The 57,671-nt window shown below is 61.4% G+C and carries 48 protein-coding genes and 1 tRNA gene (1 of these 49 running past the window's edge); 10 read left to right on the top strand and 39 right to left on the bottom strand.

Annotation, left to right across the window (positions count from 1 at the left end):
* Window positions 1–39: the final stretch of an ABC transporter permease gene (locus tag Cth01_RS18825; RefSeq protein ID WP_034358702.1), read on the top strand. The gene continues 1,089 nt to the left of window position 1, outside the view; only the last 39 of its 1,128 coding nucleotides appear in the window; the start codon falls outside the window, past its left edge; the stop codon is at window positions 37–39.
* 281 nt (window positions 40–320) lie between these two features.
* Here the strand turns inward: Cth01_RS18825 and Cth01_RS18820 are convergent, their stop codons facing one another.
* From Cth01_RS18820 to Cth01_RS18800, 5 genes are all read right to left on the bottom strand, one after another.
* Entirely contained in the window at window positions 321–1,517 is a 1,197-nt protein-coding gene (locus Cth01_RS18820) for an acetate/propionate family kinase (protein WP_045840079.1), read from the bottom strand.
* 71 nt (window positions 1,518–1,588) lie between these two features.
* A complete protein-coding gene (locus tag Cth01_RS18815; RefSeq protein ID WP_072248262.1) occupies window positions 1,589–2,701 on the bottom strand; it encodes a bifunctional enoyl-CoA hydratase/phosphate acetyltransferase in 1,113 nt (370 codons plus the stop codon).
* The gene (locus Cth01_RS18810; protein ID WP_045840069.1) at window positions 2,698–5,016 is read right to left on the bottom strand and encodes a DUF3141 domain-containing protein; all 2,319 of its coding nucleotides are present in this window, start codon (window positions 5,014–5,016) and stop codon (window positions 2,698–2,700) included. Before Cth01_RS18810 ends, Cth01_RS18815 begins: the two co-directional genes overlap by 4 nt.
* A gap of 183 nt (window positions 5,017–5,199) precedes the next feature.
* Window positions 5,200–5,673, bottom strand: coding sequence for a phasin family protein (locus Cth01_RS18805; RefSeq protein ID WP_045840068.1), 474 nt, complete (start codon window positions 5,671–5,673; stop codon window positions 5,200–5,202).
* Window positions 5,674–5,760: 87 nt separating this feature from the next.
* Window positions 5,761–7,464 carry a PHA/PHB synthase family protein gene (locus Cth01_RS18800; RefSeq protein WP_045840067.1) on the bottom strand — a complete coding sequence of 568 codons (1,704 nt, stop codon included), beginning with the start codon at window positions 7,462–7,464 and terminating at the stop codon, window positions 5,761–5,763.
* 356 nt (window positions 7,465–7,820) lie between these two features.
* Between Cth01_RS18800 and Cth01_RS18795 the strand changes: the two genes are divergently transcribed.
* The 3 genes from Cth01_RS18795 (at window position 7,821) to Cth01_RS18785 (ending at window position 11,336) form a co-directional block, all read left to right on the top strand.
* A complete protein-coding gene (locus Cth01_RS18795; RefSeq protein ID WP_003053459.1) occupies window positions 7,821–8,066 on the top strand; it encodes a type B 50S ribosomal protein L31 in 246 nt (81 codons plus the stop codon).
* Between the two features lie 175 nt (window positions 8,067–8,241).
* Window positions 8,242–9,966 (top strand): hypothetical protein, encoded by a 1,725-nt coding sequence (locus Cth01_RS18790; RefSeq protein WP_045840066.1) that lies wholly within the window; start codon window positions 8,242–8,244, stop codon window positions 9,964–9,966.
* Window positions 9,963–11,336 carry an MATE family efflux transporter gene (locus Cth01_RS18785; RefSeq protein ID WP_045840065.1) on the top strand — a complete coding sequence of 458 codons (1,374 nt, stop codon included), beginning with the start codon at window positions 9,963–9,965 and terminating at the stop codon, window positions 11,334–11,336. Before Cth01_RS18790 ends, Cth01_RS18785 begins: the two co-directional genes overlap by 4 nt.
* On the opposite strand, the gene phoR is transcribed toward Cth01_RS18785, so the two are convergent.
* From phoR to pstS, 7 genes are all read right to left on the bottom strand, one after another.
* Window positions 11,333–12,709, bottom strand: coding sequence for a phosphate regulon sensor histidine kinase PhoR (gene phoR / locus Cth01_RS18780; protein WP_045840064.1), 1,377 nt, complete (start codon window positions 12,707–12,709; stop codon window positions 11,333–11,335). The genes Cth01_RS18785 and phoR overlap by 4 nt on opposite strands.
* A gap of 87 nt (window positions 12,710–12,796) precedes the next feature.
* Complete coding sequence (gene phoB, locus Cth01_RS18775; RefSeq protein ID WP_003053455.1) at window positions 12,797–13,492, bottom strand: phosphate regulon transcriptional regulator PhoB; 696 nt, start codon at window positions 13,490–13,492, stop codon at window positions 12,797–12,799.
* A gap of 18 nt (window positions 13,493–13,510) precedes the next feature.
* Window positions 13,511–14,212 (bottom strand): phosphate signaling complex protein PhoU, encoded by a 702-nt coding sequence (phoU, locus tag Cth01_RS18770; protein ID WP_003067322.1) that lies wholly within the window; start codon window positions 14,210–14,212, stop codon window positions 13,511–13,513.
* A gap of 10 nt (window positions 14,213–14,222) precedes the next feature.
* On the bottom strand, window positions 14,223–14,999 hold the full coding sequence (gene pstB / locus Cth01_RS18765; protein WP_003067324.1) for a phosphate ABC transporter ATP-binding protein PstB: 777 nt from the start codon (window positions 14,997–14,999) through the stop codon (window positions 14,223–14,225).
* A 17-nt stretch (window positions 15,000–15,016) separates the two neighbouring features.
* Window positions 15,017–15,907, bottom strand: coding sequence for a phosphate ABC transporter permease PstA (gene pstA, locus Cth01_RS18760; RefSeq protein ID WP_034358716.1), 891 nt, complete (start codon window positions 15,905–15,907; stop codon window positions 15,017–15,019).
* Window positions 15,904–16,842: a phosphate ABC transporter permease PstC gene (gene pstC / locus Cth01_RS18755; protein WP_034358718.1), complete on the bottom strand. Its 939-nt coding sequence runs from the start codon at window positions 16,840–16,842 to the stop codon at window positions 15,904–15,906. Before pstC ends, pstA begins: the two co-directional genes overlap by 4 nt.
* Before the next feature lie 173 nt (window positions 16,843–17,015).
* Entirely contained in the window at window positions 17,016–18,047 is a 1,032-nt protein-coding gene (pstS, locus tag Cth01_RS18750) for a phosphate ABC transporter substrate-binding protein PstS (protein WP_003067330.1), read from the bottom strand.
* Between the two features lie 440 nt (window positions 18,048–18,487).
* Between pstS and Cth01_RS18745 the strand changes: the two genes are divergently transcribed.
* Window positions 18,488–19,969 carry a Ppx/GppA phosphatase family protein gene (locus Cth01_RS18745; RefSeq protein ID WP_034392670.1) on the top strand — a complete coding sequence of 494 codons (1,482 nt, stop codon included), beginning with the start codon at window positions 18,488–18,490 and terminating at the stop codon, window positions 19,967–19,969.
* Between the two features lie 180 nt (window positions 19,970–20,149).
* On the opposite strand, the gene ppk1 is transcribed toward Cth01_RS18745, so the two are convergent.
* The 5 genes from ppk1 to Cth01_RS18720 all read right to left on the bottom strand — a co-directional run bounded on the left by ppk1 (window position 20,150) and on the right by Cth01_RS18720 (window position 27,801).
* Entirely contained in the window at window positions 20,150–22,216 is a 2,067-nt protein-coding gene (gene ppk1 / locus Cth01_RS18740; protein ID WP_045840077.1) for a polyphosphate kinase 1, read from the bottom strand.
* A 462-nt stretch (window positions 22,217–22,678) separates the two neighbouring features.
* The gene (gene glmM, locus Cth01_RS18735) at window positions 22,679–24,013 is read right to left on the bottom strand and encodes a phosphoglucosamine mutase (RefSeq protein ID WP_003067335.1); all 1,335 of its coding nucleotides are present in this window, start codon (window positions 24,011–24,013) and stop codon (window positions 22,679–22,681) included.
* 51 nt (window positions 24,014–24,064) lie between these two features.
* A complete protein-coding gene (gene folP / locus Cth01_RS18730) occupies window positions 24,065–24,898 on the bottom strand; it encodes a dihydropteroate synthase (protein WP_045840062.1) in 834 nt (277 codons plus the stop codon).
* Between the two features lie 71 nt (window positions 24,899–24,969).
* On the bottom strand, window positions 24,970–26,892 hold the full coding sequence (ftsH, locus tag Cth01_RS18725; RefSeq protein ID WP_003067340.1) for an ATP-dependent zinc metalloprotease FtsH: 1,923 nt from the start codon (window positions 26,890–26,892) through the stop codon (window positions 24,970–24,972).
* A gap of 246 nt (window positions 26,893–27,138) precedes the next feature.
* Window positions 27,139–27,801: an RlmE family RNA methyltransferase gene (locus Cth01_RS18720; RefSeq protein WP_003053442.1), complete on the bottom strand. Its 663-nt coding sequence runs from the start codon at window positions 27,799–27,801 to the stop codon at window positions 27,139–27,141.
* Between the two features lie 32 nt (window positions 27,802–27,833).
* Between Cth01_RS18720 and Cth01_RS18715 the strand changes: the two genes are divergently transcribed.
* Both Cth01_RS18715 and Cth01_RS18710 read left to right on the top strand, forming a co-directional pair.
* Window positions 27,834–28,304, top strand: a complete 471-nt coding sequence (locus Cth01_RS18715) for a YhbY family RNA-binding protein (RefSeq protein WP_034358731.1) — start codon at window positions 27,834–27,836, stop codon at window positions 28,302–28,304.
* Window positions 28,305–28,366: 62 nt separating this feature from the next.
* Window positions 28,367–29,125, top strand: coding sequence for a glycosyltransferase family protein (locus tag Cth01_RS18710; protein WP_012839116.1), 759 nt, complete (start codon window positions 28,367–28,369; stop codon window positions 29,123–29,125).
* An 84-nt stretch (window positions 29,126–29,209) separates the two neighbouring features.
* On the opposite strand, the gene kdoO is transcribed toward Cth01_RS18710, so the two are convergent.
* From kdoO to rpsB, 21 genes are all read right to left on the bottom strand, one after another.
* A complete protein-coding gene (gene kdoO, locus Cth01_RS18705) occupies window positions 29,210–30,094 on the bottom strand; it encodes a Kdo hydroxylase KdoO (RefSeq protein ID WP_045840076.1) in 885 nt (294 codons plus the stop codon).
* Between the two features lie 46 nt (window positions 30,095–30,140).
* The gene (locus Cth01_RS18700) at window positions 30,141–30,560 is read right to left on the bottom strand and encodes a DUF4149 domain-containing protein (protein ID WP_003067348.1); all 420 of its coding nucleotides are present in this window, start codon (window positions 30,558–30,560) and stop codon (window positions 30,141–30,143) included.
* A 129-nt stretch (window positions 30,561–30,689) separates the two neighbouring features.
* Complete coding sequence (greA, locus tag Cth01_RS18695) at window positions 30,690–31,166, bottom strand: transcription elongation factor GreA (RefSeq protein WP_003067350.1); 477 nt, start codon at window positions 31,164–31,166, stop codon at window positions 30,690–30,692.
* Between the two features lie 220 nt (window positions 31,167–31,386).
* Window positions 31,387–34,638 carry a carbamoyl-phosphate synthase large subunit gene (gene carB / locus Cth01_RS18690; RefSeq protein WP_045840061.1) on the bottom strand — a complete coding sequence of 1,084 codons (3,252 nt, stop codon included), beginning with the start codon at window positions 34,636–34,638 and terminating at the stop codon, window positions 31,387–31,389.
* Window positions 34,631–35,803: a glutamine-hydrolyzing carbamoyl-phosphate synthase small subunit gene (gene carA / locus Cth01_RS18685; protein WP_012839119.1), complete on the bottom strand. Its 1,173-nt coding sequence runs from the start codon at window positions 35,801–35,803 to the stop codon at window positions 34,631–34,633. Before carA ends, carB begins: the two co-directional genes overlap by 8 nt.
* Window positions 35,804–35,975: 172 nt before the next feature.
* Window positions 35,976–36,767: a TrmH family RNA methyltransferase gene (locus Cth01_RS18680; RefSeq protein ID WP_045840060.1), complete on the bottom strand. Its 792-nt coding sequence runs from the start codon at window positions 36,765–36,767 to the stop codon at window positions 35,976–35,978.
* A 128-nt stretch (window positions 36,768–36,895) separates the two neighbouring features.
* Window positions 36,896–37,627 (bottom strand): ribonuclease HII, encoded by a 732-nt coding sequence (rnhB, locus tag Cth01_RS18675; RefSeq protein WP_045840059.1) that lies wholly within the window; start codon window positions 37,625–37,627, stop codon window positions 36,896–36,898.
* Window positions 37,590–38,786, bottom strand: coding sequence for a lipid-A-disaccharide synthase (gene lpxB / locus Cth01_RS18670; RefSeq protein ID WP_012839121.1), 1,197 nt, complete (start codon window positions 38,784–38,786; stop codon window positions 37,590–37,592). Before lpxB ends, rnhB begins: the two co-directional genes overlap by 38 nt.
* 50 nt (window positions 38,787–38,836) lie before the next feature.
* Window positions 38,837–39,625 carry an acyl-ACP--UDP-N-acetylglucosamine O-acyltransferase gene (gene lpxA, locus Cth01_RS18665; protein WP_171832531.1) on the bottom strand — a complete coding sequence of 263 codons (789 nt, stop codon included), beginning with the start codon at window positions 39,623–39,625 and terminating at the stop codon, window positions 38,837–38,839.
* 15 nt (window positions 39,626–39,640) lie between these two features.
* On the bottom strand, window positions 39,641–40,081 hold the full coding sequence (gene fabZ / locus Cth01_RS18660) for a 3-hydroxyacyl-ACP dehydratase FabZ (protein ID WP_003053425.1): 441 nt from the start codon (window positions 40,079–40,081) through the stop codon (window positions 39,641–39,643).
* Window positions 40,081–41,082, bottom strand: coding sequence for a UDP-3-O-(3-hydroxymyristoyl)glucosamine N-acyltransferase (gene lpxD / locus Cth01_RS18655; protein WP_034358742.1), 1,002 nt, complete (start codon window positions 41,080–41,082; stop codon window positions 40,081–40,083). The genes fabZ and lpxD overlap by 1 nt, the downstream gene beginning before the upstream one ends.
* 16 nt (window positions 41,083–41,098) lie before the next feature.
* Entirely contained in the window at window positions 41,099–41,605 is a 507-nt protein-coding gene (locus Cth01_RS18650) for an OmpH/Skp family outer membrane protein (RefSeq protein WP_034358744.1), read from the bottom strand.
* Window positions 41,605–43,920 carry an outer membrane protein assembly factor BamA gene (gene bamA / locus Cth01_RS18645; RefSeq protein WP_034358746.1) on the bottom strand — a complete coding sequence of 772 codons (2,316 nt, stop codon included), beginning with the start codon at window positions 43,918–43,920 and terminating at the stop codon, window positions 41,605–41,607. Before bamA ends, Cth01_RS18650 begins: the two co-directional genes overlap by 1 nt.
* Before the next feature lie 43 nt (window positions 43,921–43,963).
* Window positions 43,964–45,334: an RIP metalloprotease RseP gene (gene rseP / locus Cth01_RS18640; protein ID WP_045840075.1), complete on the bottom strand. Its 1,371-nt coding sequence runs from the start codon at window positions 45,332–45,334 to the stop codon at window positions 43,964–43,966.
* Window positions 45,335–45,425: 91 nt separating this feature from the next.
* The gene (gene ispC, locus Cth01_RS18635; protein ID WP_034407213.1) at window positions 45,426–46,604 is read right to left on the bottom strand and encodes a 1-deoxy-D-xylulose-5-phosphate reductoisomerase; all 1,179 of its coding nucleotides are present in this window, start codon (window positions 46,602–46,604) and stop codon (window positions 45,426–45,428) included.
* Window positions 46,601–47,458, bottom strand: a complete 858-nt coding sequence (locus Cth01_RS18630; protein WP_045840058.1) for a phosphatidate cytidylyltransferase — start codon at window positions 47,456–47,458, stop codon at window positions 46,601–46,603. Before Cth01_RS18630 ends, ispC begins: the two co-directional genes overlap by 4 nt.
* Before the next feature lie 14 nt (window positions 47,459–47,472).
* Complete coding sequence (gene uppS / locus Cth01_RS18625; RefSeq protein WP_034358753.1) at window positions 47,473–48,210, bottom strand: polyprenyl diphosphate synthase; 738 nt, start codon at window positions 48,208–48,210, stop codon at window positions 47,473–47,475.
* 23 nt (window positions 48,211–48,233) lie between these two features.
* Window positions 48,234–48,794, bottom strand: a complete 561-nt coding sequence (frr, locus tag Cth01_RS18620; protein ID WP_003067379.1) for a ribosome recycling factor — start codon at window positions 48,792–48,794, stop codon at window positions 48,234–48,236.
* Window positions 48,795–48,831: 37 nt separating this feature from the next.
* Entirely contained in the window at window positions 48,832–49,554 is a 723-nt protein-coding gene (gene pyrH / locus Cth01_RS18615) for a UMP kinase (RefSeq protein ID WP_003053409.1), read from the bottom strand.
* A gap of 94 nt (window positions 49,555–49,648) precedes the next feature.
* A complete protein-coding gene (gene tsf, locus Cth01_RS18610; RefSeq protein ID WP_003067381.1) occupies window positions 49,649–50,542 on the bottom strand; it encodes a translation elongation factor Ts in 894 nt (297 codons plus the stop codon).
* Window positions 50,543–50,650: 108 nt separating this feature from the next.
* Window positions 50,651–51,403: a 30S ribosomal protein S2 gene (gene rpsB / locus Cth01_RS18605; RefSeq protein WP_003067383.1), complete on the bottom strand. Its 753-nt coding sequence runs from the start codon at window positions 51,401–51,403 to the stop codon at window positions 50,651–50,653.
* A gap of 227 nt (window positions 51,404–51,630) precedes the next feature.
* On the opposite strand from rpsB, the gene Cth01_RS18600 reads away from it, so the two are divergent.
* Together Cth01_RS18600 and Cth01_RS18595 are read left to right on the top strand one after the other, a co-directional pair.
* Entirely contained in the window at window positions 51,631–53,019 is a 1,389-nt protein-coding gene (locus tag Cth01_RS18600; protein ID WP_045840057.1) for an amidase, read from the top strand.
* A gap of 97 nt (window positions 53,020–53,116) precedes the next feature.
* A complete protein-coding gene (locus Cth01_RS18595) occupies window positions 53,117–54,712 on the top strand; it encodes an NAD(P)H-hydrate dehydratase (protein WP_045840056.1) in 1,596 nt (531 codons plus the stop codon).
* Window positions 54,713–54,776: 64 nt separating this feature from the next.
* On the opposite strand, the gene rnr is transcribed toward Cth01_RS18595, so the two are convergent.
* Entirely contained in the window at window positions 54,777–57,410 is a 2,634-nt protein-coding gene (gene rnr, locus Cth01_RS18590) for a ribonuclease R (protein ID WP_045840074.1), read from the bottom strand.
* Window positions 57,411–57,444: 34 nt separating this feature from the next.
* Here rnr and Cth01_RS18585 point away from each other — a divergent pair.
* Window positions 57,445–57,529 (top strand) — tRNA-Leu (locus Cth01_RS18585).
* The last annotated feature ends 142 nt before the right edge of the window (window positions 57,530–57,671 follow it).

The raw sequence follows: 57,671 nt of genomic DNA, 5'->3' as shown, positions 1-57,671 counted from the left end.
CTGATGCGGTTCAGAAAAACCTTGTCGAGCATGGCCTGAGTTCTGGCCGGGCGCCGCGGCAACCATGAAGGGCGTATTGCCGGTTTCTGCTGAAAGTTTTTTCCTTCCAACCTCAAGGCCTCGGCCCTCACCGGCTCCAGTTGCTGGAAGAACAGCCTTCAGGCACGCGCTGCCATCCAGGCGAGCATCGATGCGGCCAGGCAGTGTCCGGCGCAAGAGAGCGAAGCCGGCGCACAACCGTCCGGCCTCAGCTCTGTGCCGCCATGAATATCGGCATGGCGCCTTCAAGCCCTGCCGCCACTCGATGCACGTCAAAAAGACTATGAATCCGCGAGAATTCGCACCGTATCGCGGGCGGCCACCCACTCCTCATTCGTGGGCTCAACTCCCACCAGTACCCGGCTGTCTGCAGATGAAATGAGCGGTGCATGGGCTGCATTGGCCTGCTCATCCAGCTCCAGGCCCAGCCATGCCAGATCGGCGCAGACGCGGGCTCGAATCTCCTCGCTGTGCTCGCCAATGCCCGCCGTGAACACCAGCATGTCCAGCCCGCCCAGCGCAGCGACCAGAGAACCGATCTCGCGCACGATGCGGCGTACAAAGAGGTCCAGCGCCATGCGCGCCCGCTCGCCAGCCTCACCTGAATCCCGGACATGGCGCAGGATCACGCGCGGCTCGGACGAGATGCCCGACACGCCCAGCAGCCCCGAGTCGTGATAGAGCAGACGCCCGACCTCCTGAAGCGTCAGCTTCTCGATCTCCATCAGATAGAGCACGGCCCCCGGGTCCAACGCCCCGGTGCGGGTGCCCATCATCAATCCATCCAGGGCCGAGAAGCCCATGGTGGTCGCCACGCTTTGCAGCTGCTGCATGCCGCACAGACTGGCGCCGCTGCCCAGATGGGCGACGATGGTGCGGCCCCTGGCCCTGTCGCCATGACGCTCGGCCAGCGCGGTCGCCATATAGGCATACGAGAGTCCGTGAAAGCCATAGCGGCGAACGCCGCGCTGCCACCATTCGTAGGGTAGTGGCAGGATCTGCTCCACCTTGGGCAAGCTGTGATGAAAGCCGGTATCAAAGCAGGCAATCTGCACGATGTCGGGCCGCTCGCGCAACAGGATCTCGATGGCCTCCAGCGCAAACGGCTGATGCAGCGGTGCCAGCGGCACATAGCTGCGCAAGTCTCGCAGCACGCCTGCATCGATGCGGGTGGACTCGAAATACTTGCTGCCGCCATGCACCACCCGATGGGCGATCGCCGCCACGGGCCGGTCCTCGAGCCGGGCCGTGATGCGCTCGCGGATGATGCGCAGCGCATCGCGATACGGATGCTCTGCGCCCAGTTCGATGGCAAAGGGCTTGACGCCGGTTTCTCCGAAGTCGGGAGCGGGCCCGCCAATGCCCTGTACCTTGCCGTTCCAAAGAGGCTTGCGCGGCAGGGGACTTGCTGCCTCGAATACGGCGAACTTGATGCTCGACGAGCCGCAGTTCAAAACGATGATGACGGAATTGCTCATGCCAGGGCCTTTGTCTGCCGACGTGACCGAGACTGCTGCACTTGCCAGTCCGGTGCCATCGGCCATGTATTTCAGGGCGGCGTCTGCCGGTAGTGATGTGCGAGCAGCAGCGCAATCGCACAGGATGCAATGCGGGATTCGCGCGAGTCCGCGCGGCTGGTCAGCACGATGGGCACCTTGGCGCCAAGCACGATGCCTGCGCTGGCAGCGCCACCCAGGTACATGAGCTGCTTGGCCAGCATATTGCCGCTTTCCAGATCGGGCACCAGCAGGATGTCGGCCTGACCTGCCACTGGAGAGGTGATGCCCTTGGTACGCGCGGCCTCGATGGAGACTGCATTGTCGAAAGCCAGCGGTCCGTCCAGCACGCCCCCGGTGATCTGGCCCCGGTCGGCCATCTTGCACAATGCAGCAGCATCCAGTGTCGCAGGCATGTTGGGGTTGACCGTCTCGACGGCGGCGAGGATGGCGAGCTTGGGCCTTGCCACACCCAGAACCTGTGCCAGCTCGATGGCATTGCGCGCGATATCGGCCTTCTGCAACAAATCGGGGGCCAGGTTGATGGCCGCGTCGGTGACGATGAAGGGGCGTGGGTAGCTGGCCGTCTGCAACACAAAGCAATGGCTTACACGCCTCTTGGTGCGCAACCCGGCAATACCGGCAACGACAGCCGCCATCAGCTCGTCGGTGTGCAGACTGCCTTTCATCAGTGCCTCGACTTCGCCGCTGGCGGCAAGTCTGGCTCCACGCTCGGCTGCTGCATGACTGTGCGGCACGTCTTCGATGCGCAGGCCCTGCAGCTCGACCCCCTGCGCAAGAGCAACCGCCTCCAGCCTGGCGCGCGGAGCGATCAGGACCGGCTCGATCAGCCCCAGCCGATGCGCGTCAAGCGCGGCGGACAGGCTGGTGGCATCGCAGGGATGGACGACCCCCACGCGAACTGGCGGCAGTTCCTTGACAGCCGCCAGCAGCCGGGTCAGGCCGTGATGCGAGGCAACGTCAAGCGGCTGGCCTGATGGCATGGAAACCGCTGGATGCGAGGATGGCTGCCGGGGCTGCGCATCGTGGGCGCAGAGCAGCGTCAGCGTGCTCGCGTCACGGGAGGCAACCGTGACGCGCAGGCTGTCGCCGACGGCTATGCCCTCAAACGGCTGCAGCGTCATGTCTGGGCTCGGTTGACTCATCGCACTCCTTTCTTGCCGCGTGGTGCGGCCGGTTTACGTCGCACAGCAGCCGCAGCCCGCCGGGGAGCTGCAGGAGTCTGCACCGGAGCCGGCGCCAGTTCCAGAGGCTCCTGGATCCGGGGCTGCTGCGCCAGTGCAGCCTGCTCGAACAAGGCCTGCACCTGCTGCAAAGCATGTCTCACGGCATCATCCTCGGCGCCAGGCTCCTTATCGATGGCTGCCATCTGGGTGATGGCTTCGCCGGCCCTGCGGATGGTGTCGGCAGACGTGTTCTTCAGCAAGCTGGGAATGGCTTCGATGGCAGCGCTGCCGCATTGCCTCATCACCAGGGTCTGCTCGCGGATGGCGGCTCGCAGCTCGGCCAGACTCCAGCGCCCAGGTGCTTGCTGCTCCAGCAATTGCGCAGCCAGGTGGTAGTAGCGCTCGTCCACAGCGCGACGCCGGGACAGCACGCTCAGCAAGCCGCGCAACGTGGCTTCGAACACACCCCCTTGATCCACGCTGCTCTCGATCTGTTGCTGCCTGGCCGCCATCAGCGCCAGATGCTCGGGGGTGGAGCCAGGATGCTGGCGCACTGGTGCGCTCTCGCCATAAGCATGCCCAGCCAGCGCCTGCATGAGCGGCGAGCCATAGAGCATGTCGAACCACAGGGCGTAGATATGGTCGCGCCGGTCGCGGAAATCATCGAGAGCGCGATCCAGTGCGGCCGAGCACCGCTGCTGCATGTGCAGCCAGGGATTGGCCTCATCCACGGGCTGGCGATGTTCGCGTATGTATTCGGCGCTGCTGCGTATCAGACAAGCCAGCGGGTGCTGGCTGCTCCAGGCCTCGAATTGCAGGCGCATGGGATGCAAGGTCTGCAACCAGTGTGCCGATTGGGAAGTGCTCAGCGCACGCACCCAGGGTTGCCATATGCTGCGATACAGAGCCAGGTTGATGTCGGATACGCGGGCCGCTGCGTCGAAACGGCGATCAGACTCCGGATCGGGCTTGACGATATCGCGCACTTCATCGATGCCGCTGGCACGGATGCTCAGCAGATAGGGATCATGGAGCAGCTTTTGCTCCTGCTTCGTGGCATCGTCCACGCTGGCGCGGTAGATGCCTGCCGGCAGCAGATTGATCTGCTCGATGGCACTGGCGAACTTGCGGTGCTGTTTGCTGCCGACCGCACCCGAAACAAAGATGCCCAGATGACCGATGCTGTCGTGCGTGCTGAAGATGATGGTCTGGTCATGAGCGCGCACGTCGTCGTCGCTGGCGTACAAATCGGTGATCCAGCCCAGAGCCTGGGCCGGCGGCGTGATGTTGTCGCCATAGGAGCAGAACACCAGGATGGGCGAGCGGATATTGCGCAGATCGATGCGCACCCCGTCCGATGTCAGCAACTGGGCCGTCGACAGCCTGTTGCCTATGAACAGATTGTCGACGATGTACTGCATCTCCACATCGTTGAGAAAGACATAGCCGCCCCAGTATTTCTCGAAGTCTATATAGCGCTCGGCTTCGGTGTCGGCATTCGCATAGACCTTGTACTGCTTGCTCCACAGCGTGTTGGCCGGATCGAGCTGCTCGAAGTTCTGCACCAGATGGGCGCCGTCGAAGCGGCCGTTACCCAGATCGCTGGCAAGAGCCGTCATCCAGCTGCCCCCGAGGAGTCCGCCCGAATAACGCATGGGATTGTCACCGGCCCAGTACGACAGGGGCGCTCCGGCAACAATGATGGGCCCGAACAGCTCGGGCCAGACAGCGGCAGTCATCAGGATCTGCCAGCCCGCCTGGCAGTTGCCGATGACCGCCGGCTTGCCCTCACTCTCGGGGTGAAGCTCGGCCACGCGACGCATGAACGCAGCTTCGGCGCGCATCACATCTTCCACCGTCTGACCAGGTACGGGATCAGGCAGAAAACCGACGAAGTAGCAAGGGTGGCCAGCCTCCAGCGCAGCACCGATCTCGCTGTGGGGCTTGAAGCCACCTATGCCCGGGCCATGCCCGGCGCGTGGATCTATCACGACGAATGGACGCTTGGCGGGGTCGGCAGGCCGGTCTTCGGACGCCTGAATGCGCACCAGGCCATAGTTGACAGGTCTTGGGAGGTCCAGCCCCGACATCACGAGTTCCGCGGGGAAATGCAGCACGTTCGGCATCCTGGCCTCACGCTGGGTCCGGTACTGGTCGCCCACCTGCCGCTCGATGTCGGCATACAGCACCGCACGTTGAGCGGCATCCACCGCATAGGCCCCGGCGGCCCGCCACCATGCAAAAGGATCAACAGACCCGCTGGTCGACGGACTGGTCCCGCTGGGTTTGCTCATGTCGTGCTCCCGAAGTCACAATCTTCTGTCTCAAGAAGATTCAAAAACAATAGCATCCAGCGTTTTATGGATCGCCACAAAACGCCGAAAACATCGGATTTTTTGCAATGGAGAGCCAGCTGACCAGCCGGCCCGCAGGCGGCAGCGTCGCCATCTTGGGCTGAAGCTGCGCCAGCCGATTGCCTACTTCTGCGCTGCTTTGCCGCTCTTGGCCTGAGCGGGGTCCTGAGTGGCCGGCGTCCAGGCAGACAGCCATTGCTTGAAGATGTCCTGCAGTGGCAAAGCGGGCAGATTGGGCGCGCCGTCGGCACGCAGGGCCTCGGCCACAGATTTTTGCCAGGTCTCCAGGGCCTGCTGCAGACCGCTGGCAAAAGCCTGCTGGTTCTTGATCGCGATATCGCTGGCGCTCTTGGCATCGCTCATGCGGTCTTCGAGCCTGCGCATGAAAGCCTCGGCGGGCAGGCTGGCCAGTGATTGCCAGTCTTCGGCACGCAGCAGGCTTTGCAGTTCCGCCGTGGTTTCACTGATGCCTGCAGCACTGGTCTGCTGCGCGGCTGCCAGCCAGCGATGGCCACTTTCACGCATAAGCTGAGCGATGCGCAGTTGCAGCTCGGCATTGGCCTTGAACAGATTCAGGGGGGTCGCTTGAATGCTCATATCGTTCTCCCTATGGTGATGGTGGTGCCTATCGAGAGGCTGGCGGACCGTCCGGCATATCACCGTGACCAGACGGCTTTTGAAAACTCAATGCCCGAGCACGTACTGGCCTGGAGCGTCATACAAGGGCCCGCCGCTCGTGCCGCCCATGCGCGGCGGAGCTATCGGTGTGCCGGATCTGTTTTTGAGCCACTCGTCCCATGCCGGCCACCAGGAGCCCTGGCGCTGCTCGGCCTCTTGCTGCCACTGCTGGGCGACAACGTCCTGCGCGCCGACAGACCGCGTGAGCAACTGGTAGCGGCGTCGCGGATGGCTGGGCTCGCTGACGATGCCGGCGTTGTGGCCGCCACTCGTCAGCACAAAGGTGATTTCAGCCGCAGTGTGGTGGTGCAGCTTGAATACCGATTGCCAAGGCGCTACATGATCGGTGAGCGTTCCCACACAGAAGATGGGCACTTGCAGATTGAGGAGCGAGACCGGCTTGCCATCGACCGGATAGCGGCTTTCACTGAGATCGTTATTCAGAAACAGACGGCGCAGGTATTGCGAGTGCATCCTGGCAGGCATGCGCGTGGCGTCGGCATTCCAGGCCATGAGATCGCTCATCGGTGCCCGCTCGCCCAGCAGGTATTGATTGACCATGCGCGACCACAGCAGATCATGGGAGCGCAGCATCAGGAATGCGCCCGCCATCTGATCGGCGCGCAGATAGCCTTGCTGGGCCATCTGGGCCTCAAGCAGGCTGACCTGCGCTTCGTCGATGAACAGCGCCAGCTCGCCGGGTTCGGTGAAATCGGTCTGCGCGGCCAGCAAGGTCATCGATGCCAGACGCTCGTCTCCATCGCGCGCCATCGCGGCTGCCGCAATGGCCAGCAAGGTTCCGCCCAGACAATAGCCTGCGGCATGCACCTTCTGCCCCGGCACGATGGCCGTGACGACATCCAGCGCAGCGCGCCAGCCCAGCTCGACATAGTCGTCCATGCCCAGATCTCGATCTCCGGCATCGGGGTTCCTCCAGGAGACGCAGAACACCGTATGTCCCTGATCGACCAGATACTTGATCAGCGAATTGTGTGGCGAAAGATCCAGGATGTAGTACTTCATGATCCAGGCCGGCATGATCAATACCGGCTCGGGATGGACCTTGTCGGTTGTCGGCGCGTACTGGATCAGCTCCATCAGCTGGTTGCGCAGCACCACCTTGCCAGCGGTGACGGCCACATCGCGCCCCACCTGAAACCCCTCGCAACCTGCAGGCGGCTTGTTTGCGAGCTGCGCATGCACATCCTCCATCAGGTACTGGAAGCCACGCACCAGATTCGCCCCGCCCTCTTTGGCGGTACGTTCCAGAACTATCGGGTTGGTGGCAAAAAAGTTCGCTGGCGAAAGCATCTCCAGCCACTGCCTGCTCCAGAACCCGACCAGACGCTCGTGATGTTTTTCAACACCTGGAACGCCTTGGGTGGCAGCCTGCCACCAGCGTTGCTGGGCGACAAATCCCGCACTCATGACCGTGAACGGCCATTGCCTCCATTCAGGAGCCTGAAAGAGACGTTCCGCCTCCTGCGTCTGTGGCCCGCCATAGCAAAGCCTGGCCCATTCCTCCAGCGCCAGCCTTGCCAGATCCAGACGCTTTCCCGGGCTGATGGCGAGATTGCCGGCCCAATCCATCCAGGCCTGCCATTGGGACTCGGGGGAAACCGACAGCCACTGCTGCGCCCACATCGCACGCACAGCTTGATCAAGCTGCTGGCTGGAACTGAACTGAGCTTCGGCCTCGCGGTCAACCATAGCGGCCCCTTTTTGCTGCATGGCAATAACGCAACATCTTATGCGCTGCAGAAGTTGTTGCATAGTCACGACCTGCCGGGAGTTGAGCCACATCAAGCTCCCGCAGCCGGAAGCGCTCCGGCATGCGCAAGCCGGCTCCAAGCACCGGGCTGCTGCAGCCAGAAGAACTCTGCAGCCTTGCCTGGATCAGGCCTGCCACCGAAGCTATTGGTCATGGTTTGCAAGCTGACCGCACACCACCGCCTGCGGACGCATGTGGTGGTGTTTTCTCATTGTGTGCAATAATGGAGAGCTTTTATGCGGAAAGTACACCGGACAGGCTGGTGCGGCTCCCGCACTTGACCAAAGGAAAGATCATGAAAGAAGGCATTCACCCCAATTACCGCGAAGTTCTGTTCGTTGACATGTCCAACGGCTTCAAGTTCGTGACACGTTCTTGCGTTTCCACCAAGGAAACCGAAAACTTCGAAGGTAAAGAGTACCCTCTGTTCAAGCTGGATACCACTTCTGAATCGCACCCCTTCTACACTGGCACACAAAAGTCGGTGGACAACATGGGTGGTCGCGTGGAGAAGTTCCGCAACCGCTTCGGCAAGAAGTAATTCTTACTTTTTTGCTGAAAGGGCAGCCCGGGCAACCGTGCTGCCTTTTTCTTTTTTGGGTGCCGCCCCACGGAATCCCAATGCTCCTATCATCGGAGCACCAAGCGCTTTGACTTCAAGCGCTTTCGCCTGATCTGGCCGTGCAAATTCGCACAGCCGCTACTGGATTGATTGCGTGAACCAGCCCACACCTGCCATCGTTGCCCAAAGCGCTGTACGCCGCCTGCCGCGCTGGGCCCTGCTTTTGCTGTGCCTGGCCTATGTGATTCCCGGCTTTGTCATGCGTGGCCCCTGGCGCTCCAACGATATGGAGGCCTTTGGCTATATGCGCGAGCTGGCGCTGGGCAAGACCGACTGGCTGGCCCCCAAGCTCTCGGGCCTGGCTCCCAGCATGGACGGTCTGCTGCCCTACTGGCTGGGTGCCTTGTCCTTGCAGGGTTTCGAGTGGCTGCTTGGCGCCGAGATGGCGGCGCGCCTGCCCTTCATCGCCTTGCTGATCGTGACCCTGGGCGCCACCTGGTGGGGAGCCTATTACCTTGCACGCACCCCCGGGGCGCAGCCCGTGGCCTTTGCCTTTGGCGGGGAAGCCCAGCTGATCGACTATGCCCGCGCCATGGCCGATGCGGCTTTGCTGGCCCTGGTTGCCTGCCTGGGCCTGGCCCAGCTCTCGCATGAAACCACCAGCTATGTCACGCAGCTGGGCTGCACGGCGCTGCTGTTTTTTGCAGCAGCGGCCATGGCCTATCACCCCAGGAAGTCAGCCGCGGCACTGCTATTCGGCCTGCTGGGATTGGCCCTGAGCGGCGCACCCACTCTTTCCGTACTGTTCGGACTGGGCGGCAGCGTGATCGCCTTCACACAGCGCAGCTGGGGCGACAATCCCGGCCGCGCCCATCGTCAGGCCCGCACCTGGGCCGCAGCCTGGCTGGCCGCCACGGTGCTCGCTGCCAGCCTGACCACGGCCTTGCATCAATGGGTCTGGCATCTGGTGGACTCGTTCAAGGACTGGGATGCCCTGCTGCAACTGCTGCTGTGGTTCTGCTGGCCCGCCTGGCCCCTGGCTTTGTGGACACTGTGGGTCTGGCGCCGCCAGATTGCACGCCCCGGTCACAACCCGCATCTGTCCATCGCCCTGCTGTTTGCCACAGTCCCTGTGGCTGCCTGCCTGAGCAGCACCCCGGCCGATCGTGCGCTGCTGCTGGGACTTCCCGCCATTGCCACCCTGGCCGCCTTCGCCCTGCCCACATTCCGCCGCAGCATCAGCGCGCTGATCGACTGGTTCACGCTGCTGTTCTTTACGGCATCCGCGATTGCCATCTGGGTGGTCTGGCTGGCGTTTCAGACCGGATTCCCGCCCAAGATCGCCGCCAATATTGCGCGTCTGGCTCCGCAGTTCGAGGCCAGCATCTCCTGGCTCACCGTCATCGTGGCGCTGATCGCCACGGCCGGCTGGTTTGTACTGGTGGTCTGGCGCACCTCGCGCAATCGTGCAGCCATCTGGAAGAGCCTGGTGCTCCCGGCCGGCGGCGCCACACTGAGCTGGGTTTTGCTGTCCACACTCTGGATGGAGCCGCTGGATCATGCTCGCAGCTATGAATTCCAGATGACACAGCTGGGCGGCGAACTCAAGCAGAACGGCGCCACAAGCTGCGTGCTGACCTACGGCCTGGGCCGTTCGCAGATTGCGGCCGTGCGCTACTACACCCATGTGGATACGGCGCTATTGCGTCGCAGCAATCCAGGCGACTGCGGCTGGGCGCTGGTCGACGCAGACCGCTGGGCGGGCGATCACAATCGCAAGCTGCGCCAGGGCTGGAGCGAGGTCAGCCGCATCACCCGTCTGGCAGGCCAAAAGGAAGTCCTGGTACTGCTCAAGTACACCGACCCCAAAGCCCCATGAAGGGCGAATTGCAGTACATAGGACGGCATGCGGGCACCGTGCTGGCCGGGCAGCTGGCCGTCATGGCCTTTGGCACCACCGACACCATCGTGGCCAGCCGCTATTCCAACGATGCCGTGGCCGCCCTCTCCGTAGGGTTGGCCATTTTCATCAGCGTCTATGCCTCGCTGATGGGCATTTTTCAGGCTCTTCTGCCCTTGTGGTCCGAGCAGCGCGGCGCTGGTCAGCCCCTGGCCATAGGTCAATCGCTGCGCCAGTCCATGTATCTGTGCGCCATGGCCTGCGTGCTCGGCATGGCGGTGCTGCTCATGCCCGGTGCACTGCTGCACTGGACGGGCGTGCCCGATGCGCTGCAACTGGAGGTCAAGCGCTATCTCGCCGTACTGGCCTGGGGCTTGCCTCCGGCGCTGCTGTTTCGCATCTACAGCGCGCTCAACCAGGCGCTAGGCCACCCCAAGCTGGTCACCTGGCTGCAACTCATCTCGCTGCTGATCAAGATCCCCTTGTCCATCTGGTTCACCTTTGGCGGGCTGGGTCTTGCGCCCCTCGGAGCAGTGGGCTGCGCACTGGCCACGCTGCTGGTCAACTACACCATGTTTGCCGTGGCTCTGTGGCTGATGCGCACTCAGGATTTCTATGCTCCGCTGGCGCTTTGGCAGAAGCTGGAGCGCCCTGACTGGCGGCAACTTGGCCATTTCTGCCGCCTGGGCATTCCTGCAGGCCTGGCCATTCTGGTGGAAGTCACCTCCTTCACCCTCATGGCCCTGTATGTGGCAAGGCAGGGCTCGCTCTCGTCCGCCAGCCACCAGATCGCCGCCAATCTGGCCGCCATCTGCTATATGGTGCCGCTTTCTCTGGCCATCGCCACCAGCGCCCGAGTCAGCTACTGGCGCGGCGCCGGTGATGAGGCCCAGGCCAGGACGCTGATTCAACAGTGTTTCAAGCTTGCTCTGCTCATCGGTATTGCGACAGCAGCTACGCTCTTGATCGCTCGCACCTGGATTGCAGACATCTACACCGACTCCCCGCGGGTGCTGGCAATGACATCCTGGCTGCTAATCTGCGTGGCTGCATACCATGTGGCGGACTGCGTGCAGACCTATTGCATTTTCGTGCTGCGCTGCTATCGCGTGACCGTGGCGCCTCTGGTGATCTATTGCCTGCTGCTATGGGGCGGCGGCCTGGGCCTTGGCTACTGGCTGACCTACCGATGGCAGGCAGCCGAAGGCTGGCTGGACTGGCAGGCCACACCCATGCCCTTCTGGGTTTGCAGCGCGGCAGCCCTGTTTGTCACGGCCATGGCCTTCAGCAGCATTTTGCACAGAGCCATACAACCTCCAAAGCCGCAGACCCAGCCTGGAGCCTCCTAATGAGAAAGTGCCTTGGCGGGTACTTCAGCAGCCGCCCGCACTCGGCTGGGCGGGAAGGTGACGGCGAATTCCGAACCCTTGCCCAGCTCACTCTCAATACTGAGCCTGGCGCCATGCCGCTGCAGCACATGCTTGACGATGGCCAGCCCCAGGCCGGTGCCGCCCGTATCGCGTGAGCGGCTGCGATCCACGCGATAAAAGCGCTCCGTCAGGCGCGACACATGCTTTTCGTCGATGCCGGGGCCGGAGTCCTTGACGGCAAAGCGGGCCGATCCATCGGGCAGCAGTTGCCAGCGCACATCGATCTGCCCGCCAGCCGGCGTGTAGCGCATGGCATTGGCCAGCAGATTGGAAAACGCACTGTGCAGTTCTGCGCTTGCGCCTGCCAGATCTCCGGCCTGCCGCAGTGCCTGCTCATCAGGAAAGTTCAGCACATGGGGTTTGGCCTGCTTGCGCGTCAAGGCATTGGACAGGCCACGAGCCTCGTTCTCACAGCGATTGAGCAGCTGCGCCACCGACACCCAGTCATTGTTGCTGGGCAGCGGGCTGCCCTCCAGGCGCGACAAGGTCAGCAAGTCTTCCACCAGATGCTGCATGCGCTCGGCCTGCTGGGCCATCAGCTCCAGATAGCGCCTGCGCTCGTCTTCCTCGAGCGGCAGGTTCTGCAGGGTCTCGACAAAACCGGCCAGCACGGTCAGAGGCGTGCGGATTTCGTGCGAGACATTGGCCACGAAGTCGCGGCGCATGGCCTCGGCCTGCTCCAGCGCCGTCACATCGCGCGCCAGCAGCAGCTTGCGCCCTTCACCGTAGCCGTAGAGCTGCACCGACAGCTTGACCGGCCGCGAAGGTGTGCTTTCGCGCCCCTGCATGACCAGATCATGGCTGAAGTCCTGCGCCGCAAAATAGGCACTGAACTGAGGATCTCGCACCAGATTACCGATGCTTTGCAGCACATCGCGCTCGGCGTCAAAGCCGAACTGCTTGGCGGAAATCTGATTGCACCATTCGATGCGGCCCTGTGCATCGAGCAGCACCACACCATTGGGACTGGCCTGCAAGGCAGACAGAATGTCATTGAGCCGCTGGTCGCCCTGCTGCACCTGCTGCACGCTCTGGCGAATCCAGCGGCGCATGCGCACGCTGGCCTCGCCCCAGATCCCTGCCAGATTGGGTACCGCGCCCAGTTCCGACTGGCGCAGCCAGTGCAGCAGCCGCGCGCCATTCCAGCTGTCCACCAGCCACCATATCCAGCCGCCGATCAAGGCGCCCGCCATGGCCGCCACGCATTGCTGCAGCACCGTAGCGGCAGGTGCAACCAGATAGGCCCACAGCAGCCATACCACCACGGCTGCCGCGACCTGAGAAGCCAACAATCGAAAACCACGCCACCCCATATTTGCTTTCAGTTGTGATTTTTGACGACCCAGCCAGGCTGGGCCGAGGTTCGGGGGGAAGTGCTGTCAGGCCATGGCCTGGGCGCTGAAACGGTAGCCCGCACCGCGCACGGTCTCAATCAGAACACCCGCCACGCCCAGCGATTCTCGCAAGCGCTTGACGTGCACGTCCACGGTGCGCTCTTCAATGAAGACATGATCGCCCCAGACCTTGTCGAGCAACTGCGCACGACTGTGCACGCGCTCGGGGTGCTTCATCAGATAGTTGAGCAGCTTGAACTCGGTAGGTCCGATCTTGAGCAGATCGCCCTGCCAGCTCACGCGGTGGGCTGCGGCATCCAGCACCAGCTCGCCAATGCTGACCTTGTCCTGCACCTGCTCAGGCGCACGGCGGCGCAGCACGGCACGGATACGGGCCAGCAGCTCCTGGGTGGAGAAAGGCTTGGTGATGTAGTCATCCGCACCGGCATCCAGGCCCGCCACCTTGTCGGGCTCGTCGCCACGCGCCGTCAGCATGAGAATGGGCACGGCCTTGGTGCGACTGTCGGCACGCCATTTGCGGGCCAGAGACAGGCCGCTGGCACCGGGCAGCATCCAGTCGAGCAAAATCACGTCGGGCAGCACGGCATCAAGCTCGCGCTGCGCCGAAACACCGTCTTCCGCCCAGACGGGCTGGAAGCCGTTATGCCTCAAATTGACCGCGATCAACTCTGCAATCGCAGGTTCGTCCTCCACGATGAGGACCATGGGCATCTTCTTCATCCCTGAGTAGCCTCCGTCTTACAACACCGCAGATTCGATTTCAGCCATGGTCTGATGGCGCACATCCTTGCCCTCGACCAGGTAGATGATCAGCTCGGCCACGTTCTTGGAGTGGTCGCCGATACGCTCGATGGCCTTGGCCAGGAACAGCAGGTCCAGGCTGGCGGAGATGGTGCGCGGATCTTCCATCATGTAGGTGATGAGCTTGCGCACAAAGCCGTCGAACTCTTCGTCGATCAGGTCGTCTTCACGCAAGATGGCAACCGCCGCCTTGGTGTCCAGTCGTGCGAAGGCATCCAGGGTCTTGCGCAGCAGCTCGGAAGCCATCTGTGCCGCCATGCGCAACTCGCCGCTGGGCAGCGAACGGGCAGCGCCGCTTTCGATGATGGACTTGACCATGCGCGCCATCTTGCAGGCTTCGTCGCCCATGCGCTCCAGGTTGGCCGTGGCCTTGGAGAAGGCGATCAGCAGGCGCAGGTCGCGGGCCGTGGGCTGGCGGCGCGCAATGATGGACGACAGCTCATGGTCGATCTCGACCTCCATGGCGTTGACGCGCTGCTCGGTGCTGATGACCTGCTCAACCGCTTCGGTGCTGAAGCTGGTCAGTGCGTAGACGGCATTGCTGATCTGCGACTCGACCAGACCGCCCAGCTCCATGACGCGTGCCGAGACACGATTGAGTTCGGAGTCGAACTGCGTGGACAAATGTTTTTCTGTCATTTTTAAGTCCTTAGCCGAAGCGGCCTGTGATGTAGTCTTCCGTTTCCTTGCGCTGGGGCTTGAAGAACATTTTTTCGGTGTCGCCAAACTCCACCAGATCCCCCAGATACATATAGGCCGTGTAGTCGCTGCAACGGGCGGCCTGCTGCATGTTGTGTGTCACGATGACCACGGTGTAGTCGTTCTTCAGCTCCGCAATCAGCTCTTCGATCTTGGCCGTGGAGATGGGGTCCAGCGCCGAGCAGGGCTCGTCCAGCAGCAGCACTTCGGGCTTGATGGCAATGCCGCGCGCGATGCACAGACGCTGCTGCTGACCGCCCGACAGGCCCGAGCCGCTTTGCTGCAGCTTGTCCTTGACTTCATTCCACAGCGCTGCCTTGCGCAGTGCCCACTCCACGCGGTCGTCCATGTCCGAGGCGTTGAGATTCTCGAACAGCTTCACGCCGAAAGCGATGTTGTCATAGATGGACATAGGAAACGGCGTGGGCTTCTGGAACACCATGCCGACCTTGGCACGAATCAGAGCCACATCCTGCTTGCTGGTCAGCAGATTGTCGCCGTCCAGCATGATCTGACCTTCGGCGCGCTGCTCGGGATAGAGCTCGAACATGCGGTTGAAGGTGCGCAGCAGCGTGGACTTGCCGCAGCCCGAGGGGCCGATGAAGGCCGTGACCTTCTTCTCGGGAATATCGAGGTTGATGTTCTTCAGCGCGTGAAACTTGCCGTAGTAGAAGTTCAGGTCGCGCACGGCCAGCTTGATGTTGGCGGGAGCAGTGATTGCAGTCATGATCTTGAACTTTCGAATTATTTCTGGCGGGTGATGAAACGCGCCAGGATATTCAGACCCAGCACAGCCACAGTGATGAGGAAGACACCGGCCCAGGCCAGTTGCTGCCAGTTCTCATACGGGCTCATGGCAAATTTGAAGATGGTGACCGGCAGGCTGGCCATGGGCTTGCTCATGTCGGCATTCCAGAACTGGTTGTTCAGCGCCGTGAACAGCAGCGGAGCGGTCTCGCCAGCAATGCGGGCCACTGCCAGCAGCACACCGGTGATCACGCCGGCGCGGGCTGCGCGCAAGGTCACCATGATGATGACCTTCCACTTGGGCGTACCCAGCGCATAAGCCGCTTCACGCAGGCTGGATGGAACCAGCACCAGCATGTTTTCCGTGGTGCGGATGACCACGGGAATCACGATCAGCGCCAGCGCGATCACGCCGGCCATGCCGGAGAAGCTCTTGAAGCGCACCACCACCACGGTATAGACAAACAGACCGATGACGATGGAGGGGGCCGACAGCAGAATGTCGTTGACGAAGCGGGTGGTGGAAGCCAGCCAGCCTTTTTTGTCGTACTCGGCCAGATAGACCCCGGCCATCACACCGATCGGCGTGCCCACGAAAGTGGCCAGCGCCACCATCATCAGCGAACCCCAGATGGCATTGGCAATACCGCCCTCCTCGTTGGGGGGAGGCGTCATCTGCGAGAACAGGGCGAAGTTCAGACCACCCAGGCCCTGGCGAATGGTTTCCCAGAGAATCCAGACCAGCCAGAACACGCCAAACAGCATGGCTGCCATGGACAGGGTCAGCGCGACCTGATTGAGGCGCTTGCGCTTGTTGTACTTGGCCTGACGCACCGCAGCCAGATCGGCTGCGTCGAGCATTTTGGTGGAGGTGGAGGTCGGGCTCATGAGCGGGCTCCTTCGTTCTTCTGCAGACGGTTGAGCAGCAGCTTGGAGCAGGCCAGCACCACGAAGGTGATGAAGAACAGCACCAGACCCAGATAGATCAGCGACGCCTGATGCAGGCCCTCGCCCGCTTCGGCAAACTCATTGGCCAGCGCCGAGGTGATGCTGTTCGCAGCCTCGAACACGGACAGGGAATTGAGCTGGTTCATGTTGCCGATCACAAAGGTCACGGCCATGGTCTCGCCCAGTGCGCGGCCCAGGCCCAGCATGACGCCGCCCAGCACGCCGGTCTTGGTATAGGGCAGCACCACTTTCCAGACCACTTCCCAGGTCGTGGAGCCCAGACCGTAGGCCGACTCCTTGAGCAGCGCCGGCGTGACTTCGAACACATCGCGCATCACGGAGGCGATAAAGGGGATGATCATGATGGCCAGAATGATGCCGGCCGACAAAATACCGATACCCACGGGAGGGCCGGAGACAAAAGCGCCCAGATAGGGCACACCGGTCAGCAGGTTCTGCAGAGGCTGCTGCACATAGGTGGCCAGCACGGGGCCGAACACCATCAGGCCCCACATGCCGTAAACAATGGAGGGAACTGCGGCCAGCAACTCGATGGCAGTGCCCAGAGGGCGCTTGAGCCAGGCAGGCGAGAGTTCCGTCAGAAACAGGGCAATGCCGAAGCTCACGGGCACTGCAATGATGAGCGCGATGGCCGAAGTGGCCAGCGTGCCGTAAATCATGACCAGACCGCCGTATTGATCCTGCACGGGGTCCCAGACACTGCTGGTCAGAAAGCTCAGACCATATTCGGAGATGGCGGGCCAGGCACCGAAGATCAGCGAAACCATGATGGCCAGCAGCAGCACCAGCGTCAAAATTGCTGCGCTGCGTGCCAGGCCACCAAACAAACGATCCGCCATACGTCCCGAGATCATCGGAGCACGTGGCGGAGAGGGAGAGCGTCGCTTGGCGGCATCGGTGGGGGCTGCAGCCAGCGAACTGGAGGGCGACGTAGTGGACACGTGAGCGCCTTTATTCGCAAAGGGTTGAAACAAGCAGCGAACATACCGTCCGGCACGGCAGCCCGCTGCTCACTGATGACACGAAATTACTTGGAAACAACCTTGCCCGAAGCGTCCTTGATGTCGTTCCAGGACTTGTAGATCACGTTCTTGACTGCGTCGGGCATGGGCACATAGTCCAGGTCGGCGGCAGTCTTGTCACCTTGCTTGTAAGCCCAGTCGAAGAACTTCAGCGAGGTGGCGGCCTGAGCAGGCTTTTCCTGAGTCTTGTGCATCAGGATGAAGGTTGCCGAGGTGATGGGCCAGGCGTTCTTGCCGGGCTGGTTGGTCAGGATCTGATAGAAGCTCTTGGCCCAGTCAGCGCCAGCAGCAGCAGCCTTGAAGGTCTCGTCGTCAGGAGAGACAAAAGCGCCTTCCTTGTTCTGCAGCTGTGTGTAGGTCAGCTTGTTCTGCTTCACATAAGCGTACTCGACATAGCCGATGGAGTTGGGCAGGCGACCCACAAAGGCGGCAACGCCTTCGTTACCCTTGCCGCCGGCACCGGTAGGCCAGTTCACGGCCTTGCCCTCGCCCACTTTTTCCTTCCACTCGGCATTGACCTTGGAGAGGTAGTTGGTGAAGCCGAAGGTGGTGCCGGAGCCGTCAGCGCGGCGCACGGGAGCGATAGCGGCATCAGGCAGTGCCACACCGGGGTTCAGAGCCGTGATGGCGGGGTCGTTCCACTTGGAGATCTTGCCCAGGTAGATATCGCCCAGCACCTGGCCCGACAGCTTCAGCTGGCCGGGAGCCACGCCCTTGATGTTGACCACGGGAACAATGCCGCCGATCACGGTGGGGAACTGAACCAGACCCTTCTTGGCCAGTTCGTCATCCTTCAGGGGTTCATCGGAAGCACCAAAGTCCACGGTCTTGGCTTCGATCTGCTTGACACCGGCACTGGAACCCACGGACTGATAGTTAATCTTGACGCCAGTGGCCTTGTGATAGTCGGCAGCCCACTTGGAATACAGAGGAGCCGGGAAGCTCGCACCGGCACCTGTGGCTTCCTGGCTGGCGTTGGCAATACCCGCTGCAGACAGAGCACCAGCCACCAGAACGTGAATCAAGGACAACTTCATGAAACGACCTCTTAGGGTTGAAAGATTCGATGGAGTGAACTTTAAAAACCTTTTATGACAAGGTCGTGACATGAAAATTTCAAGGCGCAACCGAGTGAAAGAGCTCCAAAGCGGTCATGCGAGTGTCATATTTCATTCGCAAACTGCTGAGCCTTGACCCGCAGACCCGGCCCGGGTAACAGCTTGTCGCAAGGCTGGAGACTGATCGTCGGCAATGTATGACATAGTCTGTCACACAGCGTGAGCGCACTCTGGCGGCCCAACTCGGCAAATACCTGCAAATACCTGACTTGGCAGAGGTTGAACCCCGCGCCCCGCAAGCTCGATGACGGCCCGTATTGCATATTCCACTGCCCGGTGCATGTGTCGCCTGTTCCATCACGCTCATGCTCTGCCCGTGCCCCAACCCGCATAACAACAACGCATTGATTGGCTCAGAAATGGCTCCTGAATCGCTGCTTGCCGCCGTAGACCTTGGCTCCAATAGTTTTCGCCTTGAAATAGGCCGCATCGGCTCGCATCAACGCATCGAGCGTGTGGAATACCTCAAGGAAACCGTGCGCCAGGGCAATGGCCTGAACTCGCGCCAGGAACTCTCCCGCGAAGCCATGGAGCGCGGCTGGGAGTGCCTGGCTCGCTTTGGGGAGCGCCTCAGGGGCTTTGATGCCTCGCATGTCCGCGCTGTAGCCACCCAGACCCTGCGCGAGGCATTGAATGCCGACGAATTCGTGACGCGTGGCAGCCAGTTGCTGGGCTTTCCCATCGAAGTCATCCCTGGCGAGGAAGAAGCCCGGCTCATCTATCGCGGCGTGGCCAGCTCGCTGCCGCCCAGCCAGCAAAAACGCCTGGTCATCGACATTGGCGGGCGCTCCACCGAAATCATCATCGGCCAGCACAGCCAGCCTCTGCAAGTGGCATCGTTCGCACTGGGCAGCGTCTCCTGGAGCAGCCGTTTCTTCAGCGACGGCGCACTGAACAAGGCCAACTTCCAGGCCGCCGTTGCCGCCGCCAAGCAATGCCTGGCCCAGGCCCAGTTCGCCTACCCGGGCACGGCCTGGGACTGCGCCTATGCCTCCTCCGGCACAGCCAACGCCGTGGCCGACGCTCTCACGGCCCAGGGCCTGGACGGACAGGTGATCACGCCCGCCAAGCTGCGCTACCTCTATGAGCTGCTGCTGGACATCGGTCATGTGGAGCGCCTGCGCATGCCGGGCCTCAAGGAAGATCGCCGCCCGGTGGTCGCAGGCGGCATCAGCGTGATGATGGCCGTGGTCGATCTGCTGGGCATTACCGAGCTGGAAGTTGCACAGGGCGCACTGCGCCAGGGAGCTTTGCACGACCTGCTCGACCATGAGCCCCCTGCCGACAAGGAAGCGGCGGAAGTCGGCGCGCTGCAACTGGACTTCGGCGTGGACGTACCCCATGCCCAGCGCGTTCAGCGCATTGCCACCCAGCTGTGCCAGCAAATCCTGCCCGCAGAAACCGCGCCGCTGAGCACTCAGGCCCTGGCCATTGCCGCGCAGCTGCATGAGGTCGGCATGCGCGTGGCCCTGAGCAACTATCACCGCCACGGCGCCTATATCGTCGAGCATTGCGGTCTGGCCACCTGGGAGCCCGAGTTGCGCCAGCGCATCTGCCAGCTGGTGCTGGGTCACCAGGGCAAGCTGCGCAAACTGGAGGACGCGATCGAGGAGCCGCAGTTGGCCCTGCCGCTGATGGCACTGCGCATTGCCGTGCAGTTGAGCCATACCCGCCGCGACCCTGACATGCAGGGCATGCAGATCAAGCGTTCGGGTTCGGAATGCAAGCTCTCCACACCTTCGGGTTGGATGCTGACCTACCCACAATCCGCCCGCCTGCTCGAAGAGGAAGCCATGGCCTGGAGCAAGACGCCCTGGAGCCTCAAGCTGCAGCTGCGCTGATATCAACTGCCAAGCCGCCACGGCCTGCAAAAGGCAAAGGGACTGCGAGGCAGTCCCTTTTTTGCTCTGCAGAAACCTTCAAAAAGATAGCTGCAAGCAGCTGTCAAACAATGATTTCAATACTAAAAATATCTGAAAACGTTGCATGTTAGGCGCAAGAAGCTCCTCTTTTCAGAGTATTCAAACGCTCTTGCCGCCGTAGCGCACCATCAGGGCCTGCTGGGCGCCCTTGCCCTCCAGCGGACGCGCGGGCTTTTGGTAAATGCCCGAGGCATTCAACGTCCAGGCATCGCGGTCGTCGCCCAGATAGGCCACCAGGCACTCGTCGATCACGCGCTGGCGCAGCTTTTTGTCCAGCACCGGCCAGGCCAGCTCCACGCGGCTGAGCATGTTGCGATTCATCCAGTCGGCACTGGACAGCAGCAGCTCTTCTTCCTGGCCCCAGGCAAAGTAGAAGACGCGCGAATGCTCCAGAAAACGGCCGATGATGGAGCGCACGCGGATATTGTCCGTCACGCCCGGGCGCTGCGCTGGCAGCATGCAGGAGCCGCGCACGATGAGATCGATCTGCGCGCCCTTGCGGCCCGCCTCGACCAGGGCGCGAATCAAAGGCTCGTCGGTCAGCGCATTCATCTTGAGCACCATGCGTGCCTTCTCGCCCCGCGCCGCTGCGGCGGCCACCAGGTCGATCAGTTCCAGCATGCGGTTTTGCAGATGGAACGGCGCCATGACCAGCTTTTGCAGCTTGGGCATGGTGTTATGGCTGGACAGGTGGCGGAATACCGCATCCATATCGGCCGTGATCTCGTCATCGCAGGTCAGCTGGCTGATGTCGGTGTAAAGGCGCGCGCTGCGGGCGTTGTAGTTGCCCGTGGACAGATGGGCATAGCGCTTGAGCTGGTTGTTGCGCTTTTCACGGCGCGTGATGAGCAGCATCTTGGCGTGGGTCTTGAGGCCGACCACGCCGTACACCACCTGCACGCCCAGCGATTCCAGCTTTTCCGCCCAGTTGATATTGGCCTCTTCATCAAAGCGCGCCTTGAGCTCCAGCACGGCCAGCACCTCCTTGCCGCGGCTCACGGCCTCGGCCAGCAGGCTCATGATCTCGGAGTCCGTGCCCGTGCGGTAGATGGTCTGCTTGATGGCCAGCACCTGCGGATCGTTCACGGCCTCGCGCAGCAACTCCAGCACGCCGTCAAAGCTCTCGAAGGGCTGATGGATGATGATGTCGCTCTTGCGCATCTGCGCCAGGATGGAGCGACCGGGCACGAGCTGCGTGGGCCAGGCCGGCTTCCACTTGGGAAACAGCAGGGCCGGGTCGTCGACCAGATCGATCAGCTGCATCTGGCGCACCAGATTCACCGGCCCCTTGACGCGGAACAGCGCCTCGGCCGGCAGGCCGTATTGCTCCAGCAACAGGTCAGAGAGCACCACAGAGCAGGACGAGGACACCTCCAGACGCACGGCCTGACCGTAGTGACGGTGGTGCAGGCCCTGGCGCAGGGCCATGCGCAGATCCACCACATCGTCTTCATCCACGGCCAGATCGGAGTGGCGGGTGACACGGAACTGCGAGAACTCCGACACTTCGCGCCCCGGGAACAGCTCGGCCAGATGGGCACGCACCACGCTGGAGATGCTGACAAACAGCTTTTGCTTGCCCGAGATCTTCTCGGGCAGACGGATCAGGCGCGGCAAGGCGCGCGGCACCTTCACGATGGCCACTTCATTGGCTCTCCCGAAGGCATCCACGCCATTGAGGCGCACGATGAAATTCAGCGCCTTGTTGGCGACCTGCGGGAAGGGATGCGACGGATCCAGCCCCACCGGCATCAGCAGGGGCTGCACCTCGCGCATGAAGTACTCGCGCACCCATTTGCGCTGAGCCACGCTGCGCTCGCCGTGAGAAACCAGGCGAATCGCATGCTTGTCGAACGCGGGAATGATGGACTGGTTATAGAGCTGGTACTGCTTGGCCACCAGGCCGTGGGCCGTGGTCATCAGTCGCTCGAAGCTGGCGCGCGAGTACGGGCCCTGTTCATCGCCCACCTTGGCGGCCGAGACATGAGGGGCGCAGCGCACCTCGAACCACTCATCGAGATTGGAAGACACGATGCACAGATAGCGCAAGCGCTCGAGCAGCGGCACATCCTCACGCTCGGCCCAGTTCAGCACGCGCTCATTGAAGACCAGAATGCTTTGATCGCGGTCCAGCAGCTCCAGAGTCGGCTCGATCACAGGCGGCATGGCTACCTCGTTCTTGGACGCCGCTCGGCGTCGGCGCGGCGCTTTGGCAGGGGCCGGTGTCGCAGCGTCAGAAACGGCACCGGGCACACCATGGTGCCCGGCCGCCCCGGCTTGCGCAACTGCTGCCGGCTCGCTCACGGAGTTGACGACCGCCGTCGTGACGGGAGGCACAAGCGAGATATGCGCCAGACCCAGAGATGCAGGTCCCGCCTCATGCGCCTGACTATCGGTCTGCGAGGTCACTGGGGAAACTGCAACCGGATCCTGCCCTGAAGATGAAGTGATGGAAGTGGGAAAAAAAGAGTCGGAAGCAGATACGGATTGGGACATGTGGCAGCAGCCTGCGAAAGCTTGAAGCGCCCCTGAGGGCATGTCCGCAGTCTGCCCATGGTTTATGACAATTAGATGACCAAGAGATGACTGTCATCGTTGTTCATGACAGTCATCAGGGTTTGCGCAGCTTCAGCTGGCCCTGACCACCTCGGCCAGACGCTCGGCACAGTTGCTGGCCATGTCCGCACTCCTGGCCTCGACCATGACTCGCACCAGGGGCTCGGTACCACTGGGACGGATCAGCACACGGCCGTCACTGCCCAGCAGCTTTTCGACCGCTGCCTGCTCACCAGGCAGCTTGGCGTTGCTCTTCCAGTCCTGACCAGGCTGCAAGCGCACATTGATCATGACCTGGGGGAACAGCTTCACGGACTCCAGCCACTGGGCAATGGTCTTCTTCGAGCGCACGCAGGCCTGCAGCACCTGCAGTGCGCTGACCAGGCCGTCACCGGTCGTGTGCTTGTCCAGCGCCAGCAGGTGGCCCGAGCTTTCGCCGCCCAGCTGCCAGCCCTTGGCATTGAGCGCCTCCAGAACATAGCGGTCTCCCACCTTGGCACGGACAAAACCCACGCCCTGCTCCTTGAGCGCCTGCTCCACCGCCATATTGGTCATCAGGGTTCCCGCCACGCCGCTGACTACGTCGCCGCGCGCCAGACGATCGGCTGCCATGAGATAGAGCAGTTCGTCGCCGTTGTAGAGACGGCCTTGCGCATCGACTAGTTGCAGACGGTCGGCATCGCCGTCCAGCGCCACGCCATAGTCGGCATTGTTGGCACGCACCGCCCTCACCAGCGCTTCGGGATGGGTCGCGCCAACTCCCTCGTTGATGTTCAGGCCGTCCGGGGAGCAGCCGATTTCCACCACATTGGCACCCAGCTCGTGAAAGACCTTGGGAGCAATCTGATAGGCCGCGCCATGGGCCGCATCCACGACGATCTTCAGGCCCCGCAACGACAGGCTGTGATCGAAAGTGCTTTTGCAGAACTCGATATAACGGCCGGCGGCATCGGCCAGACGTCGCGCCTTGCCCAAAGAGGCTGAATCCACCCAGACGGGGTCTTCCTTGAGAGCGGCCTCCACATCCTCTTCCCAGGAATCAGGCAGCTTGGTGCCCTCGGCACTGAAGAACTTGATGCCGTTGTCATAAAACGGGTTGTGGCTGGCGCTGATCACCACCCCCAGGCTGGCGCGCTGGGCACGCGTCAGATAGGCCACGCCCGGTGTCGGCAAGGGGCCAAGCAACATGACATCGACACCGGCAGAGTTGAAGCCCGACTCGAGCGCGCTCTCCAGCATGTAGCCAGAGATGCGGGTGTCCTTGCCGATCAGCACCAGAGGGCGCTCTTGCGTGCGGCGCAACACGCGCCCCACGGCATGCGCCAGGCGCAGGGCGAAGTCAGGCGTGATGGGCGACTTGCCCACCGTACCGCGAATCCCGTCGGTGCCGAAATACTGTCGTGCCATATTCTCGTTGTCCTTTTTAGATTCAATACTCTGTCATCAGGCCTGCAGCGCTTACGCATCATGCATGGCCTGCCAGACTGCCAGCGCAGCCACCGTATCCTTCACATCGTGGACACGCACAATTTTGGCCCCACGTTCGATCGCCAGCAATGCCGCCGCGACGCTGGGCACCATGCGCTGATCCACAGGCAGGCCGGTCACCTGCCCCAGGGAGCCCTTGCGCGACCAGCCCGCCAGCAAAGGGAAGTCTAGGCCCAGCAGCTCACGCTGATGTGCAAGCAAGGCAAAATTTTGTACCACGCTCTTGCCGAAACCAATACCGTAATCCCAGGCGATGCGCGAGCGTGCAACGCCTGCATCGAGCAAAGGCTGAGTCACCTGCAGCAGAAAGTCCCGAACTTGAACCACGGCATCGCCCTGCATATGCTCCAGATGCATGTCTTGCGGGGTCTTGTGCATATGCATCAGGCACACGCCACAGCTGGCGTGCCTGCTCACCACCTCGAAGGCACCGGGCTGGCGCAGCGCCCAGATGTCGTTGATGATGTCTGCCCCCAGATCCAGAGACGCAGCCATGACTTCGGGCTTGTAGGTATCGATGGAGACAGGCACGTTGAGCTTGACGGCTTCGCGCAGCACGGGCAGAACGCGAGCCAGCTCGTCTTCGAGGCTGACCGCAGGCGAGCCCGGCCGGGTCGACTCGCCACCTATATCGAGAATATGCGCGCCCTGCTGGAGCAGCAGCTCGGCATGGGCCATGGCCTGGGACACACCGGCATGCCTGCCTCCGTCCGAAAAGGAGTCCGGCGTCACATTCACGATGCCCATGACCTGAGGCTTGTCGAGCTGCAAGAGAAAACGCGAGGTTTGCCACTGTTGCGACATAAATCTTCCGATATCTGAGTGTGCAAAAACAAAAGGCCCCTGAGGGACCTTTTGTATATGAGGCTTGGCGCTCAAGCCGTAGTAGGCGAAGGCTCGGCATTCGATGCGGGATTGCCTCCCGAGGAATTGCCACCATCCGACGAGGGGGGGTTGCGAGGCGTCCAGTCCTTGGGAGGACGAGGCTCCTTGCCTGCCATGATGTCGTTGAGCTGCTCGGCGTCGATCGTCTCCCAGTCCAGCATGGCCTTGGCCATGGCATGCATCTTGTCGCTGTTGTCTTCGATCAGCTTGCGCGCCAGAGCATATTGCTCGTCGATGATGCGACGCACTTCGTCGTCCACCTTCTGCATGGTGGACTCGGACAGATTGGAGCCACGGCTGAAGGTACGGCCCAGGAAAGGTTCGCCTTCCTGCTCGGAGTAGACCATGGTGCCCAGGGCATCGCTCATGCCGTAGCGCGTCACCATGTCGCGGGCGATCTGGGTCGCACGCTCGAAGTCGTTCGACGCACCAGTCGTCATCTGGTTCATGAACACTTCTTCGGCGATACGGCCACCAAACAGCATGGCGATCTGGTTGAGCATGTACTCCTTGTCATAGGAGTAGCGGTCCTTCTCGGGCAGGCTCATGGTCACGCCCAGTGCGCGGCCGCGCGGGATGATGGTGACCTTGTGCACGGGATCGCACTTGGGCAGCAGCTTGCCGATCAAGGCATGGCCGGCTTCATGGTAGGCCGTATTGCGGCGCTCTTCCTCTGGCATGACCATGGTCTTGCGCTCGGGGCCCATGATGATCTTGTCCTTGGCCTTTTCGAAGTCCTGCATCTCCACGGTGCGCGCATTGCGGCGTGCCGCCATCAGCGCAGCTTCGTTGCAGAGGTTGGCCAGATCGGCGCCCGACATGCCGGGCGTGCCGCGCGCGATGATGGCGGGGTTCACGTCCTGGCCCACGGGAATCTTGCGCATGTGCACGTTCAGGATCTGCTCGCGGCCGCGGATATCGGGCAGCGTCACATAGACCTGACGGTCGAAGCGACCGGGGCGCAGCAAGGCCGCATCCAGAATGTCGGGGCGGTTGGTTGCCGCCACCACGATCACGCCGAGATTGGTCTCGAAACCGTCCATCTCGACCAGCATCTGGTTCAGAGTCTGCTCGCGCTCGTCGTTGCCGCCGCCCATGCCGGCGCCACGCTGGCGACCGACGGCGTCGATTTCGTCGATGAAGATGATGCAAGGTGCATTCTTCTTGGCGTTTTCGAACATGTCGCGCACGCGTGCCGCGCCCACGCCGACGAACATTTCAACGAAATCGGAACCCGAAATCGAGAAGAAAGGCACCTTGGCTTCGCCCGCGATGGACTTGGCCAGCAGCGTCTTGCCGGTACCGGGAGGGCCGACCAGCAGCAGACCGCGGGGAATGCGGCCGCCGAGCTTCTGGAACTTGTTGGGGTCCTTGAGGAAGTCCACGACTTCCTTGACTTCTTCCTTGGCCTCATCGGCACCAGCCACGTCGGCAAAGGTGACGGTATTGCTGTTCTCGTCGAGCATGCGCGCCTTGGACTTGCCGAAGCTGAAGGCGCCGCCCTTGCCGCCACCCTGCATCTGGCGCATGAAGTACACCCATACGCCGATCAACAGCAGCATGGGGCCCCAGCTCACGAGCAGCGTCATGAGCAGCGAGCCTTCTTCACGTGGCTTGACGTCGAACTTGACGTTGTTGTTGATCAGGTCGCCCACCAGGCCACGATCCAGGTAGGTGGCTGTGGTGCGGATCTTGCGATCATCGGTGGTGGTGGCTACGACCTCGGTACCGCCAGCACCTTCCTGAATGGTGGCGCTCTTGATACGGTTGTTGCGCACTTGCTCCAGGAATTCCGAGTAGCCAACATGAGAGGCACCGCCAGCACCTCGGGTGTCAAACTGTTTGAACACCGTAAACAGCACCATGGCGATGACCAGCCAGACGGCGACTTTTGAAAACCACTGATTGTTCAAGCGGGGCTCCAATGGAATATTCAGACGTAAAGGCCCGGAGGGGACTCCAGACCTAGTTGAGGTTCATTTTAGGTGTTTCAAGCGCCAAAGACGCCTATTTCCCCCTATAGCGGCCATAGGCAAGGTACGGCCCTGCAGACAATCGACCCTAAGCCTGTGTTTTATCAAGGCTTTGCGCTATCAGTTTCACTGGTTTGCTGCAGCAAACCATGAGGTCAAATGCCCCTATGCAAGCCAGCAACTCCGTCAAGAGCCCTGCTTGAGTCCCATTCCCACGAGAAAAATCTCGGCAGACCGGTCACGCGAAGCCTTGGGCTTGATGGGCTTGACCACCTTGAAGGTCTGCTTGAACAGATCCACCAGCTCGTTGTAGCCGCTGCCGTGGAAAAGCTTGACCACCAGCGCGCCCTCGGGCTTCATGTTGTTGATCGCAAAATCAACGGCCATCTCGATGAGCACCGCGACCCGCGCCCCGTCCGTGGCGCCATGGCCCGACAGATTGGGCGCCATATCCGAGACCACCACGTCGGCCTTGCCGCCACCCATGGCCTCTTCAAGCTGCGCCAGCACCGCCTCTTCACGAAAGTCGCCCTGGATGTAATGCACGCCCTCGATGGGCTCCATGGGCAGCAGATCCAGCGAGATGATGCGGCCGTTGAGCTCGCCCACGGCCGCACCGCTGGGCGAGAGACGACGGCGCACATACTGGCTCCAGGCGCCGGGCGCGCAACCCAGGTCCACCACGGTGTGGCCGGGCTGAATCAGCTTGAGCGACTCGTCAATTTCCTTGAGCTTGTAGGCCGCGCGCGCACGATAGCCGTCCTTTTGGGCGGCTTTCACATAGGGGTCATTGATGTGATCGTGCAGCCAATTCTTATTGACCTTCTTGCTTTTGGTTTTCGTTTTCATGCCTGAATTCTCGCAGCCTTGATAATACGGGTATGCCCCAAATTGAATTAACTCCCGCGCAGCGCCGGGAACACCGCGCCGAAGCCCACCATCTGGACCCCGTCGTCCTCATCGGTGGCGATGGTCTGACCACTGCCGTTCAAAAGGAAGTGGACGCCGCACTCAATGCCCATGGTCTGATCAAGGTCCGCGTTTTCGGCGACGACCGTGCAGCCCGCGAGCAGGTCTATCAACAACTTTGCGACGAGCTGAACGCGGCTCCCATCCAGCACATCGGCAAGCTGCTGGTGCTGTGGCGCCCTATTCCCGAAAAGGAAAAGGCCTTTGACGAAGACCGCATGCCCGGTCCTCGCGACGTCAAGGTGCTCAAGTTCGGCCGCGCCGGCCAGAAGCCCGAAGTCAAGCAACTGCGCGTGCTCGGCAACCAGCGCCTGACCGCCGGCGGCACCATCAAGCGCGCCAAGCCCAAGCAGAAGTCGGTCAAGAAAGGTCGTCAGGACTGATCTGCCGATCCGCCCTGTCTGCCCGCCCCATTGCCTTATTTCCTCGCCGAGACCGCCAACCCATGGTTCAGACCACACAGCAGCAACGCCACATTCTTTGCATGAAATGGGGCACCAAATACGGCCCGGAGTACGTCAACCGACTCTATGCCATGGTGCGCCGCCATCTCAGCGGAGATTTTCGCTTTGTCTGCCTGACCGACAGCACAGAGGGGATTCGCTCCGAAGTGGAGTGCTTTCCCATCCCCGACCTGAACATCCATCTGGCGCCCGGCCAGCGTGACGGCGCCTGGAAGAAGCTCACCACCTTCGAGCGCGACCTGCATGGCCTCAAGGGTCAGGCGCTGTTCCTGGACCTGGACGTGGTGATTGTGGGCAGCCTCGACGAATTCTTCACGCTGCCCGGCGACTTCCGCATCATTCACGACTATCCGCGTTTCTGGCGCTTTGGCGAACGCATTGTCGGCAACTCATCGGTCTACCGCTTCGAGCTGGGTGCCCATGCCGATGTGCTGGAGCATTTCCGCGCGCACACCGAAGAGATGCGCGGCAAGTACCGCAACGAGCAGGAGTATCTGTCGCACTTTCTGCACAAGCAGGGCAAGCTGGACTACTGGCCTGCAGCCTGGTGCCCCAGCTTCAAGTACTACTGCATTCCGACCTGGCCCAGCAACTACTGGAAGGAGCCAGTGCCGCCGGCCGATGCGCGCATCGTGATCTTCCACGGCGAGGTGAACCCCCCCGATGCCCTGGAAGGCCGCCGCAACAAGCGCTTTCGCCATATCGAGCCCGCCAGGTGGATCGAGAAGGCCTGGGGCTGAAGGACGGCTGCAGTTGCAGCCTCAAAAACAAAAGGCGTTGACCGCGAGGTTCAACGCCTTTTTTGTGCTCGCCTGACCGATGGATCAGCGATATTTGGCATCGACCAGCGGATGCCCCTTCATGCGCGAGAGAATGGACAGCGGGCTGGCCGCCGGGTTGTATTCGCTGCCTGGCGGCAGGAACAAGGTCTGCTCCAGCATGTACTGCCCCGACATGACGGCATGCACTGCCTGATCGGAGAAACACACCCAGGTGGAACCTGCCGCGAAAGGCACGGTTTCCTGGGGAGCATTTTTCTGATAGTCGGGATCGCCCTTCATGCCGTCATGCAACTGCAGCATCAAATGGTCGTATTCGCTGCGATAGGACTTGGTCACATGCAGCAGCTCCAGAGCCTTGGCCTGCCAGGCGCTGTAGGGCTTGGCACGCGGCACAAAACGCTTCGCCACATCGGTGAAGGGCTCGCCCACCCGCCAGACCCGGGGCTGGCCATCCGGATTGACATTGGTGAAGACGCGCAGAATGCGCTCGCCATAGTTGGGCCGCGAAGGAAAGGCATCCACATGCATGCGCTTGTCGTCCGCACGCCAGGACTGCGCCCGCGTTTCCACCTGCGAAGGTCGGTAGCTGGTGGGTGCCATGCGCACCACCGGCATATAGGCGGGAAACAGGCCTGCGATCAGCGCCGTGGCCTGGTCTCGAAAGCGTCCGACCATGCCAGCCACCTGCGTCTGTGTGGCCTCGTCGCCCGCCACGCCCTTGATCGAGCCATCCACATTGAGGCTGATATTGCGCGTCTTGGGATCGCGCACATCGGGGCGCAGCAGGGTTTTTTCCTGCTCGGTCAGCTGAAAGCTCAGCTGCGGAAAGTACAGCACCTTGCCGGCTTCGACGGCAGCAGTCCATTCATCGCGCCCCTGAACCTGGCTCCAGTCGGTCGCGTCGATTTTTACGATTTGAGATTCCATGGCTTCGGCAGTGTACTCCCCGCAGCTGGCGCGGGCTTGCACTGGATCAAGCCGGCTTGCGCGCGCCCGCCACACGCCACAGCACGATGGCGGCGCACAGCCACTGCAGCGCATACATGCCGGTGCCCACGCTATGCCAGAGCCTGAGGTTCTCGCGCGCCACGATCTTGGGCGACACGCCGTACTGCACCAGCAGCGCCAGCAACATGCCGGCGATAACAAAACCGATAGCTGCTTGCGCCCATTGCTCAATCTTTTCAGCATGTTTTCGCTTTGAAAACACCAGCAGAAGAGCGCAACATGCTATGGAAATCCAGGTCTGCGCGGCGAACAGCTTGGCCGCCATAAAGCCCGCCAGAGCCGGCGTGGGCAGATGGGCAAACAGCATCGGCACGGCCACAAAGCCAATGGAGCACAGACTGCCCCACCATAAAGCGGCCAGGAAAACAGGCAAACGCTCGTACATAGTCACGAATCCTTGAACGCGGCGCAGCGCCCAGGCCAGAAACATCAAGCAAGGGCAGCCCCGCAGCGAAGATGTTGTCCCCCTCCGCGAGGCAGAGAGGGGGAAGGCGCGCAGCGCCTCAGGGGGTGCTTACACGTACTTTACGCCTACGATCTCGTAGCGACGCTCGCCGCCCGGTGCCTGCACCACGGCGGTATCGCCCTCTTCCTTGCCGATCAGGGCGCGGGCAATGGGGCTGGACACATTGATCAGGCCATGCTTGAGGTCGGCCTCGTCCTCGCCCACGATCTGGTAGGTCACGGGCGAGCCGCTGTCTTCATCTTCCAGATCCACGGTCGCGCCGAACACCACGCGACCGCCGGCATCCAGCTCGGTCGGGTCGATGACCTGCGCGGCGGACAGCTTGCCCTCGACCTCGAGGATGCGGCCTTCGATGAAGCCCTGCTGCTCCTTCGCGGATTCATATTCGGCGTTTTCGCTCAGGTCACCCTGAGCACGGGCCTCTGCAATGGCTTGAATGACCGCGGGACGATCCACAGTCTTCAGGCGTTGCAGTTCCACTTTGAGCTTTTCTGCTCCGCGCTTGGTGATTGGGATGGTGGCCATGATCGAGTCTCCAAATTCAGCAAACGCCGCGCCAAGCGCGGCACCTCTCGCACAGTCCTGAGTGACAACGTCAAACAGGGGCCTGTGCCCCAAAAGCAAACCGCCGCACGTTGCCGCGCGGCGGTTCAAATACATTACCGCAGATTATGCCGTGTTTGCCGTGGCACAAGTGCGGTAAAAACCCGGCAGCCCTTGCGGGCTGCTTCGGGCGTCAGGCTTTTCAGGCCTTGGTCAGCATGGCATGCAGCTCTTGCACCGAGTGCACGTCCAGATTGCCGCGCATGGCCTTCATGCCTTCCACGGCCGCTTCCGCGCCGAAGATGGTGGTGAAGGTGGTCACACGTGCCAACAGCGCGCTGGTACGGATCTGGCGCGAGTCGGCGATGGCGTTGCGGCGCTCTTCCACGGTGTTGATGACCAGGGCGATCTCGCCGTTCTTGATCATGTCCACGATGTGAGGACGGCCTTCAGTCACCTTGTTGACCGCTTGCACTTCCAGGCCAGCTTCAGCAATCGCTGCAGCTGTACCGCGTGTAGCGCACAGGCTGTAGCCCATGGCAACCAGCTCCTTGGCCACGGCCACGGCACGGGTCTTGTCGTTGTTCTTCACCGACAGGAAGACCTTGCCTTCGGCAGGCAGGTGCACGCCGGCGCCCATCTGGCTCTTCACAAAGGCTTCGCCAAAGGTCTTGCCCACGCCCATGACTTCACCGGTGGACTTCATCTCGGGGCCGAGAATGGTGTCCACACCAGGGAACTTCACGAACGGGAACACGGCTTCCTTGACGCTGAAGTAAGGCGGTGTGACTTCCTTGGTGATACCCTGCTCGGCCAGCGTGTCGCCGGCCATGCAGCGTGCAGCCACCTTGGCCAGTTGCACGCCGGTGGCCTTGGAGACGAAGGGCACGGTGCGCGAGGCACGGGGGTTCACTTCCAGCACGTAGATCACGTCCTGGCCGTCAGCCTCCTTGATGGCGAACTGCACGTTCATCAGGCCCACCACATGCAGGCCTTCGGCCATGGCTGCGGTCTGGCGCTTGATCTCAGCAACGGTTTCGGCCTTCAGGTAGTAAGGAGGCAGCGAACAGGCGGAGTCACCGGAGTGAACGCCGGCTTGCTCGATGTGCTCCATCACGCCGCCGATGTACACGGCGCCGGTCTTGTCGCGCACGCAGTCCACATCGCACTCGATGGCGTTGGACAGGAAGTGGTCCAGCAGCACGGGAGAGTCGTTGGAGACCTTCACGGCTTCGCGCATGTAGCGCTCGAGGTCACGCTGCTCGTGCACGATTTCCATGGCACGGCCGCCCAGCACATAGGAAGGACGCACCACCAGGGGGTAACCCAGGCCGGCAGCCTTTTCCAGGGCTTCGGCTTCGGTACGCGCAGTGGCGTTGGGAGGCTGGCGCAGACCCAGTTCGTTGAGCAGCTTCTGGAAGCGCTCGCGGTCCTCCGCGGCATCGATCATGTCGGGCGTGGTGCCGATGATCTTCACGCCTTCGCGCTCCAGGCCCAGAGCCAGCTTCAGAGGCGTCTGGCCGCCGTACTGCACGATCACGCCTTCGGGCTGCTCCACGTCCACGATTTCCAGCACGTCTTCCAGCGTCAGGGGCTCGAAGTACAGGCGATCGGAAGTGTCGTAGTCGGTGGACACGGTCTCGGGGTTGCAGTTGACCATGATGGTTTCGTAACCATCTTCGCGCATGGCCATGGCGGCGTGCACGCAGCAATAGTCGAACTCGATGCCCTGGCCGATACGGTTCGGGCCACCGCCCAGCACCATGATCTTCTTCTTGTCCGTGGGAGCGGCTTCGCACTCTTCGTCATACGTGGAGTACATGTATGCGGTGTTGGAAGCGAACTCGGCCGCGCAGGTGTCCACGCGCTTGAACACGGGACGCACCTTCAGCGCCTTGCGTGCTTCGCGCACGGCCTTATCGCTGGTGTGCAGCAGCTTGGCCAGGCGGCGGTCGGAAAAGCCCTTTTGCTTGAGGGTGCGCAGAGTCTGCGCATCCAGAGCCGCCAGAGCGCCTTCGCCCTTAGCTTCGTAGAGCTTGTCCAGCTCGAGTTCGATCTTGACGATCTCCTCGATCTGCACCAGAAACCACTTGTCGATCTTGGTGATGTTGTGCACCTCGTCCAGCGACCAGCCGGCAGCGAAAGCGTCACCCACATACCAGATGCGGTCGGGACCGGGCTCGCCCAGTTCCTTTTCCAGGATTTCACGATCCTGGGTCTTTTCGTTCATGCCGTCCACGCCCACTTCCAGGCCGCGCAAGGCCTTCTGGAAGGATTCCTGGAAGGTACGGCCGATGGCCATCACTTCGCCCACGGACTTCATCTGCGTGGTCAGGCGGTTGTCGGCAGCAGGGAACTTCTCGAAGGCGAAACGCGGGATCTTGGTGACCACGTAGTCGATCGAGGGCTCGAACGAAGCGGGGGTCTTGCCGCCGGTGATTTCGTTCTTGAGCTCGTCCAGCGTGAAGCCCACGGCCAGCTTGGCCGCGATCTTGGCGATGGGGAAGCCCGTGGCCTTGGAAGCCAGTGCCGAGGAACGCGAGACGCGGGGGTTCATCTCGATGACGATCATGCGACCGTCCTTGGGATTCACCGAGAACTGCACGTTGGAGCCGCCCGTGTCCACACCGATTTCGCGCAGAACGGCCAGAGATGCATTACGCATGATCTGGTATTCCTTGTCGGTCAGTGTCTGGGCCGGCGCCACGGTGATGGAGTCACCGGTGTGCACGCCCATGGGGTCCAGGTTTTCGATGGAGCAGACGATGATGCAGTTGTCGGCGGTGTCGCGCACCACTTCCATCTCGTACTCTTTCCAGCCCAGCAGGGATTCCTCGATCAGCAGTTCGTTGGTAGGCGAAGCCTCCAGACCGCGCTTGCAGATGGTTTCAAATTCCTCGGGGTTGTAGGCAATGCCGCCGCCAGTGCCGCCCAGCGTGAAGCTGGGGCGAATGACGGTGGGAAAGCCCATCTGCTTTTGCACGGCCCAGGCTTCGTCCATGGAGTGGGCGATGCCGGAGCGCGCGGAGCCCAGACCGATCTTGGTCATGGCGTCCTTGAACTTCAGACGGTCTTCGGCCTTGTCGATGGCTTCGGGCTTGGCGCCGATCAGCTCGACCTTGTACTTGTCCAGCACGCCGTTCTTCCACAGGTCCAGTGCGCAGTTCAGCGCGGTCTGGCCGCCCATGGTGGGCAGGATGGCATCGGGGCGTTCCTTGGCGATGATCTTCTCGACCGTCTGCCAGGTAATGGGCTCGATGTAGGTGACGTCGGCCGTGGCCGGGTCGGTCATGATCGTGGCAGGGTTGCTGTTGATCAGGATGACCTTGTAACCCTCTTCGCGCAGCGCCTTGCAGGCCTGCACGCCGGAGTAGTCAAACTCGCAGGCCTGACCGATCACGATGGGACCGGCGCCAATGATCAGAATGCTTTTTAGGTCGTTGCGCTTAGGCATTTTTGTGTTTCTCCATCAGCGCTGTGAAGCGGTCAAACAGATAGCCGATATCGTTGGGGCCGGGCGATGCTTCGGGGTGACCCTGGAAGCAGAAGGCAGGCACATCGGTACGCTCCAGACCTTGCAGCGTGCCGTCAAACAGGCTGATGTGCGTGGCGCGGGCATTGGCGGGCAGCGACTCCAGCTCCACCGCAAAACCGTGGTTCTGGCTGGTGATGCTGACGTGGCCGGTGTCCAGGTCCTTGACGGGGTGGTTGGCACCGTGATGGCTGTTTTGCATCTTGAAGGTCTTGGCACCGGAGGCCAGAGCCATGATCTGGTGGCCCAGGCAGATACCGAACACCGGCATCTTGGCTGCCATGATCTCTTGCACGGCGGCAATGGCGTAGTCGCAAGGCGCGGGGTCGCCAGGGCCGTTGGACAGGAACACGCCGTCCGGATTCAGAGCCAACACATCCTTGGCTGGAGTCTGTGCGGGCACGACGGTCACGTCGCAACCGCGCTCGGCCAGCATGCGCAGAATGTTCTTCTTCACGCCAAAGTCATAGGCCACAACCTTGAACTTGGGCGATTCGAGCTTGCCGTAGCCTTCGCCCAGCGTCCACTCGGCCTCGGTCCATGGGTAGGACTTGTCGGTGGACACGACCTTGGCCAGATCCAGACCCTTCATGCTGGGGGCAGCCTTGGCGGCAGCGATGGCCTCGTCGATCCTGGCCTGGGTGACTTCTTCACCAGCGGCCAGACCCACGATTGCGCCGTTCTGCGCGCCCTGATCACGCAGCAGTCGCGTGAGCTTGCGGGTGTCGATGTTGGCGATGGCGACGGTCTTACCTTCGGTCAGGTACTCGGACAGCGTCTGGGTGCTTCGGAAGTTGCTGGCCAGCAAAGGCAGGTTCTTGATGATGAGACCTGCGGCATGGATCTTGTCAGCTTCGACGTCTTCAGGATTGACACCGTAGTTGCCGATGTGCGGATACGTGAGCGTCACGATCTGCTGGCAATAGCTGGGGTCTGTGAGGATTTCCTGGTAGCCGGTCAGCGAAGTGTTGAAAACGACTTCACCAACAGTGGTGCCTTGCGCACCAATCGAGTTGCCAATAAAGACCGTGCCGTCTGCGAGCGCCAGAATGGCGGATGGGAAATTTCCCTTGAGAGACAAAAGCACTGGGTTCTCCGGTTTTTTAATTACGGTTACGCCCAACGAAGCCCCGGCATGTGCGCTGGGACATTTGTGTCTGCAGGGAATGGCGAGGAAGCGTCGCTAGGCGTATGAAGGAATGCTTGAAAGCCGCCCATTATAGGCTCTGTCCGCTTCACCCCTTTGAAGCGCCCCGGGATTACCCTCTACGGCGTAGCATGCTTACGCTACTCGCATGCAGGCAGATCGCGGCGGCAGCGGCCACATTGAGTGACTCCTCACCCCCGGGCTGTGCAATGCTGATGCGGTGGCTCGCCATCTCCATCAGCGCATCGCCCACACCCTGCCCTTCATGGCCCATGGCCCAGGCACAGGGCCATGGCAGGTCGGCCTCATGGATCAATGTCCCCTGATGGGAGCTGGTCACTACCAGGGGCACCTGCAGGGCTTGCACATCCTCGACCGAGGCAGCCTCGACCAGATGCAGACCGAAGTGAGCACCCATTCCAGCGCGCAGCACTTTCTGGCTCCACAGCGCGGCCGTGCCCTTGAGCGCCACGATCTGGGTGAAGCCGAAGGCCGACGCGCTGCGCAGGATGCTGCCCACATTGCCGGCATCCTGGACGCGGTCCAGCACCACGGTGGCAACGCCCGGCTGCACCTGCACACCCGCATCCCAGTCCATCACATAGCCCATGCGGGCAGGAGATTCCAGAGCGCTGATCTCGTCGAACAAGGCATCTGCCAGCACCACGACCTTGCCGGCAGCCTGCACCCACTCCTCGGGCGCCTGAGGCCAGAAAGACTGCGCAAAAACGGCAAGCTTTGGTTTCAGACCCCGCACCAGGGCCGCACGGCAAAGATGATCGCCTTCAAGCCAGACCTGCCCCTGTTTACGATAGGCCGTGCTGTCCTGGGACAGACGACGCAGCTCCTTGACGAAAGCGTTGTCGCGCGAATGAATGTCCGTGACCTGGGGGCGTGCAGCCATGTCGACCTCTGAGAAAAAACAAAAACCCGGCATGCAAGCGCCTGGCCGGGCTTGAAACAAGAAGATAGAACGCCCGAAGCGGCCCTGCGCCACACTCGGGAATGCAGACAATGTCGATCAGGCGCGCATCAGACGTAGAGCGATGCCTGCGACATCAGCAGGCTGGACGTCACACCCGACAGCCCGGTCTCGCACAGCACAGGCTGCGCCATGCCGCCTGCACACACCTGGCCGGCTTGCAGCACCTGGGCCACGGGCGCAAAGGAGCGCCTGTGCTCTGCCGTCGCACCATGGGCGCGCAAGGCCTGCAGATGCGCGGCCGTGCCATAGCCCTTATGTCCGGCAAAGCCGTACTGCGGGTACTGGGCATCCAGGCGTTCGCACCAGCGGTCACGCGTGACCTTGGCCAGGATCGAAGCTGCGGAAATGGCCTGCACCAGCGAGTCCCCCTTGACGATGGCCTCGGCCTGCACATCGATCTGCGGCAGCTGGTTGCCGTCCACCAGCACCAGCACGGGCTTGAGACGCAGGCCCATCACGGCGCGACGCATGGCCAGCAGCGTGGCCTTGAGGATGTTGATCTCGTCGATCTCCTGCACCGAAGCCTGGGCTACGCAAAAGCACAGCGCCTTGGCACGGATCTCGTCGTAGAGCACCTCGCGGCGGTTGGCCGTGAGCTTCTTGGAGTCGTTAAGCCCGGCAATGGGCTTCAGATCGTCCAGGATGACGGCGGCAGCCACCACCGGACCGGCCAGCGGGCCGCGCCCTGCCTCATCCACCCCGGCAACCAGCCCGGGCGGATGCCAGGGCAGGCAGCCTTGCTCAAGCAGCGGGGGTGGCAATGATTTTTTGGATCGCATGGGCAGCCAGTTCGGCGGTATCGCGGCGCAGTTCGTGATGTAGCGCGGTGAAGCGCTCAACCAGCGCTTCAATGGTGGCAGGAGAATCCTGGCTGGCTCTGAGCCAGCCCAGTGCGGCCTGGGCCAGCGCCTCGGGTGTTGCCGCATCCTGCAGCAGCTCGGGCACGACAAAATCGCCGCACAGAATATTGGGCAGGCCCACCCAGGGCTGCAGCTGTTTGCGCTTCATCAGGCGCCAGCTCCAGGGATGCATGCTGTAGCTGATGACCATGGGGCGCTTGTAGAGCGCCGCCTCCAGCGTGGCGGTGCCGCTGGCAATCAGCGTGCAGTCGCAGGCTGCCAGCACATCGTGGGACTGGCCCTTGACGATGAGGCATTTGCCCTGCATGCCGGCCTCGGCCGCAATGCGCTGCACCTCTTCGTACAACGAAGGCACGGCCGGCACCACGATCCGGGTCTGAGGCAACGCCTTCTGGACCAGCGCCGCCGCCTTGAAAAAGCCTGAGGCAATGTAGCGCACCTCGGAGCGGCGGCTGCCGGGCAGCAAGGCCAGCACCAGCCCCTCTTCGGCCAGGCCCAGGCGCGCACGCGCGGCCGCTCTATCGGGGTGCAGCGGAATCACCTGCGCCAGCGGATGACCGACGTAGGTGGCTTCGATGCCATGCTGGGCCAGCAGTTCGGGCTCGAACGGGAAGATGCACAGCACATGGTCGGCGGCGCGACGGATTTTCTCCACGCGATCGGCACGCCAGGCCCAGATCGACGGACAGACAAAGTGCACGGTCTTGATGCCGGCTTCACGCAAGCCGGTTTCCAGCCCCAGGTTGAAGTCGGGGGCATCCACACCGACGAAGACCGAGGGTGGATGCGCAATCAGGCGCTGGCGCAGCTTTTTGCGAATACCGAGCAACTCGGCCACGCGCGCCAGCACTTCCCAGCTGTAACCATGCACGGCCAGGCGCTCTGACTGCCACCAGGCGTCAAAGCCGCGCTCCTGCATTCTGTCGCCGCCTATGCCCATGGAGCTCGCATCGGGCCAGCGCTGACGAAGACCGTCCAGCAACAGCGAAGCCAGCAGATCGCCCGAGGCTTCGCCTGCCACCATGGCAATGCTGGGCGCTATGGAATCTGGAGCGGCTTGCGCTTGCTTATTAGTCATTTCAGAGCTATTCACGTCTCAAACTCAGATAGGGACAGCGCGAGTCGCTATCAACGTGTAATGCCGTTGCTTGCCGATGCCAGAAAGGACTGCATGAAGTCCACGTCCTGCACGGCTTCAGGCGTTGCCGACTTGATCGCATCCATGGCCGCAATGGCATGTTCCAGCGTCAGACCCTGGCGGTACAGCAGCTTGTGCATTTCACGCACGGCAGCAATGCGCGCATCCGAGAAGCCACGACGCTTGAGACCGATCAGATTCACGCTGCGAGCAGCCAGCGGATTGCCATCCACCGTCATGAAGGGCGGCACATCCTTGTTCACATGGGCCTGAAAGCCCACCATGGCATGTGCACCTATGCGCATGCGCTGCAGCACACCGGTCAGGCCGCCAATCGTCACCCAGTCGCCGACATGCACATGGCCTGCCAGCGTGGTGTTGTTGGCCAGCGTGGTCTGGTTGCCAATGATGCAGTCATGCGCGATATGCACATAGGCCATGATCCAGTTGTCATTGCCGATGGTCGTCTCGCCGCGATCCTGCGTGGTGCCCGTGTTGAAGGTACAGAACTCGCGCACCGTGTTGCGATCGCCGATCACCAGACGCGTGGGCTCGCCCGCGTACTTCTTGTCCTGAGGCTGCGCACCCAGCGACGCGAACTGGAAGATGTGGTTGCCTTCACCAATGGTGGTGTCGCCTTCGATCACGCAATGCGCGCCCACCTTGCTGCCGGCGCCAATGCGCACCCTGGGGCCGATGACGGCATACGGCCCCACCGACACCGAGGTGTCAAGCTGGGCCGCAGGGTCCACCACGGCGGTGGGATGAATCAAGCTCACAGCCGCCATCAACGCTTATCCCACGTGACGCATGGTGCACATCAGCTGAGCTTCAGCGGCCACTTCGCCATCCACGCTGGCGACGGCGTTGAACTTCCAGATGCCGCCGCGCACGCGATCGATAGTGATCTCCAGGGCCAGTTGGTCTCCCGGCACCACAGGGCGCTTGAAGCGAGCCGAGTCGATGCCCACGAAGTAGTAGATATTGTTTTCATCGGGCACCTGGCCCATGGCGTCGAAGGCCAGCAGGCCGGCAGCCTGGGCCAGAGCTTCAAGAATCAGCACGCCGGGCATGACCGGACGACCGGGGAAATGCCCGGTGAAGAACGGCTCGTTGAACGTGACGTTCTTGATCGCCTTGATGCGCGTGTTGCGCTCAAGCTCCAGCACCCGGTCCACCAGAAGAAAGGGGTAGCGGTGAGGCAGTTGCTTGAGAATTTCTTGAATATCCATCATCAATTTCCGTTGTTGCTTTGCCGGCCCTCTGCCAGCGCTTGTTCAAGCTTCTTGACCCGCTCCCGGAGCGTGTACAACTGCCTGAAGGTTGCAGCGTTCTTTTCCCATTGCTCGTTCTCTTGCAACGGAAAGATGCCTGTATAAAAACCTGCCTTGGGCAAGGAGCGAGTGACCATGGAGGTCGGCGAAATCACCGTGCCATCCGCAATCGTCAAATGCCCCAGAATATTGGCAGCTCCACCAATCTGGCAGCGCTTGCCGATACGCGCACTGCCGGCAATACCGGTATTGCCGGCAATCACCGTATGCGCACCAATGTGCACATTGTGGGCAATCTGCACCAGATTATCGATCTTGACGCCATCTTCAATGACGGTGTCATCAAGTGCCCCACGATCCACGCAGGTGTTGGCACCGATTTCCACGTCGTTGCCGATGCGCACGGCCCCCAGCTGCTCTATCTTTTCCCATTGGCCCGCCGAGGGCGCGAAGCCGAAGCCGTCGGCACCGATGACCACACCGGGATGCAGAATGCAGCGCTCGCCCAGCACACAGCCCTGGCTGATGGTGACGCGCGATTTCAGCACCGTATCGGCACCGATGACCGCGCCTGCCTCCACCACACATTGCGGCCCCACATAGGCACTTTCATGCACCTGGGCAGTGGCATCCACCACCGCACTCGCATGGATGCCGCGCGGCCTGCCGCCCTGCTGATGCGCCTTCCACCACTGGGTGGCACGCGCGAAATAGGCATAAGGATCGGCCGCGACAATGCAGGCGCCACGCTGCGCCGCTTCATCACGCATCGTCGGCGCCACAATGACACAGGCCGCCTGTGAGGCGGCCAGTTGCTGGCGATAGCGGGGATTGCTTAAAAAGCTCAGATCACCGTGGCCCGCAGAGTCCAGTGGAGCGATGCGCGAGATAGGCATCTCGCGCTCGCCACCCACCAGTTCTCCTCCGAGCGCATCGAGAATCTGTCCCAATAGAACGCTCACAAAAGTATCCTTGGGATTACTTTGTGCCGTTCAGGGCCTTGATGACCTTGTCGGTGATATCGAACTTGGGGTTGATATACACGGCCTCTTGCAGGATGACGTCGTACTTTTCAGTCTCGGCCACTTGCTTGACAACCTTGTTCGCACGATCCAGCACGGTGGCCAGTTCTTCGTTCTTGCGTGCGTTCAGATCTTCCTGAAATTCACGGCGCTTGCGCTGGAATTCACGATCCTGATCCACCAGCTGACGCTGGCGCGAAGCACGCTGGCTCTCGGACATGGTGGTAGCTTCACGCTCGAACTTGTCCGAGGCGCTCTTCAAGGAATTGCCCTGATCGACCAAATCCTTTTCACGCTTAGAAAACTCCTGCTCAAGCTTGGCTTGGGCAGCCTTGGCAGCGGATGCCTCACGGAAGATACGATCCGTGTTCACAAAACCGGCCTTGAATTCCTGTGCATGCGCAGAGACGGCCATGGCGCCAAGCAGCACAGCCAAAGAAAGATGGCTAGAGAGAGATTTCATTAGAAAGATGTTCCGATTTGGAATTGCAGTTTCTGGATTCTATCGCCGGTTTCCTTACGGATTGGCTGAGCATACGCCAAACGCAGAGGACCCAGCGGCGAAATCCAACTAATACCGACACCGGTGGAAGCACGCAAGGTTCCCAGATCCATGCTTTCACCTTCCGCCCACACATTACCCACGTCCACAAAGCCGAACAGACGCAGTGTTCTGTCATTACCGGCACCTGGGAACGGGACCATGAATTCGCCATTCAAGGTCAGCTTGCGCGTGCCGCCCAAGGCCAGATTGGTATTCACCGTGTCACGACGCCCCAGAGAGCCCTGCTCGAAGCCACGCACCGAGCCCAGACCACCCGAGTAGAAATTCTTGAAGATGGGATAGGGATTGCCGCCCAGGCCCTTGCCCCAGCCCAGCTCGCCGTTCAGGGCAATCGTGTACTTCTTGTTCAGCGGAATATATTGCTGAATCTGGTAGTTGGCCTTCGCATAGCGCATATCGCTCATGAACGAGGCTTCCAGATTCACACGCTGATAGCGACCGGCATTGGGTGCCAGGGCACTGTCGCGGTTATCACGAGACCATCCCAGAGTCAGAGGGATACCGGTCTTGGAGCAGCCTATGTTCTGGCCAGGCAGACCACCGCAATACTCGTTGTAGACCGCCGGCATATAGGTGCCAGGCTTGATCTCATTGCCTTCAACACCGGCACCGAAGAAGATGGTGTCCACTTCACTGAAGGGCACACCGAAGCGCACGCTGGCACCCTTGGTGATGATCTTGTAGGCGCCATCGTCATAGTAGGGGCGAATGGTGCGGTAGTACAGGTCATAGGTGCGCGAGATACCGGTATCCGTGAAGTACGGATTGGTTGTCGACACCACCATGGTGCGGTTGTACTTGCTGGTGTTGACGTCCAGACCCAGGTAGTTGCCCGAGCCGAACACGTTTTCCTGCTTGATGCCGAAGGACAGCGAGACCTTTTCAGCGCTGGAAAAACCTGCGCCCAGCTGGATCGAGCCTGTGGGCTTCTCAACCACATTGATCATCAGATCGACCTGATCGGGAGAGCCGGGCACTTCCTGGGTTTCAATGTCGACCTGGGTGAAGAAGCCCAGACGATCCACACGGTCGCGCGACAGCTTGATCTTCTGGCCGTCATACCAGGAGGCTTCGAACTGACGGAACTCGCGACGAATCACTTCGTCGCGGGTCTTGTTGTTGCCGCTGACACTGATGCGACGGACGTAGGCGCGACGCGAAGGCTGTGCTTGCAACACGATGGCCACACGATTGTTGGCGCGATCGATTTCGGGCACGGCCTCCACCTTGGCGAAGGCAAAACCGAAATTGCTGTAATAGTCGGTAAAAGCCTTGACGGTCTCGGAAACCTGATCGGCGTTATAGGGCTCACCTGGCTTGATCTTGACCAGCGATTTGAACTCGTCGTCACGGTCCAGGTAGTTGCCTTCGAGCTTCACGCCAGAGACCACATACTGATTGCCTTCGTGAATATTCACGGTCAGGCCGATGCTTTGCTTGTCCGGAGAGATGGCGACCTGGGTGGACTCCACACGGAACTCCAGGTAGCCTCGCTGCAGATAGTAGGAGCGCAGAGACTCCAGGTCGGCATTGAGCTTGTTGCGAGCGTAGCGGTCAGACTTGGTGTACCAGCTCATCCAGTTGCCAGTGTCCTGGTCGAACAGGTCCTTGAGCGTCGATTCCTTGAAGGCCTTGTTGCCCACAATGTGGATTTCGTTGATCTTGGCCGGCTCGCCTTCGGAGACGGTGAAGGTCAGGTTCACTCGGTTGCGCTCGATAGGCGTCACCGTGGTCACCACTTCAGCGCCATACAGACTGCGGTTGATGTACTGGCGCTTGAGTTCTTGCTCTGCGCGATCAGCCAGTGCCTTGTCGAAAGGGCGGCCATCGGCCAGGCCCACGTCACGCATGGCCTTGAGCAGAGTGTCCTTGTCGAACTCCTTGGTGCCGGCAAAGTTCACCTCGGCAATGGTTGGGCGCTCTTCCACAACCACCACCAGCACATTGCCATTGGCTTCGAGGCGCACGTCCTTGAACAGACCCAGAGCAAACAACGAACGAATGGCAGCCGCGCCCTTTTCGTCGTTGTAGTCGTCGCCCACGCGCAAAGGCATGGAGGCGAACACCGTACCGGGCTCCACTCGCTGCAAACCCTCGACGCGGATATCTTGAACTTTGAAGGGCTCCAATGCCCATGCCGCTTGCGCAGCTAAAACCATAGCAGCCAGGGCAGTTGCAGAGCGCACGCCCAAGCGATTGAAATGTTTTTTCATGAGTGGAAATCGCCGCGAATGCGGCCTACCGTAGCGGTAAAAATTAGCCCCAGAGCCGGTTGATATCGTTGAAAAAGGCGACTGACATCATCAGCAATATGACTGCGACGCCTGCACGCTGCAGTCTTTCAGCCCAGACATCAGAGACACTGCGCCCCGTCAAACCTTCCCAAAGATAATACATCAGGTGCCCACCATCCAGAACGGGCAATGGTAGCAGGTTGAGAACGCCCAGGCTGATGCTGATCAGCGCGAGGAACGACAGGTATTGCACCAGCCCCATGCTGGCGGACTTGCCTGCATAGTCTGCGATCGTCAAAGGACCGCTGATATTCTTGAGCGAGGCCTGACCGATCAGCATGCGCCCCATCATGCGCAGCGTCATGGAGGACAGCTCCCAGGTCTTGTGCACACCGGCGATCAAGCCATCCAGAAAGCCATGGCGCACCAGCACCATCTCGTGCTGGCTGCCAATAAAGGCGTTCACACGTGCAGTTGCAGCTTGTCCATCCTTGCCAGGTACTATTTCCGGCTGCACTCGCAGGTTCAGACGCCGGCCCGCACGCTCCACCGCCCAGGCCTGCGGCTCGACTCGACCCGATGCACCCGAGGCACGAATCGCGGCACGCGCCTGAGCGCCATCCTGAACTGCCTGGCCATCGATGCTGAGCAGCACATCGCCTTTTTGCAGACCCGCCTTTTCCGCTGGGCCACCCGCAACAACCTCTTCTATGACCGGACGACTCCAGGCACCCTGCAGCCCGACCTTGTCAAAGAAAGCTGCATCCGGTTCCTTTTGTTGCAAAGAAGCGAGATCGAGTGGCACGACACGCGCCACGCCGTGCTCTTGCGCCGCCACCTCCAGCTGCAAGGTTTCACCTTCAATGGCAGCTGTCGTCACCAGCCAGCGCAAATCACCCAGGGCACGCACAGGCTGCCATTCCTTGCCACCCACAGAGGCACGCTGCACCCAGTCGCCACTTTGAATACCGGCCTGATGCAGCAACGTGCCTTCCGGAGGAGCCGCAAGCCGGGCTGCCGGCTCGTTGGTCCCCACCCAGTTGACCACCGCCAGCAGCGCCACGGCCAGCACCAGATTGGCCACCGGTCCCGCAGCAACAATCGCTGCACGTGAGCGCAAGGGCTGATTGTTGAAGGCCAGATGTTTTTCCTCGGGTCTGACCTCACCCTCACGTTCGTCAAGCATGCGCACATAGCCGCCCAGAGGCAGCGCCGCGATCACATATTCGGTGCCCGACTTCTTGCCGACCCAGCGCAACAGCGGCTTGCCAAAGCCCACGGAGTAACGCAACACCTTGACGCCACAGGCCACGGCAACGCGATAGTGGCCCCACTCATGCACCGCAATCAGAACGCCGAGCGCCACGATGAAAGCCACAACCGTCAGCAACACCTGAAACTCCTTAATGCCAATCAATGCTTGGAGTGCGCAGCAGGCCGCAAGTTCAACCGCAAGCCCTCAAGCCACCAAACTCGACGCCAGATCAGCGCGCCCACTGCCTGGCTATGTCAGCCGCACGCTCGCGCGCTCGCTCATCGAGCGCCATCAACTCATCCAGACTGCCAACGACACCGGGTTGCACGGATTCCAGCGTCTGCAGATTGACGGCATGAATGCGGTCAAATGACAGCCGACGCTCCAGGAATGCGGCGACAGCCACTTCGTTCGCTGCGTTGAGCACCGTGGTCGTGCCCTCGGGCGCGCGCAGCGCCTGCCAGGACAGATGCAGGCCCGGAAAGCGATACGCATCCGCCTCCTCGAAGGTCAGCGCCGCCAGCTTGGCGAAATCCAGCACAGGTGCGCCGCTCTCGATGCGCTCGGGCCAGGCCAGACCACAGGCAATCGGCACACGCATATCGGGCGTTCCCAGCTGGGCGAGCACGGACGCATCCTTGAACTGCACCATGGAATGCACGATCTGCTGGGGATGGATCACCACCTTGATTTTCTCGGGCGCCATATCGAACAGCCAGCGCGCCTCGATCACCTCCAGCGCCTTGTTCATCATGGTGGCCGAGTCCACCGAGATCTTGCGTCCCATGGAAAAATTGGGATGCGAGCAAGCCTGCTCGGGCGTGATTTCGGACAGTGTCGCCGGATCGCGCTGGCGGAACGGACCGCCCGATGCCGTCAACAGCAAGGAGTCGACGCGATCAGCCCAGGTGCTGCTGTCTTCGGGCAGGCACTGGAAGATGGCCGAGTGCTCGCTGTCGATGGGCAGCAAGGTGGCACCATGACGCTTGACCGTGTCCATGAACAGCGCGCCGCCCACCACCAGGGCCTCCTTGTTGGCCAGCAGCAGACGCTTGCCGGCCCTGGCGGCCGCCAGACAGGGCGCCAGACCGGCCGCTCCGACAATCGCCCCCATGACGGCATCCACATCAGGGTGGGACGCAATCACTTCAAGAGCATCCCGCTCCTGGAGAACCTGTGTCTGAAGCCCGTTTTGCTTGATTGCCTCAGCCAGTTGACGAGCATGAGGCGCACTGGCCATCACAGCGAACTGTGGCTTGAACTGCGCGCATTGCCTGAGCATCAGATCCACCTGCGTGGCTGCACTCAGCGCGAAGATTTCGTATTGTTCAGGGTGGCGCGCCACCACATCCAGGGTATTGGTTCCGATGGAACCGGTAGAACCCAGAACCGTGATTTTCTGCTTCATGGATGCACAAAGGATGAGAGCATCATCGCCAACGGCAGTGTGGGCAGGAGGGCATCAATGCGATCCAGGACACCACCATGGCCGGGCAGCAAGCCGCTGCTGTCCTTGACACCGACGCTGCGCTTGATGAGGGATTCGACCAGGTCGCCCACCACACTCATCGCAGCCATAAACACTGCAGCCAGCAGCAGGAACCAAAGTCCGCGCGACTGCAGCACCGAATAGAAACTGGGAACACCAGCGCCGTAGTGACGATCTGCCCAGCTCCAGACCAGAGCCAGCACAATCACCCCCAGCATGCCGCCCCAGACACCTTCCCAGCTCTTGCCGGGACTGATGGAAGGAGCAAGCTTGTTCCTGGTGAATTTCAGGCCGAAAGTGCGGCCTGCAAAATAGGCGAAGACATCAGCCACCCAGACCAGCACCAGCACCGACAGCAGGAAGTTGATGCCGATATTGCGCGCCTGCACCACGGCCAGCCAGGCCAGCCACAATGCCAGCACGCCGCCGACCAGACGAACTGCAGCCGGAATATGCGGCCAGCCCGCCACGCCAGCGCGCAGCAGCAAAACGCCCCCCAGCACCCAGAGGGAACCTGCAATCAGCCACACCGTGTGCAGAGGCTGATCCACCCAGCCGGCCCACCAGGAGCCGGCGCACAGCGCCGTACAGACAGCACCCAGGCCCAGTGAGCCTGCCTGTCCAAAACCATTGAGTCGCCCCCACTCCCAGGCACCAGCCGCCATGAACAACAGCATCAGTGCGGCAAAGGGCACGGTGCTGGCCGTATAAAACAGTGCCGGCAGCAAAATGGCCAGCAAAATCAAGGCGGTAATGACGCGCTGCTTGAGCATGGCACCTCTTATGGTTAAACCGTCAAGGTGACGGTGGATGATGGTTGAATCTGCTCGGAAGTCTGGCCGAAGCGGCGCTCACGACCGCCAAACACGGCAATGGCCTCGTCAAGAGCCGCCTCGTCGAAATCAGGCCACAGGGCATTGCTGAAAAAAAGCTCTGTATAAGCAGCCTGCCAGAGCAGGAAATTGCTGATGCGGGTCTCGCCACCGGTGCGGATCATGAGATCCGGATCCGGCACATGGGCCAAGGCCATGGCCCTGTCCAGATTCTCGGGAGTCAGCTCCAGCCCCTGGGCCACCAGCTTCTGTGCAGCCTGGGCTATATCCCAGCGGCCACCGTAGTTGAAGCAGACGTTGAGAACCAGACGCGTGTTGTGAGCGGTGATGCGCTCGGCCTCTGCCAAGCCTTCCCGAACCTTGTCGCTCAGCCCCTGACGGTCGCCGACAAAGTACAGGCGCACGCCGTCGCGGCTGAGTTGAGCGACTTCCTTGGCCAGGGCATTGGCCAGCAGGCTCATGAGGCCCGAGACCTCTTCCTGAGGCCGGTTCCAGTTCTCGGAGGAAAACGCAAACACAGTGAGCACCTGCACGCCACGCTCGACGCAGGCGCGAGCGCAGCGGCGCAGGGACTCCACCCCCTGCTTGTGACCGGCAAGACGTGGAAGCAGACGGCGCTTGGCCCACCGCCCGTTACCGTCCATGATGACGGCGATATGGCGCGGAACCGCGCCGTTTTTCTTGGATGTCAAAAGTGCAAGTCCTTTGGAAAGACTCAGACCGCCATGATGTCCTGTTCCTTGGCCGCCACCAGCGTATCGACCTCGGCAATATGCTTGTCGGTGATCTTCTGGATTTCGGCTTCGGAGCGCTTCTGATCGTCTTCAGAGGCTTCCTTGTCCTTGACCAGCTTCTTCACGCCTTCATTGGCATCGCGACGCAGGTTGCGAACGGCAATCTTGGCGTTCTCGCCTTCGTTGCGCGCCAGCTTGGTCATTTCCTTGCGGCGCTCTTCGCTCATGGGAGGCATGGGCACGCGAATCAGATCGCCCATGGAAGCGGGATTCAGACCCAGATCGCTCTCGCGAATGGCCTTTTCCACCTTGGCAGCCATGTTCTTTTCCCAAGGCTGCACGCTGATGGTGCGGGAATCCAGCAAAGACACATTGGCCACCTGGGACAGAGGCACCATGGAGCCGTAGTACTCGACATGAATGGCATCCAGCAGCGCGGGATTCGCACGGCCGGTACGCACGCGAGCCAGATTGTTCTTCAGAGCCTCGATGGACTGACCCATCTTGGTTTCGGTGTTCTTTTTGATTTCAGCGATCGTCATGTTCTTGTTCCTTTGCGGGCATGTGGCGGCAAAACGCTCAAGCGTACACCAGAGTGCCTTCGTCTTCACCCATGACCACGCGCTTGAGTGCGCCGGGCTTGACGATGGAGAACACGCGAATCGGCAGCTTCTGGTCGCGGCACAGCGCGAAAGCCGTGGCATCCATGATGCCCAGATTGCGCGAGATGGCCTCATCGAAAGCCAGCTTGTCGTAGCGTGTGGCCGAAGGATCCTTGACCGGGTCAGCCGTGTACACGCCATCCACCTTGGTGGCCTTGAGCACGACTTCGGCGCCGATTTCAGCACCACGCAGCGCAGCGGCCGTGTCGGTGGTGAAGAAGGGATTGCCCGTACCGGCAGCGAACACCACGACCTTGCCCTCTTCCAGGTACTGCAGCGCCTTGGGGCGCACATAGGGCTCGACCACCTGCTCGATACCGATGGCCGACATCACGCGCGCCGTCAGGCCCTGCTTGTCCATGGCATCTGCCAGAGCCAGGGCATTCATCACCGTGGCCAGCATGCCCATATAGTCGGCAGTCGCACGGTCCATGCCGACCGAGCCGCCCGCCACGCCGCGGAAGATGTTGCCGCCGCCGATCACCACGGCAACCTGCACACCCACCTTGGTCACTTCCACGATCTCAGCCACCATGCGCTCGATGGTTGCACGGTTGATGCCGAACTGGTCATCTCCCATTAACGCCTCCCCCGACAGCTTGAGCAAGATGCGCTTGTGGGCTGGAATGGCGTTGGACATGGTGTTTCTCCGATGGAAGTTGAATGAGTATGAAAACGGGAGGGGGAATAAATCAATCGCGGCTCTAGGCCGCGATTGTTGCTAAGGCTTAGGTTTAAGCACCAGCCTTGGCTGCTGCCACCTGGGCAGCCACTTCAGCGGCGAAGTCGTCAGTCTTCTTCTCAATGCCTTCACCCACGACATACATCGTGAACGCCTTCACATTGGTGTTGGCAGCCTTGAGCATCTGAGCCACGGTTTGCTTGCCGTCAGCAGCCTTCACGAAGACCTGGTCAGCCAGGGACACTTCCTTCAGGTACTTCTGCACGGAGCCTTCCACCATCTTGGAAACGATGTCGGCAGGCTTGCCGGATTCGGCTGCCTTGCCTTCGGCCACAGCGCGTTCCTTGGCGATCAGATCAGCAGGCACGTCAGCGGAAGTCAGAGCCACGGGCTTCATGGCAGCCACGTGCATTGCCACGTCCTTGGCAGCAGCAGCGTCGCCGTCGAACTCGACCACCACGCCAATGCGGGTGCCGTGCACGTAGGCAGCCAGGCCAGCGCCGCTGAAAGCCTTGAAGCGACGGAAAGACATGTTTTCGCCGATCTTGCCGATCAGACCCTTGCGCACGTCTTCCAGAGTGGGGCCGTAGCCGTCTTGCTCGTAGGCCAGGGCGCCCAGAGCGTCCAGGTCAGCGGGATTGTGCTCGGCGACCAGCTTGGCAGCGGCATTGGCCATGGCCAGGAAGCTGTCGTTCTTGGACACGAAGTCGGTTTCGCTGTTCACTTCGATCAGGCCACCCTTGCCGCCGTCGATGAAAGCAGCCACAACGCCTTCAGCAGTCACGCGGGAAGCGGCCTTGCCAGCCTTGGTACCCAGCTTGACGCGCAGCAGCTCTTCAGCCTTGGCCATATCGCCATCAGCTTCGGTCAGAGCCTTCTTGCATTCCATCATGGGGGCGTCGGTCTTGGCGCGCAGTTCGGCGACCATGCTTGCAGTAATTGCCATCGTATTTCTCCAGTATCAGTTCGATTCGTTACAGGATTCCGGCTAAAAAAACGGGGCTACCTAGAGCCCCGCTTTTTCTCGCGATGCGGTCGCGCAGCCGGACTTCGCTTAGGCGGCGGATTCTTCCACTTCCACGAACTCGTCGCCGTTCTCACCGGCAGCGGCCTTCACCACGTCGTTCAGACGAGCTTCACGGCCTTCCAGGATTGCGTCGGCAATGCCTTGGGCGTACAGCTGCACAGCCTTGGCGGAGTCGTCGTTACCAGGGATCACGTAGTCGATGCCATCGGGGTTGTGGTTGGTGTCAACCACGCCGATCAGAGGAATGCCCAGCTTCTTGGCTTCAGCGATAGCGATCTTGTGGAAGCCCACGTCGATCACGAAAATGGCGTCGGGCAGACCGTTCATGTCCTGAATGCCGCCGATGTCCTTTTCCAGCTTTTCCAGTTCGCGAACGAACATCAGCTGTTCCTTCTTGGACATGGATTCCAGACCGGCTTCTTGCTGAGCCTTCATGTCCTTCAGACGCTTGATGGAGGTCTTGACAGTCTTGAAGTTGGTCAGCATGCCGCCCAGCCAGCGCTGGTCAACGAAGGGCACGCCAGCGCGCTTGGCTTCTTCAGCCACCAGCTCACGGGCTTGACGCTTTGTACCCACCATCAGGATGGTGCCGCCGTTAGCAGTCAGCTGCTTGGCGAACTTCTGGGCTTCCTGGAACATCGGCAGGGACTTTTCCAGGTTGATGATGTGGATCTTGTTGCGGGCACCGAAGATGAACGGAGCCATCTTGGGATTCCAGAAACGAGTTTGGTGACCGAAGTGGACGCCGGCTTCCAGCATCTCGCGCATTGTTACTGCCATGTTAATTACCTCAAAGGTTGGGTCTAAAATCCGGCCCAACGATTGCAGCCGCCTTGAAAAAAAGCGAGCGCAACACCTTGAATAGGCCGGTTTGCTATTTGCCTTGCCGACTTAAAAGCAATTGCTGCAACACACAAAAAGCCATCGCATCAACCACTTTCAGAGCTTTTCAAGTCAATCCTCACGGACTAACCCTTAGCAAAGCCGCAAAATTTTAGCACACTGCCATGCAACTCGACCTCAGTCACGTCGCTCTTGAGATCCGCGAAGGCCGCCAAAGCGCTGCAAACCTCATGCAAATGAGCATTGCTGCCGCGCAAAGCCCCTTGTGCGCCAACGTTTTCAGCCAGACTTTTTTTGACGAGGCACGCTGGGCTGCTGCAGAAACGCCACCCACTACACCCCTGGCTGGCCTGGCCATCTCGGTCAAGGATCTGTTCGACACGCAAGGCGCGCGCAGTGCCGCCAGCTCCCTGGTGCTGCAGGATGCGCCCCTCGCCCGAGCAGACGCCACGGCCGTTGCCCGCCTGCGCGCGGCAGGCGCGGCCATCATCGGCCGCACCCATATGGTCGAGTTCGCTTTTTCCGGCGTTGGCGTGAACCCGCATTTCGGCACCCCCGCCGCGCTGGATGCCCGCCACCCCGCCAATCCTCAGCTGGCGCCCACATGGCCGGCCCGCATTCCGGGCGGCTCCTCGTCAGGCGCTGCTGTATCCGTCGCCAGCGGCGCCGCCTGGGCGGCTCTGGGCTCGGACACCGGGGGCTCCATCCGCATTCCCGCTGCACTCAATGGCCTGGTTGGCTTCAAAAGCACGGCCAGGCTGGTTCCCACCGAAGGAACCGTGCCACTCTCGCCCACACTGGACACTGCCTGCGCCATTACGCGTAGCGTGCGCGATGCCGTGCTGCTGCACGAGATTCTGGCCGAGCGCAAAGTCACCAAGGACGAACGCAGCCAGAGCCAGTGGCGCCTGGCAGTGCCACGCCCCGTCTTCTTCGATCAGATCGAGCCCGCCGTGCGCAACGCCTTCGAACGCAGCATCGCCAAGCTGCAGGCCGGCGGCGCACAGATCGAGTGGATTGACCTGCCCGAGCTGGAGGAGCTGGACGGCGTCAACATCATCGGGGGCTTCTCGCCCACCGAAAGCTATGCCTGGCACCGGCGTCATCTGCAGGACCCCGCCAAGGCCGCGCTCTACGACCCCCGAGTACGCTCGCGCATAGAGCGCGGCGCGAGCATGAGCGCTGCCGACTATCTGGATCTGCTGGCCGCGCGCAAGCGCTGGATTGCCAAGATGGAGAGTGCCATAGTCAGCTATGACGCCCTGCTCTCGCCCACCACGCCGATCACGGCACCCACGATTGCATCCGTCGCCCCGACCAACGGTTTCGACGCCGCAGCCGACGCCAAGCGTGACGAGGAATTTTTCCGCGTCAACGGCCTACTGCTGCGCAATACCAGCGTGGTCAATATGCTGGACGGCTGCGCCCTGTCACTGCCGTGCCACAACCCGAACGAGCTCCCCATGGGCCTGATGATCTGGCATGCCGCCCTGCACGACGATGCCATCCTGAATATCAGCGCGGGCATCGAAGCCGTGCTCAATCGCGACTGACTTCAATTTCCGTAGCTATAACCGCTTATGGCTATTGAATTAAAAGGCAAAAATCATAAAAACCCACAAATGCGCAGCCGGAGGCTATCCTCGGGCCATGCTGCGCATTTCTCCCTCCGACACCCCGCCCGCCTCCATTTCCGCTGGTCAAGGCTGGCCACTGTTCAGCACCGCCGCCACACGTCAGATTGAGAAGGCTTGCGCCGACCGCCTGCCGCCTCACAGGCTGATGGAACGCGCAGGCCTTGCCATCGCCAGGCTGGCAATGGCAATAGCCCCGCACGCGCAACGCATCTGGATTGCCTGCGGCCCTGGCAACAACGGCGGCGACGGCTTTGAGGCGGCAGCTCAGCTCAGGGCCATGCTGCCCCATGCGCGAATCATGGTCAGCGAAGTGCGCGCACCTGCCGAACTTCCGTCCGATGCACAGATTTCCCGGAACAAAGCCTTGCAGGCTGGCGTGCAGTGGCTCGATGACGCCCCCGTCGATCTGGGACCACAAGACCTGTGTGTTGATGCACTGCTGGGCATAGGACTGAGCCCGCGCACTTTTGGCAAGACCTCGGCTGCCGATCAGCGCCTGCTGCAGTTGCTGGCCCTGGTTCAGCATTGCACCTGCAACGTACTCTGTGTAGACGTTGCCTCAGGCCTCGATGCCGATACCGGTCAATATCTGAGGGAATTCGCACCCGGCCACATCTCCGCCGACCAACGACGCCACACGCTTGCCTTGCTGACCCTGCAGCCCGGCCTGTTCACCGGTCAGGGCCGCGATGCCTGCGGACAAATCTGGTGGGACGACCTGGGCTGCGGCATTGCCAGCGCTCCCGACGTACCGCACTCGCCCGCCCTAGTCGCTGCAGCACAGCCCACGGCATATCTGAGCAACCCAGGCCTTGCCTCCTCAAGAACACGCCCGCACGCCAGTCACAAAGGCAGCTTTGGCGATGTGGCCGTGCTCGGCGGCGAAGGCCTGGGCATGCGCGGCCTGTCGATGACGGGCGCTGCCTGGCTGGCGGCACTGGCGGCACTGCACGCTGGAGCCGGTCGCGTCATGCTGGCCTTGCTGGACGAGCAATCACCGCAAGGCACTTCGCCCTGGCCGGAAATCATGTTGCGCCAACCCGCCGCGCAGGACTGGAGCCAGGCCACCGTGGTCTGCGGCTGCGGTGGCGGCGAAGCCGTGCACGCCTGGTTGCCTCACATACTGACACAAGCACCACAACTGGTGCTGGATGCCGACGCACTCAACGCCGTTGCGGCCAGCCCGGCACTGGCACAGCAGCTGAGCCAGCGCGCTGCACGCCAGCAGACCACGGTCTTGACCCCCCACCCGCTGGAGGCCGCGCGCCTGCTGCAGACCAGCACCGCTCAAGTACAAGCCAACCGCCTTCAAGCCTGCCTGCAGCTTGCCAGCAAATTTCAGTGCACGGTGCTGCTCAAGGGCTCCGGCACGGCTGTTGCCAATCCACAGCAGCAAGTCTGGATCAATGCCAGCGGCAATGCCCGCCTGGCCACGGGCGGCACGGGCGATGTGCTGGCCGGATTGATAGCAGCGCTATGGGCACAGGGTCAAAGTGCCGATATGGCAGCAACTCAGGCTGCCTTCCGCCATGGCCACATTGCAGATTGCTGGCCAGCAAACCTCCCATTCAGCGCCAGTGCACTGGCTCTGCGCCTGGGCAATCAATAAACTGCAAAAAACAAAGGCCTTGCCATTATCTGGCAAGGCCTTTCAGCTCTTGATAGGAGAGCAATCAGCGCTCGGTCTTGCGCTTGCTGGTTTTGCTTGCCGGTGCAGCCTTGGTACCTGCCGCAGGCTTGGCAGCAACCTTTACGGCTTTGGGAGCCGACTTCGCCGCAGACTTCGTTGAGACCTTGGTTGCGGGCTTTGCGACCGATTTTGATTCGGGCTTGACCGCAGCCTTGGCAACAGAGATGGCCGGAGCATCAGGCGCAAGCAGAGCTGCAACCTTTTTCCTGCCTGCCGCCTTGCGAGGCTTGGCTTGCTGCACCGCAGTCACGGACTCCGTCACAGGCTCAGGCTTGGGCGCGGCGTGCTCTTGTGCGTACTCTGCCTCCAGTGCGGCCAGGTTCACGCTTTTCAGCATGGCCTTCTTGGCTGCCTTTCGGCCCTGCTTGGCGCGATCGGGCTCAGGTGCAGAAGCAGGCCCCGCAGCGGCATTGCGCTGCGCACGATTGGCCTTGGCATCGCGACGACTCCACTTGTCGGCATAGCCGCCCGCACTGCGTTCGTCACGTGACTCGCGACGGCCACGCCCCTCATCCTTGGCCTGGCCACGACCGCTGCGTGGTGTTTGTACCAAGCCATCCTCGCCATCACGAACCAGGCGGAAGTCGATGCGACGGCCGTCCAGATCCACGCGACTGACCTGCACCCGCACTCGTGCGCCGATGCCATAGCGAACACCCGAGCGCTCGCCACGCAACTCCTGCCGGGCTTCGTCGAAGCGGAAGTAGTCGCCGCCCAGCTCGGTGATATGCACCAGCCCTTCCACATACATGGCATCCAGCGTCACAAAGACTCCGAAGGTCGTGACCGAGGAAACCGTGCCCGCGAACTCCTCGCCCAGATGCTCGCGCATGTATTTGCACTTGAGCCAGGCCTCCACATCGCGACTGGCTTCATCGGCGCGGCGCTCGTTGGCGCTGCAGTGCAGGCCGGCAGCCTCCCAGGCCTGGAATTCCTTGGCCGCCGAGCGCTTGCGCGGCTTTTGCCCCGGCTCGACCACACGCGAGGAGAGGCGCTTGGCCATCTTGGCTTCGGCTTCACCCGGCGTGGGCAGGCTGGGCAGCTTGTAGTGTGTGCCGTTCAGCTCAGCCTTGATCACGCGGTGCACCAGCAAGTCCGGATAACGACGAATCGGGCTGGTGAAGTGGGTATAAGCCTCAAAGGCCAGACCGAAGTGGCCCGAGCCTTCCGGCGTATAGAAAGCCTGCATCATGGAGCGCAGCAGCATGGTGTGAATCTGCTGCGAGTCAGGCCTGTCCTTGGTGGCATTGGCAATCTGCTGAAACTCCTTGGTCGAAGGGTTTTCGCTGATGCTCATGCTCACACCCATGGCCTTGAGGTAATTGCGCAGAATTTCCTGCTTTTCCAGCGAAGGCTTGTCGTGCACGCGGAACAGACCAAGCTGCCCGCTTTGGTCGATGAAATCTGCGCTGCAGACATTCGCCGCCAGCATGGCTTCTTCAATCAACTTGTGCGCATCATTGCGAGTGCGTGGCACGATTTTTTCGATGCGTCCGTTGTCGTCGCAGACGATTTGCGTCTCGGTCGTCTCAAAGTCCACGGCACCGCGCGCCTCACGAGCCTTGAGCAGGGACTGAAAGACGCCATACAGATTCAGCAAATCCTGCACGCGCTCCTTGCGCTTGGCTGCTTCAGGACCGCGTGTATTGGCCAGGATTGCAGCCACCTCGGTATAGGTGAAGCGCGCATGGCTATGCATGACTGCCGGGTAGAACTGATAGGCGTGAATCTCACCTTGCGCCGTGATCAGCATGTCGCAGACCATGCACAGCCGATCGACGTCGGGGTTCAAGGAGCACAGCCCGTTGCTGAGCTTTTCCGGCAGCATGGGAATCACTCGGCGCGGGAAATACACGCTGGTGGCGCGATCGTAAGCATCCACATCAATGGCGCTACCTGTGGTCACATAGTGACTCACATCCGCAATCGCAACAAGCAGACGCCAGCCCTTGCTGCGCCCCACCTTGGCGGGCTCGCAATACACGGCATCGTCAAAGTCGCGCGCATCTTCGCCGTCAATGGTGACCAGAGGAATATCGGTCAGATCAATGCGGTGCTTGTAGTCTGCGGGTCGGACTTTTTCGGGCAGCGCCTTGGCTTGCTCGAGACAGGCGTCGGAGAAGATATGCGGCACGCCATACTTGCGCACCGCAATCTCGATTTCCATGCCTGGGTCATCCACCTCACCCAGCACTTCGGTAATGCGGCCCACAGGCTGACCAAACAAGGCCGGAGCCTCTGTCAGTTCCACCACCACCACCTGGCCCGGCTTGGCCGCGCCTGTGGCGTTGGAAGGAATCAGAACATCCTGACCGTAGCGCTTGTCTTCAGGGGCCACAAGCCACACACCGCTTTCCTGCAGAAAGCGGCCAATGATGGGCTGATCGGGACGCTCCACGATTTCCACCACACGGCCTTCGGGGCGACCGCGATGGTCATGACGGGCGATACGCACCTGGACCTTGTCCTTGTGCAGCACCGCTCGCATTTCATTGGGGGGAAGGTAGATGTCACGCTCACCATCGTCACGGACGACAAAGCCGTGTCCGTCGCGGTGGCCCTGCACAGTGCCCAAAATTTCTTCGTTCATATCGGCAACTTTTGCGCGAGGGTTCATTTTCTTGATATACAATCTATGTCTTTCCTGAGATGCCCAGGTGGCGGAATTGGTAGACGCACTAGTTTCAGGTACTAGCGGGTAACTCCGTGGAGGTTCGAGTCCTCTCCTGGGCACCAAGTTTAACGACAACCTGCAAGGGTTGAAACAAACTTGGGAAACATTCCTCAAGGGAATGTTTGCAAGCCAGACGGCATCTTAGAAAATTTGAAGATTCAGATTGAATGCAAAAAATGCATTACAATACGAAGCTTCCCTGAA

This window comes from Comamonas thiooxydans (genome assembly GCF_000964545.1).
Taxonomy (GTDB): Bacteria; Pseudomonadota; Gammaproteobacteria; order Burkholderiales; family Burkholderiaceae_C; genus Comamonas; species Comamonas thiooxydans.
This window is presented reverse-complemented; position numbering and strand designations above follow the sequence as displayed.

Coding starts and splice junctions, on each gene's coding strand:
- Cth01_RS18820 (WP_045840079.1), bottom strand. CDS start 1,517: ATGAGCAATTCCGTCATCATCGTTTTGAACTGCGGCTCGTCGAGCATC.
- Cth01_RS18815 (WP_072248262.1), bottom strand. CDS start 2,701: ATGAGTCAACCGAGCCCAGACATGACGCTGCAGCCGTTTGAGGGCATA.
- Cth01_RS18810 (WP_045840069.1), bottom strand. CDS start 5,016: ATGAGCAAACCCAGCGGGACCAGTCCGTCGACCAGCGGGTCTGTTGAT.
- Cth01_RS18805 (WP_045840068.1), bottom strand. CDS start 5,673: ATGAGCATTCAAGCGACCCCCCTGAATCTGTTCAAGGCCAATGCCGAG.
- Cth01_RS18800 (WP_045840067.1), bottom strand. CDS start 7,464: ATGGTTGACCGCGAGGCCGAAGCTCAGTTCAGTTCCAGCCAGCAGCTT.
- Cth01_RS18795 (WP_003053459.1), top strand. CDS start 7,821: ATGAAAGAAGGCATTCACCCCAATTACCGCGAAGTTCTGTTCGTTGAC.
- Cth01_RS18785 (WP_045840065.1), top strand. CDS start 9,963: ATGAAGGGCGAATTGCAGTACATAGGACGGCATGCGGGCACCGTGCTG.
- phoB (WP_003053455.1), bottom strand. CDS start 13,492: ATGAAGAAGATGCCCATGGTCCTCATCGTGGAGGACGAACCTGCGATT.
- phoU (WP_003067322.1), bottom strand. CDS start 14,212: ATGACAGAAAAACATTTGTCCACGCAGTTCGACTCCGAACTCAATCGT.
- pstB (WP_003067324.1), bottom strand. CDS start 14,999: ATGACTGCAATCACTGCTCCCGCCAACATCAAGCTGGCCGTGCGCGAC.
- pstA (WP_034358716.1), bottom strand. CDS start 15,907: ATGAGCCCGACCTCCACCTCCACCAAAATGCTCGACGCAGCCGATCTG.
- pstC (WP_034358718.1), bottom strand. CDS start 16,842: ATGATCTCGGGACGTATGGCGGATCGTTTGTTTGGTGGCCTGGCACGC.
- pstS (WP_003067330.1), bottom strand. CDS start 18,047: ATGAAGTTGTCCTTGATTCACGTTCTGGTGGCTGGTGCTCTGTCTGCA.
- Cth01_RS18745 (WP_034392670.1), top strand. CDS start 18,488: ATGGCTCCTGAATCGCTGCTTGCCGCCGTAGACCTTGGCTCCAATAGT.
- ppk1 (WP_045840077.1), bottom strand. CDS start 22,216: ATGCCGCCTGTGATCGAGCCGACTCTGGAGCTGCTGGACCGCGATCAA.
- glmM (WP_003067335.1), bottom strand. CDS start 24,013: ATGGCACGACAGTATTTCGGCACCGACGGGATTCGCGGTACGGTGGGC.
- folP (WP_045840062.1), bottom strand. CDS start 24,898: ATGTCGCAACAGTGGCAAACCTCGCGTTTTCTCTTGCAGCTCGACAAG.
- Cth01_RS18720 (WP_003053442.1), bottom strand. CDS start 27,801: ATGAAAACGAAAACCAAAAGCAAGAAGGTCAATAAGAATTGGCTGCAC.
- Cth01_RS18715 (WP_034358731.1), top strand. CDS start 27,834: ATGCCCCAAATTGAATTAACTCCCGCGCAGCGCCGGGAACACCGCGCC.
- Cth01_RS18710 (WP_012839116.1), top strand. CDS start 28,367: ATGGTTCAGACCACACAGCAGCAACGCCACATTCTTTGCATGAAATGG.
- kdoO (WP_045840076.1), bottom strand. CDS start 30,094: ATGGAATCTCAAATCGTAAAAATCGACGCGACCGACTGGAGCCAGGTT.
- Cth01_RS18700 (WP_003067348.1), bottom strand. CDS start 30,560: ATGTACGAGCGTTTGCCTGTTTTCCTGGCCGCTTTATGGTGGGGCAGT.
- greA (WP_003067350.1), bottom strand. CDS start 31,166: ATGGCCACCATCCCAATCACCAAGCGCGGAGCAGAAAAGCTCAAAGTG.
- carB (WP_045840061.1), bottom strand. CDS start 34,638: ATGCCTAAGCGCAACGACCTAAAAAGCATTCTGATCATTGGCGCCGGT.
- Cth01_RS18680 (WP_045840060.1), bottom strand. CDS start 36,767: ATGGCTGCACGCCCCCAGGTCACGGACATTCATTCGCGCGACAACGCT.
- rnhB (WP_045840059.1), bottom strand. CDS start 37,627: ATGCGATCCAAAAAATCATTGCCACCCCCGCTGCTTGAGCAAGGCTGC.
- lpxB (WP_012839121.1), bottom strand. CDS start 38,786: ATGACTAATAAGCAAGCGCAAGCCGCTCCAGATTCCATAGCGCCCAGC.
- fabZ (WP_003053425.1), bottom strand. CDS start 40,081: ATGATGGATATTCAAGAAATTCTCAAGCAACTGCCTCACCGCTACCCC.
- Cth01_RS18650 (WP_034358744.1), bottom strand. CDS start 41,605: ATGAAATCTCTCTCTAGCCATCTTTCTTTGGCTGTGCTGCTTGGCGCC.
- bamA (WP_034358746.1), bottom strand. CDS start 43,920: ATGAAAAAACATTTCAATCGCTTGGGCGTGCGCTCTGCAACTGCCCTG.
- ispC (WP_034407213.1), bottom strand. CDS start 46,604: ATGAAGCAGAAAATCACGGTTCTGGGTTCTACCGGTTCCATCGGAACC.
- Cth01_RS18630 (WP_045840058.1), bottom strand. CDS start 47,458: ATGCTCAAGCAGCGCGTCATTACCGCCTTGATTTTGCTGGCCATTTTG.
- frr (WP_003067379.1), bottom strand. CDS start 48,794: ATGACGATCGCTGAAATCAAAAAGAACACCGAAACCAAGATGGGTCAG.
- pyrH (WP_003053409.1), bottom strand. CDS start 49,554: ATGTCCAACGCCATTCCAGCCCACAAGCGCATCTTGCTCAAGCTGTCG.
- tsf (WP_003067381.1), bottom strand. CDS start 50,542: ATGGCAATTACTGCAAGCATGGTCGCCGAACTGCGCGCCAAGACCGAC.
- rpsB (WP_003067383.1), bottom strand. CDS start 51,403: ATGGCAGTAACAATGCGCGAGATGCTGGAAGCCGGCGTCCACTTCGGT.
- Cth01_RS18600 (WP_045840057.1), top strand. CDS start 51,631: ATGCAACTCGACCTCAGTCACGTCGCTCTTGAGATCCGCGAAGGCCGC.
- Cth01_RS18595 (WP_045840056.1), top strand. CDS start 53,117: ATGCTGCGCATTTCTCCCTCCGACACCCCGCCCGCCTCCATTTCCGCT.
- rnr (WP_045840074.1), bottom strand. CDS start 57,410: ATGAACCCTCGCGCAAAAGTTGCCGATATGAACGAAGAAATTTTGGGC.